The following is a 57,671-nucleotide window of genomic DNA, read 5'->3' as shown; positions in this document are numbered from 1 at the left end:
TGCAGCTCGGTGCCGACCGGCCCCGCGGCGCCTGGTGACAACCGCCTGGCTACGCGTTGCCGCCGGGGTGACTACCGGTGGATACGGCGGTGGATACGATCGGAAACGGCCCGACCCCGGCAGCTGCAATGCCGGGGCCGGGCCGTTGTCACGGGTGGCTACCCGAGCCAGACGATGTTCAGAACCGTCAGGCTGTGCAGGGGCCGGTTGATCCAGTAGGTGACGGAGAGCTGGCCGACGGCCGCGTAGCGGACGTCCTCGCCTTCGTCGTCGTCGGTGTCGAACTGCCCGAAGCCCCACGGGGCTGCGGCGGCCGCGGCGAGGATGTCCCCCACGGTGTCCACCGCGTGCTCGGGCAGGGAGTCGAGGACCTTGGTGGCCGGGGCGGAGACGCGGACCGCGTATGGCGACGGGCTCACCCGCGCCGCCGGCGGAGCTCCGCCAGGTCGATGGAGTCGCTGTCGTCGTAGCCGGAGGCGACGAACGCGTCGACGGCCGGGGCGTGCGCGATGCGCCCCTGCCAGTCCTGGATGACCTCGTAGAGCCCGGCCAGGGAGAACGTGCGCCGGGATTCCTCGAGGGCGGCCGTCCACTCGCGCTCGAACGCCGGCACCCACTTCTCCGCGCGCTTGTCGGCGCGCAGCTGGGCGAGGAGTTCGGCCGGCGCCCCGGGCGCGGGGGCGTACGGCGTGACGGGTGCGTGGTCGGGCTGCGCGCTCATCTGGTCCTCCCGGCGGGTCCTCCCCTCACGGTACGCGCGCCGGGTGGCCGTGGATGCGGGCATGGACAGATCCCCTCCTACTGGGTGCTGGGCCGGATGATGTGGCCAAAGGCGAGGGCGTGCGGCCTGGCGTGGTAACCGAAGGCGTTGAGGATGCTGCCGAGCGCGAGGTGCATCACCGCGCGGGTGGTCTCGTAGCGGACGACCACGTCCTCGCCCTGGCGGCCGACGTCCTGCATGTCGGTCGCCGCCTCACAGAGCCGGTCGTGCATACCCCAGCTGACGGCAACGTGGTCCTCGTAGACGAAGACGAGCAGGCCACCCGCGGGGTCGTCCTCGTGGTCGGGTGCCACCGGGGTGAAGCCTGCGCTCGCCAGGTCGAAGCGCACGCGGGCCGCGAGGGCCTCGAGTTCCGTCAGCGCCACCCCAGCTCCCTCTCCCAGTCGAGGAAGTCGGCGCCTTCCTCCTCCTGGCGCTGGTAGTCGTCGGCGGCCTGGCGGTTCGCCGCGCGTTCGGCCTCGTTCTTCGGGTCCGGGTACGGGTGTGCCGAAGCACGATAGTTGTCACCACCGGCATCCGCTGGCCTGCGGCTTCAGTAGGACAAAGCATGGTGGTTGTCACCGATGCGGCGCGCTACCTGTCGCCAGCGGCAAGCGAAGCAGGGGCGATGTCCCCGCGCTTGGCTTCTGGTGGGCAGGGTGCCGAACGGCGGCCCTTGGCGGTCACGGGCCATATTTGGCGAGCCCTACGCGAACCCCGCCCCTACGATCACCTGGTACGACTGCTGGAGGGGCGGGAATGCTTGAGGACATCGAGGACGGGACAGCGGCAGCGACGCGGCTCGCGGGAGGTACGCCGCTTCACAGCACGCTTGATGTCACCGACCCCGCTGATTGGCTCGCGCTGGACGCAGGAGTGCGTGAGGTGGCCTGGCACCGCCCTGAGTTCCTGCCGTGGTGGGAGCACTCCGCCCCACTGCCCGCCGACCTGACTCAGCTCGGCGAGTCTCGGCTCGCACTCGCCCTCTGTCACCGCGACGGGAGGATCCGTCAGGAGGCGGTGTGTCAGTCGGTCCGATACCCCGGTCTGCTGCCGTTGGTCGTGATCCGCTGCGCCGATTGGGTCGGCCCAGTGCGCGAGCACGCCCGGAAGTTGCTGCGCGAGGCCCTGAACGTGGACTCTGCCCTCGACCTCGCGCCGCTCATCCTCCGCGTCGGCCGCCGCGACAGAGGTGCCTTCGGCGTCGATGTGCTCGGCCAGATCCTGCGCCAGGCATCCCACGGGCAGCTCGCTGTTCTCTTCGCTGACCCCGACCGCATCGTCCGGCGGTTCGCGTACCGGCTTGCCATCGAGGGCCAACTGCTCCATCCCGCTGAACTGGCCCGCGCGGCCGCCGGGGACCAGGACACCGTGGTCCAGGACCTGTGTGCCACAGCGGCGCTCACGGCTCTGGGGGATGAGGATGCCTACGAGGGTGTGCTGCCTCCACTGCTGTCCGCACGCAACCCGCGTACCCGTTCGGCCGGCGTCACCGCGCTGAGACGGGCGGGGCGGTCAGAGCAGGCGGAGCCGTTTCTCAGCGACCGTTCCGCGCTCGTGCGTGCCTGTGCCCGGTATGTCGTACGACAGCAGGGTGTTGACCCGGCGGTCTGGTACCGGGAGCGGTGCACGACACCGGACGACCCCGAGTTGCCGCCCGGTGCGGTCATCGGGCTGGCCGAGTGCGGGAACCGCGCGGACGCCGGGCTGCTGCAGCTGCTGCTCGTGCACCCGGCGGCCGGGGTGCGAGCGCGAGCGGTGGCAGGGCTGCGGGCGCTGGACTGCGCGGATGCGGAGCAGTTGCGGCCGCTCCTCGACGACCCTGCCGCCGGTGTCGTCCGCGAGACCGCCGCCGCCCTGCTGCCCTCGGCCAAGGAACTACCCGCCGACTGGCTTTTGGAGCGCACCAGTACCGATCGGCCGCGGCACGTCCGCGTCGGCGCGTTCCGGCTGCTCGACGCGCGCGGCGGCACCGTGGCGCTACGGGCGGCGGTCGGTCTGTTCCAGGACCCGGATATGAAGCTGCGCACCTGGGCCGCGCAATCAGTGCAGCGCTGGCATCCGTCGCCTGACGGGCGGCGCGGCGACGCAGAGGTGGGTGAACTGCTCGACCAGAGCCGACACCTCTTCAGTGACTACATGCTGCGCCGACGCAAGTGGGAAGCCGGGGTGGACAGCTGAGACTGCACAGCCGTCCAGAACTCGGCTCAGCACTTGCCCCCCGGTGGCCCTGGTGACAGCACGCCTGCCTTGGTGACAACTATCGTGCTTTGGCTCAGTCGTCCAGGTAATGCGCCACAGAATGGCTCCGGATTAGTAGTCGAGGTCCAGGTAGTCGATGTCGTTGATTTCCACGTCGGACAGTCCCATAGCGCGACCGCCGCCGTCCTGGAAATAGATCTCCTTGAAACCTTCGGCGATGATTCCGCGCATCTGCTGGTCGCTTGCCCCCGCCTCACGGGCGTCGAAGAGGCGCTGCGCATACTCCGGGGGAAGGTGCACGGTGAGTCGCCGAAACCGTCCGTCGTCGGTCGTTCCAACCGGCGCGGTGTAGCCGAACCGGGCCCGGGTTTCCACCGTGATCCCGCCCGTGGTGGCGGCCTGGCGCTGCCGGCGCTTGCGCACCAGCGGCTGCCACCGCTTCCGTACGGCGTCGTCGATCTTCGCGGCGACGTCGGCACGGGCATGCTTGCGGGCGCCGCGTCGGTAGCGGTTGACGGAGTCGGCGGTGACGCCGATTTCCTGGGCGACGGCCTTCGCGCTGCCGAGCTGCCGGATCAGGTAGCCGATCTGGCCCTTGAGAGTCTTGGGCGGCTCCTTGGTGAACGCCTCGCGGTCGGCACGCTCGATCGCGTCCTCGATCTCGTTCACGGCTTACCTCCCGTCGTAATCGGCATCACGGTGAAACCGGTCGTGAACGAGCCGGGCGTCTTTGGCCGCGTCGAGGTTCACGGCCAAGCGCTCGGCAACACCGTCGCTCTCGGGCTCGAGGTAGCCCAGCGTGCGCAGTTCTGCGACGGCCTTGCGGAACGCCTCTCGGCCTTCGGCGGCCAGCCGCTCCTCGCGGGTCAGCGAAGACAGTTGGTGCATCAAGGGCCGGTCGTCGTCGGTATATCCGGTGGCGAGTTCGGCCAGGACACCGCGGGCGCGCCAGGTCAGGCGCATGTCGCGCATCGCCCGGGCAAACAGGATCGGGTCGTGGCCCGGCGGGCGGGTAGGCAGTGCCCATCGAGGGCGGATGCTGTTGGTGGAGGTCATCGGTGCGGTCCTTCGCGTGGAGGTCGGGTGAGGCAGGCGAGGTGGGAAGTTACTCGCCGTCCTCGAGGACGGCGTCGCCGCCCTTGATGTGGCGGGCCGGGTTCAGGCCCTTCTCCATCAGCTCCACCGCCCACAGCATCGGCTGGACGCCCTCCAGCTTCGCCAGGCCTGGCGTCGGCCCGAGACGGAAGCCGCCCGGCTGCGGCTTGCCGGACGCCGCGTAGGGGAGGAAGTCCAGCGGGCTCGCGCCCGGCGAGGGGTAGACGACGCAGTCGGAGAGCACGGCGAGCGGGAACAGCCCGGTCATCTTCGCCATGTTGTTGAGCTTGCGGTGCATGTTGACCCGGGCCTTGCTGATGACGGCGGCGCGGATGTCGGGGCGCCAGGTCGGCCGCTGAAGGGCCGGCCACCGCTCGCCCTCCTTGTAGTGCTTGCCCTGCGGGCGCTCGCGGAGCTTGCCGACGCCGCCCTTCACCGTGGCCTTGATGGCCGCGAGGACGGCGGCCAGGGCCGGGTCGACCTGCTTGTGCTGCTCCATCGCCGCCAGGAACCGCCGGTCGTCCAGGTCCTTGGTGACGCCGAGGTCGGCGAGGGTGTCGACGTAGGCGTTCTTGAGCCGGTCGTGCCACGGGTCCAGGTACGCGCCGGTCTCGCGGCGCAGGTACGCCTCGATCGGGTGCACGTCGTAGCCGAGCTCCTGGGCGTAGGCGACGGTGTGCGTCTGGTACCAGGCCGGGCCCGTCGGACGGGAGCCGTCCGGTGTGAACGGCGAGGGCAGGCGCGGGTCCAGCCCGATGTGGGACAGGTCGACCAGCCAGGAGCCGGGGATCTTCGGGTTGAACTTCGGGGCGTGGAAGTGGTCGGGAGCGCTGAGGCCAACGACCAGGCGGGCCGCGGCGGCGAGGAATGCGGTGTTGAGGTCCAGGCCGACCGCGAAGGGCATCATGCACTCCTCATCGCTGAGGGAGTCCACCGACCGCACCCACTGGTACGCCTCCTCATTGAGGAACCCGCCCGTCCAGCCGGACTGAACGACGACCGGGTGCTCCGGGGTGGCCTCCGGCGGCGCCGGGTCCATCGGCTCCGTCCCCAGCGAGCCCGGGTTGTGGCCCGAGATCCAGTTACCGGTCTCCTCATCGCGCTCCGGCTTCGTCGGCGGGCGCAGCGCCGTCATCAGCTCCAGGCCCGAGACGGCCGTGGATCCGCGCGGCGTGATGACCCGCTGGGCGTACACCCCGAGGACGCGGGCGATGTCGGCCGGCTCCATCTCGGCAACGCCGGGCCAGGACCGCTCATCGAGGGCGTCCCACGACAGGACCGCCAGCTGCACGCACTGCCGCTCGCGTCCCTGCGCCTTGCGGTAGATCCGCGCCCACGGGCCGAAACCGCGCTGCGTGAGCTGCCACTTCGCCTTCGCCACCTGCTTGACGACCGGGTGGTCCTCCGGCAGACGCAGGGAGCGGCGCTGCTCGTGGCCCTCCAAGCGCTCGGGCAGCCCGAGCTTCACGGCAGCCGCGGCGGTCAGCACGATCAGCGGGTCGGAGTCCTTGCCGTAGCGGTTGAGCTTCGGCGCACCGAGACCGGACTCGCGCAGCGTCCACTCCACCAGCTCCGGGATCGTGGTCGCCGGGCAGTCCAGCACGATCCCGTCGACGCCGGTGCGGCCGGTGGACCTGCTCACCGATGAGGAGTGCACCCTGCCCTTCGCCGTCGGCCTGGACCTCAACACCGCCTTCCTCGCCGCAGCGGCCCGCCTGGTCGTCGGCCTGTCCGCCCCCGACCACTTCGTGGGCCCGAAGTTCAACCCGAAGATCCCCGGCTCCTGGCTGGTCGACCTCTCCCACGTCGAGCTGGACCCGCGTCTGCCCTCGCCCTTCACTCCGGACGGCACCCGGCCGACGGAACCTGCCTGGTATCAGACACACACCGTCGCCTACGCCCAGGAGCTCGGCTACAACGTGGCTCCCCTGGAGGGGTACCTGCGCCGCGAGACCGGCGCGTACCTGGACCCGTGGCACGACCGCCTCAAGGCCGCCTACGTGGACACCCTCGCCGACCTCGGCGTCACCAAGGACCTGACCGACGCGGAGTTCCTGGCGGCGATGGAGCGGCACAAGGAGGTCGACCCGGCGATGGCGGCCGTCCTGGCTGCCATCAAGGCCACGGTGAAGGGCGGCATCGGCAAGCTGCGCGAGCGCCCGCAGGGCAAGCACTACAAGGAGGGCGAGCGGTGGCCGGCCCTTCAGCGGCCGACCTGGCGCCCCGACATCCGCGCCGCCGTCATCTCCAAAGCGCGGGTCAACATGCACCGCAAACTGCGCAACATGGCCACGATGACGGGCCTGTACCCGCTCGCCGTGCTGTCCGACTGCGTCGTCTACCCCTCACCGGGCGCGAGCCCGTTGGACTTCCTCCCCTACACGGCGTCCGGCAAGCCGCAACCCGGCGGATTCCGCCTCGGACCCACCCCGGGCCTGGCGAAGCTGGAGGGCGTCCAGTCGATGCTGTGGGCCGTCGACCTCATGGAACAGGGCTACAACCCGGCCCGCCACATCAAAGGCGGCGACGCCGTCCTGGACGAAGGCGAGTAGGCGCTGTGGGAGAGATCGACGACGCCATCGAACGCGCCGACCGGGAGGGCTTCACCCGCCAGCCGCCCAAGACACTCCAGGCACGCATCAACTTCCTGATCAAGCAGCTCAGGACGACCAAAGCCGTTGCCCAGGAGATCGGGGTCAGCCAGCGGTCGGTGGAGCGCTACCGCAAGGGCGAACGCAAGCACCCGCCCCAGGCCATCGCCGAACGGATCGACGCGGCCGTACGGGCGCGCTGGCAGCCCCAGGTACGCAGACGCCGCCGGAAACAGGCCGCCACCGCCACGGGCATCACGGTGGAGACCAGGGCCAGGTTCGGCTACACCGCACCCATCGGCACCACCGACGACGGACGCTTCCGCCGCCTCACCGTCCACCTCCCACCGGCCTACGCACAACGCCTGTTCAACGCCCGTGACACTGGAGCCAGCGACCAGCAGATGTGCCAGATCATCGCCGAAGGACTCAAAGACATCTACTTCCAAGACAGCGGAAACCGCGCCCTGGGACTCTCCGACGTCACCCTCAACGACATCGACTACCTCGACCTCGACTACTGACCCCGACAACGACCGGGAGCCCGGCATCTGGTCGTGTGGTCGGGTAGCCGGAGACCATTGTTTCTCCGGCTACCCGACCACACGGGCCTCCTGGGGACTGTCAACGCGGAGATCTGTCGCGTCGATCCAGGAGATCGTCACCACCCGGTCCGGCGCCACGTCCACCGCCTCCGCCGCCAGCAGCGCCCAGTCGCGGCAGGAGGCGACGGTCTCGGGCCAGGGGCGGTCGCGGTCGACATCCCAGTCGATGCCCGGCCCGCCGACGCCGCTGCGCCCGCCGTCTGGCGTGAGCTCCCAGATCTGGAAGTAGAGCACCGCCTGCCCGTGGTCGGCGAGGTCCCGGATCACCTCCGGCAGGTGTTCCACCGGCCACAGACCGTCCAGTGCGCCGCCCGAGCCGCGCAGCGCGGCAGACCGCGGCGGCAGGACGGTCTCGCGGGCGCCCAGTTCGTTGAGCGCCCAGCGCAGCCCCTCGCCCTCGCTGTCGTCGGGTGCCTCCCCGCGCCGCAGGAGCGCGTTGTACGCCTGCCGCAGGCGTGGCACGGCGCGCCGGACGCCCAGTTCGGCCAGGGCTTCGGCGGCCCACTGCCGGACGGTCGCGCTCTCGCTGCTCAGCATGCCGATCAAGATGTCGGCGGGGCGCGGGTCGGCCAGCGCGGTGAACACCTCGATGGCGCACAGCTGCCCGAACGGGTTCAGCGCCGGGGCCGCCGCAATCAGCGGCTCCAGCACCTGCGGCCCCAGGGCGATCAGCGTGTGCTGCGCTTCTTCGGCCACCTCGGTCGACTCCGCGTCCAGTTCAGCCACCCTGCGGGCGATCTCGTCCTCCATGCGCGCCAGTCTGACCCGTGCGGCACACCCGCCACCGCCCGTTTCCGCCCGGACGGCAGAGACGGAAGAATCTGCCGAGTACGTGGCGCACGCTGGAAGGACGTCAATTGACATCGGACATAGGCACGTTCACCACCCCCTCCGCGGAGCGCGCGCCCTCGCCCATTCCCGTCGACTGGGCGGCCGTCGAGGACTGGCTCGGACTGCGGCTGCCGGCCGACTACAAGCGGCTCGCCGACCGGTACGGCCCGCTGGACTTCGGTGAGTACGTGTGGATCCACGTACCGTGCGTCCAGCGGGACCGCTTCGACTACGGCGAGTGGCTGCGTGCGACGCACCGGGAGGCGCGGATCGAGGCGCGGGAGCTGCCCGATGCCGAGCGGCCCGTGCTCCACCCCGAGCCCGGCGGCCTGTTGGCCTGGGGCTGCACGCGGGGCAGCGACGTACTGTTCTGGGACACGTCGGTTTCCGACGACCCCGACGCGTGGACCGTGGTGGTGCGGCACTCGGGGGCGGTGCCGGGCAGTGGCCTGCTCCGCCGGCACCGGTACGGCCTGACGCTCACCGGCTATCTGCGGCACACCGTCCGCGACACCTGGGAGCTCCCTTCTCCTCCCGGCCCGCTACTGGGCCCTCTGCCGGGCACCGTCGCACGGACGGCCTTCCTTCCCGACGCCGAGCCGTGGACCCCGCCCCCGCCGGTCCCGCCCCGGCTCACCGAGGCCGAGCGCCGGGTCGCGCTGGAGACCGGCACCGGGCTGGACGCGCTGCGGCTGCTGTCGCCGCCGCCCGAGCGGCCGTACCTCGGCGAGGGCTCCTGGGAGGGGCTGTTCGCCGAGCTGGGCACAAGGCTGCCCGGGGAATACGTGCGGCTGATGGACGAGTACGGCGCCGGCATCTGGAGCGGGTGGCTGCGTTTCCACACCCCGCTGCGGACTGGTGAGCGGCGTTTCCTCACGCATGTCGAGGACACCGTGGACGCCTACCGACAGCTCAAGAACGGCCACGCGGAGTGGTACCCGCTGGCCATCTGGCCCGAGCCCGGCGGCTTTGTCCCGTTCGCCAACTCCATCGACGGCGACTCCCTCGGCTGGCTCACCGAGGGCGAGGATCCCGACACCTGGCCGCTGATCGTCTGGCCCCGCCACGCGGACCAGGGCCCGCCGCTGAAGGGCGGCCTGATCGACACCCTCCTGGACTGGCAGCGCGGCAAGCTGGTCACGCCTGGGTTCGCCGCCCTTGACGAGGACGATGACCCCGTCGAGTACGCGGACTTCCGGTCCTGGGACGACCGCGCCTACTGGTGAGTCCTCGGTCGGCGACAAAGCTGTGCGTCAACGATCAGGTTGCCCTGAGCCTGGCCGAGATTACTCAACTCGCCGAGTCGGACGCTCAGTCACAGCTCGTTGAGCCGAAGCACGATCGTTGTCACAAGCCACGGGATGGGTGGGGAAGCTGTTGCTGGCTGCGAGTGCGTTTCGGGTGGCTCCCCTGCAGGGTGAGATGACGCTGTCGTTCCTGGGGCGGATCGCGGACAGGTACGGCCTGACGGTGCGGAATCTGCTGTCGTCGGTTACCGAAGTAGCTGGCCAGCAGGGCGTCGCCGGGGCCCTACGGGACGACAGTGAGGTGTTCTTGAACGCCGCGGCCCGGGACCGGGTCGCGGCGCTGTGTCGTGTACCGCAGGTGGGCTTACGCCGTGCGTTGCCGGCCTGGACGCGGGAGGAGCCGCTGGGCCCCTCGAAGGAGAGGCCGGCGGCGCGGCTCGGCAACGGGGTGGAGACGGTTGCTGCCTGGGGTCCGGCGTGCCCGGGCTGTGTGGCTGCGCGGACCGGTCGCGTGGCACCAGCCCGGGTGTACCTGGCGGCGCACGAGCGAGTCTGCCCACGCCACCGGTGCTGGCTGATGGGCGTGCCTGGCAGCGGAGGCCGTGTCGTCGGGCTGGCCGGATGCCCGGAGGTGGTCCAGGCGCAGGAGGATCACCGCAGGCTGCTGCACCGCTCCCCCGTCGCTGCTTCGGCGTTCGAGGTTGCTGAGGCGGTCACAGCCTGGTGGTGGACGCAGAAGTGGCCGGAAGAAACTACGTGGCCGGCGAGGCTGTGTACGACAGTTCCCGAGGGCGAGGAGCCCGGGCGGTGGCGGGTCCTGGCCCGCGGCTTGGTCACCTATCCGGAGACGGTGGCCGTTGCCGGGATGTTGGCAGACCAGACGATAAGGCGCCGTACCCAGGTGCGCGGCCACCTCCCTTTCTGCCTGGGGGACCTCCCCGAGCTCATCAGTGAGCTGGCGCGCTGTCTGCTGCGGCCTTGGCTCACTGATCACCTGACATCGTGCATGGACGGACCGCTGTTCGCCTGGGCGCACCAGTGCAGCAAGGCGGCGGAAGTTCCGGATGGCGACGGGCAGCGGTTGCTGTGGAAGGTCCATCCCGCGCACCGGCCTCGTCCCTTGGCTGACGAACTCGCCCAGTACCTCCAGGAGGCCGGCGGTGAAGCCGCAGAGGCGCTACCCCTCAAACGGCGGCGCGGGCACAGCCGACAGGCCGACGAGGCCTTCGAAGCGGGCCTGACCCGCGCCCGGGCCTACGCGGCCGCGCGGGGGCATCTGGCCACACGGGCGGACACCCTCCAGGACGGTTTTCCTCTGGGAGCATGGATGACCAACCAGCGCATGCTCCGCCTCGGGATGCCTGCCTGGCGCAGCGCCGCGCTGCGGGCACTGGACCCGTACTGGGACACGCCGTGGCCGACCCTGTGGCAGCGCACCTACCACCAGGCCAGGTGCCACGTCGCGGAACAGGGCCCGTTGGATGCGCGGGAAGGATTTCCCAGTACTGGCCTCAGTCTGGGCGAGTGGCTGTTCTTGCAGTGCACCCGGTATCCGGATCTGCATCCTGAGCAGCAACGGCTCCTTGCACGGCTGGGCGTCGATGCCGCGGCGGCTCGGGAGGCCCGGCCCCGGCGTCGCAGTCAGCGCGCTGGGGAGCAGGAGGCGCTCGCCCATGCCCGGACCTGGGCTGCGGAGCACGGAAGCCTGGCGGGAGTCAGTGTCAGCACGGTGCATGAGAATTACCCACTGGGCAGGTGGCTTTCCGACAGGCGCGGCCAGATGGGGCGGGGAGTGCTGTCGCCAGGCCGTGCCGAGGCTTTGACACGGATCGACCCGTGGTGGCGGCCGCCCTGGCACTTGCGCTGGCAGCGTTCCTACGAGCACGCATGCCAGCAGCTCCAGCAGGTGGGGGGCGGGGAGTTGAGTGCGGGCTTTCCGCTCATGGACAAGCCGGCGCAGGAGTGGCTGCGCATCCAGCAGCGCCGCTACCATCTGCTCCTGCCGGGCCAGCACGATCTCCTCGCCAGGCTCGGTCTGAAGCCTGAGACGGCCATCGCCGAGGCACCGGCCGCCACGGCCAGCGCGTCTGCTACGCCCGTGCGGGTTCGGGGTGGCCCACACGGTGACGAGGAAGGTGCGGAAGCGGTGGGAGGCCTTCCTGTAGCCGCACAGCACAGGCCGCTGGGAGTTCCCCGGCTCGGACAGCGCCCCGACCACCGCGCCCGGTTCGACAGCGCGCTGGTACACGCCCGGGCCTGGGCCGACGTCCACGGGCACCTGGCCGTTCCACGCGATACACGGCAGAGCGGATTCGCGCTCGGAATGTGGCTGTTCAGCCAGCGCAACCGCGCCAAGCAGCGCGCCCGGAAAGGCAAGCCCGCCTCGCCGCACCTCGGACAACTGGCCGCGATCGATCCGTGGTGGAACCCGCCGTGGGACCTGCACTGGCAGCGCAACTACTACCGCGCCCGCGACTGCATGCGTGCCGGCCGCGGAACCGACACGGTGGGCGGTCTTCCCGTCGGGAAGGACGCCCTGGGTATCTGGGTCAAGCGCCAGTGCACCCTCTACACCAGCCTTCACCCCGACCAGCAGCACCTCCTCGCCGCTATCGGCATCACCCTCGAAGCCGCCAGGGCGCGGGTCGGCCCGCGTGACTCCCACCGACTGACCACCACACCGCGCTTCGACACCGACGTCGCCTACGCCCGCTCCTACGCAGCCCAGCACAGGCACCTCGCCCCACACGCCAGCGAGGAACACGAGGGGTTCCCCATCGGGCGGTGGCTGGCCGAACACCGCCAACGCGCCCGCAAGAAGAGTGGAATGTCGCCTCAAGCCCGGGTCCTGGCCAGCCTGGACCCGTGGTGGAACCCGCCCTGGCCGATGCGGTGGCAGTACTCCTACCACCACGCCCGCACTCATCCGGACACCGCACGGGCCGAGAAGTGGATCACCGCCCAGCGTCAGGGCTGGTCCCTCCTCCACCCCACTCAGCAGCAACTCCTGGCCGACATCGGTATTCGGGGGCTCTATGCGGCCTGTTTATCCTGGGAGGGCGATGGCGGGGCCTGGGCGGCAGATTCGGTCTGAGCTTGCCGGACCATCTGCTCATGGGCTCGGACCCAGCTGTCCAGGCTCCTTGAGCGTGACGGGACGTCCCGCAGGATGCGGACAGCCGAGGCAAGCCACGGCTGAAGATCCACTGCCCTGACGACGTAGCAGGCCTTCAGGAAAGCGATGGCCTGCTGCGGGTCGACCGGCAGCACGTCTCCCTCGATGATGCGACGCGCCGTGGTCCGGGGCAGGATGCCGGGGCCGGACATGCGCTCCATCTCACCGGGCGTTGGGTAGCCGGCCCACACATGCTGGTGCCGCAAGGCGCGCACGAAGTCTGCCGGACTGGACAGCAGCGTGGGATCGGGTGCCCGGCGGACGTAGAAGGGAGCCCGTGTGGCCCGGCGGGCTTTGATCCAAAGCTGGCGGGCACGGTCCATGAAGAGCTCGGGGTGGAAGTCGCCCTCGCCGGCGGTCGCGAGGATGAACTCCTGGATAGTCTCCCAGGACGGCACAACAGCACCGGAAGCAGCGCGTTCGAATGTCGCGGCGGACACCACTGTGCTGCGCGCGGCCATCTGCTTGTAGGTCATCTGGGCGTGGTGCCGGCGGGCGCGCAGGAAGTCGGCGAGTTTCTCTTTCTCCGGCACGGTGCGGTCGACGGGGTTCTCACGGCGTCCCATGGTCCTCGCCTCAGTTCCCGGCGCTGAAGTAGGCGCGCACGAGACGGCCGAGACGGCCCGCGCCTCGACCCGGTGCGACGGCCAGGACGACGATCGCCGCGCCGATGCCGCCTGCTCCCGCAAGGAGCTGCAGGACGTCCTGGACGTTGTGCGGGCGAGGAGCGAGAAAGGCCGCGGTGACGATGAACGCAATGATCACGCATGCGTGCGGCATCCCGAATCGGCCGCAGATCACGGTGTGGTCGGACGATACCGACTCGGCGGTGGCGGAATTCGGCGCGGCAGAGGGCTTGCTGCCCATCAAATTTCTCCTGACTACCGTCCGGCGACCTGCCGATCGCCGGACGGTGCTATCTGGCTCCAACCTGTGGCCCAGGCGTGCGTTCAAGCGGGAGTTGGCGCTCCCAGCGCACGAACGGGCTGCTACTGCGGCACAGTTTCCCAGCCCCTATGGCACTCCTGAGGGGGCGTCAAGCATTTGCCTCACCGGTGCGCCAATGTGCACTTCTTCCTGAAGGGGGTGCCGTCCACCACCATGTCGGCCCCCTCGGGGCGGCCCCGGAGGGCCTGAGCGGATGAAAACAGTGCAGGTCACAGCGTTGCGCTCGGTCCTACCACGGCTGACTGACAGTCGTGAGTACACCGAAAATCCGGGCAAAGACGCAGGTCAGGGAGGGTGAAGCTACGGTCCGTGACCGTGTACCGGGTACGTTTCAATCAGCCCCTTCACCCGATTGGGGGAAATCGACGGTAGGGCATTGACCTGTGTTGATTCAGTTTCGTGCCTTCTGGCTTCGACAGTCTCCCTGCCTAGGGAGGCAGACTTCTCATCACAGGCACCCGTGAAACGGCCCGCCTGCCCTGATTGCTACTGGCTCCAACCACCGCAGCAGGGAGGGCAGGTGTTGGCGCACCAGCCCCGGGTGAAGCCGATCCCCACGCCACGTCGGCCGGGGCATCGGCTTCACCCGTATCTGAATCAGCCCCCGCCCGGTCTCCGGCACACACCCGGCCGCCGTGCCCGCCCAGACCGGCGCGGTGGCCGCAGACAGCCGGATCCGCCAGGACCAGAGAGGGAGGAATGCAGCCGCAATGGCTGACGCCGACGGGATGGTCCAGGGCGGCAGTCTCTCTCCTGGGATCTTCCGTGTCGCGCCCTTCGCCGGAGAGACGACGGCGTCGCTGATCTGCCGCATCGCAAGCCGCTACGGGATGGAAGCGAAGGTGTTGCGATCGTGCTGGCAGTGGCGCAACTACCCGCCGGGGCACGACGGCGGGGGCGCGCGGGCCGACGCCGAGGTGCTGCTGAACGCGGCCGGACGGCAGCTCCTGGCGGGCCTGTGCGGCGTCGAGGAGGACGTCCTGGCCCGGGGATTGCCGTCCTGGGGACAGGAGGACGCCAAGCTGTCGGCCGGAAGGAACGGGGTGCCGGCGGCGGCGTGGCGGACCGGGGGCGCGGTCGCCGGGCCGGTGGCGTTCGGCTGCCGCCTGTGCGCGGCCCGGCGTACGGGGACGGTCGTGCGGGTGGTGCGGTACGCGCCGCGCTGGCAGCGGGTGTGTGTCCGGCACGGGCGGTGGCTGCTGGACGCGGACGCCGACCAGCCCTTGGAGCATCTGGACGTACGGGATCTGCCGGAGGTGGCCCCGGCGCAGCGACGGTGGGCCAGGGTGGCGCAGCGGGCGGTACGGGCCGGAGTAGAACCGGAGAGGGTGTTCGCTCTGGCTCATGCGGTGGTCGCCCGGTGGTGGGAACAGGCCCTGCACTGGGAGCGGGAGACGGTCTGGCCGCAGCGGCTGCACCAGGTCGCGGGCGGCAACGCCGGAACAGAGCTGGAGCGGTGGCGGATCGTGGGCCGGGACGCCGTCGTCTTCCCCGAAGTGGTGGCCGTCGCCGACGCACTGCTGGACCCGGTCATGGCCGAGCTGGTGTGGAGGGACAGCGGTGCCGGGCGGCCGCGGCCGCTGCCCGCCGACGGGTTGTTCTGCCGCCGGCTGGGCGAGCGGGTCGGGCGGGGGTGGCTGGGGCCGCTGGCCGCCACCGACTACGGCGGCCCGCTGACCTCGTGGATGGGCGCGGTCATCCGGATCCGCCGCGGCGGTGGGGACCCGCCCGGCTACGGCAACGATCCGTGGTGGCTGAGGCAGGAGCACCAGCCCGTCACCATGGCCGGACAGCTGCGCCTCCTGTCCAAGGAACGCAGCGCGCCCGGCTCGGGCACCACGTGGCGCTCTGCGGTGCCGGCCGAGCAGCGGGCGCTGATCACCAGCCTGGTCAACGACGCCGAAGAGCAGCTGACCCAGCTGCGCGGCGCCCAGTACGGCAAGACCGCCGACGCCGCGCAGCAGTTGCTGGGCAACCTCGGCCATGCCGCCACACTGATCGAGCAGGCCGTACGGGAGACCGCAGCAGGAGCCCTCACGGCCGGGATGGCACTGGAGGATCTGGCACGCTGGGCCCGTCTGCCGGCCGATGTCCTCGCCGAAGCACTCGCCGACCATCACAACGAGCAGCAGGCAAAAGGGCGGTGAGCACGCATCAGGAAGCCGGCAGGCGTGCACGGGCCGTCGTCCGCCGGGGCGGTACCTCATCGCCCGGCACTCGTGATCAAAATCCGTGAAGCCGCCCGCCGCACAGGCAGGACGGGCTTGACTGGGGCGCGTGGGCAGCAAGGACGCAGCGGCCGCATCGGGCGGCCGCTCACAGCACATGCAGACGGATACCGGATCCGAGTGGGAGGCGGTCTTCGTCGACCCCATCGGGCAGGTGGTGCAGCAGCGGTGGGCGGACGCGGTCCTCGCGGTGGCCTTCGAGGAGCTGGAGCCGGTGTCGGCGTTCCCGGTGGTGCCGGGGCGGCGGTGGGGGCCCGGCCAGTGGTGGTCGGCCACGACCGGCCGGCATGTGGCCTGCGGGTCGGCCGCGATGCGGGCGCAGCTGATGGTGCTGGACCGCGATCCTGAGGTGGTCGGCCTGGCCGGGCGGCCGGTCCGTCTGCTGTGGCGGGACGCGCGCGGCCAGGTGCGCTCGTGGGTGCCGCAGCTCTTCGCCCGCCACCGCGACGGCACCGCTGTGCTGGCCGACTGCCCCAGCCATCCGGAGGCCGGCGGCGAGCGGGCGCAGCGGGCCGCGAAGGTCCTTGAGGCGGCGTGCGCGCAGGCCGGCTGGAGCTACCGGCGCCTTGAGCCGCTGGAGAAGACCCTGACGGCGAACCTGAAATGGCTGGCCGGCTACCGCCACCCCCGCAACGCCGGCCGTCCCGGTCTCGCGGCCGCCGTCCGTGAGACGTTCGCACAGCCGCGGCCGCTGATCGAGGGCGCGGAAGCAGTGGGCGACCCGATCGAAGTCCTGCCCGTCGTCTTCCACTCCCTATGGCACGGAAAGCTGATGACAGACCTGGAGACGCCGCTGCACGAGCGGGTCCTCGTCAGCACCGGCGCCGGTGGTGTGAACGGCCGCGGCGGCCCGGGCAGCGGGGATGGACGATGAGCGTGCGGCGTGGCGGGCGGCCGGTGCTGCAGGTGGGAGCGCACGTCCGTTTTCGTGACCGCGTCTGGCAGGTCATCGCTGTGGCGGGGCAGCAGGTCCACCTCGCCGGCGAGACAGGCGAAGACGAGACGGTCGTGGCCGGGCATCTGTTCGCCGACCCGTCCTTCACCATCGTGGGCGCCGAGATGCCCCAGGCCGTGACGCAGTGGGGTCTGTTCGAAACCGCGCCCGAGGAGGCGCGGCGCAAGGCGCTGGCCTGGCAGCGGCACATCAGCGAGGTGGAGTCCGGCCTGCCCGGCGGGCCGGACAGCGGCGGGGTGCCCCGGGCCGAGTACGATCCCGACCGGTTCACGCTCGCGCAGCGCGAGGAGGCCAAGGCCGCGGAGCTGACCGCGATCGGCTTCGGACCTGTCTCCCGGACCACGGTGCAGCGCATGCGCCTGGCCTACCGCAAGCAGGGCCTGTGGGGGCTGGTCGACCACCGCACCACCCGCCGGCCCGTGCCTACCGGGCGCACCGACGAACGCGTCATCACCGCCATCGAGGAAGCGCTGCGCCGCCAGCGCGGCCGCTCCAAAGGCACCGTCAAGGGCCTGATGCCCCTGGTCACGCAGATCCTTACCGACCGGCACGGCCGCGGCACAGTGACCGTCCCCTCCCAGGCCACCTTCTACCGGCTCGTCCACCAACTCGCCGGTCCCGCCGAACACCCCCACCGCCCCGCCCGCACTCTGCCCTCCCCGGCCGGCAGGCGGGCGTTCACTCCGACCGTGGCGCTGCGGCCGGGCGAGCAGGTGCAGGTCGACACCACGCGGCTGGACGTCCTGGCCGTCTTCGACGACGGCACCACCGGCCGGCCCGAACTCACGATCGCCGTAGATGTCGCCACCCGCGCCATCCTCGCCGCCGTCCTGCGCCCGGCCGGCACCAAGGCCGTGGATGCGGCCCTGCTGCTGGCGGAGATGACCGTCCCACACCCGGCCCGCCCCACCTGGCCCGACGCCCTGCGCCTCGCCCACACCCAACTCCCCCACCTGAAACGGCTGATGAGCCTGGACGAACGCCTTCAGGGCGCCGCCGCCCGTCCGGTCGTGGTGCCCGAGACGATCGTCGTGGACCGGGGCAAGATCTACCTGTCCACGGCGTTCACCGCCGCCTGCGAAACCCTCGGCATCAGCGTCCAGCCCACCCCGCCCCACGCCCCCGCCGCCAAAGGCATCGTCGAGCGCACCTTCGGCACCATCAACGCCCTGCTGTGCCAGCACCTGCCCGGCTACACCGGCTCCGACGTCACCCGCCGCGGACCGGATGCCGAAACCGAGGCCTGCTTCAGCGTCGCCCATCTGCAGGACCTGCTCGACGAATGGCTCATCCACTACCACCACCGCCCCCACGAAGGCCTGCGCCACCCCACCCTGCCCAAGAAGGCCCTCACCCCGAACCAGATGTGGGCCGCGCTCATCGCCGTGGCCGGCCACGTGCCCCTCCCCCTCAGCGGCAGCGACTACCTCGAACTGCTGCCGGTGCGCTGGCAGGCCATCACCGAACGCGGCATCCGTATCGACCACCGCACCTACGACGCGGACATCCTCGCCCCCTACCGCGGCCAGCCCTCCCCCGTCACCGCGCGCGGCGGCAAATGGGAAGTCCACACCAACCCCCACGACGCCCGCCAGGTCTGGATCCGCCTGCCCGACGGACACCTGTCAGAGATCCCGTGGATCCACCGCGACCACATCCACGAGCCGTTCAACAGCGCCACCTGGCAGCACATCAAAACCATCACCGCCCGCCACGGCGACCGCGACACCCACGAAGCCGACCTCGCCGACGCCCTCGACCAGCTCATGCGCCGCGTCCAGACCAGCACCGCCACCGCAGGCGAGCAACGCCTGATCACCCGCACCGCACCGCTGAAAACGCCCCCGCCGGCGGCCGACCACCGCACGCCCCACACCCCGGGCCCTCAGGCCGACGGATGGGACGACGACAGTCTCGACGACCTCGACGACCTGCCTGACGACCCAGAGCAGGCTGACGGCGAGGAGGAAACCGTCGACAGCGACGCGCCCGTCCCGTACACCGGCCTCGGCCTCTACGACCCCGCCCAGGAAGCCCTCAACTGGTGACCCACCCCGCACACCACCACACCGCCACCGAGGTACCACTGCCCGGCACGCACGCAGCAGAGCCGGAGTGGCCGATCACCACCTGGCAGGGCTGGCAGCACTTCGCCACCACCCCACCCCTCGCCCCGCCACAGCCCGGCGACGCACCCCGCAGCACAGAAGAACGCCTCGCCTACCACTCCGCGTTCGTCACCGTCCGCACCCCAGCCATCAACACCCTCGCCACCCAGGTCCGCACCCTCATGCTGCTCGGCCGCCACCAGCAGAACACCGCCCGGCCCTCACTGATCGTCACCGGCCCCGCCGCGGCCGGAAAGACCACCGCACTCCTCGAAGTCGGACGCACCTGCCACCTCGCCCACACCCGCAAACACCCCGCCCCGCCCGGACGCACCCACCAACAAGTGCCGGTCGCGTACCTGCTGGTGCCGCCCGGCGCCACCGCGAAAACCCTCGCCACCGAATTCGCCCGCTACCTCGGCATCCCCGTCACCACCCGCATGACCCAGGCCCAGATCACCAGCGCCGTCTGCCACACCTACACCCAAGCCGGCGTCCGCCTCGTCCTCATCGACGAAATCCACCGCCTCAACCCCCGCACCACCACCGGCGCCGAAGCCGCCGACCTCCTCAAAGACCTCACCGAACGCATCAAAGCAACCTTCGTCTACACCGGCATCGACGTCGCCACCACACCCCTGTTCGCCGGAGTCCGCGGCGCCCAACTCGCCGGCCGCGCCAGCCTCATCACCTGCGGCCCCCTCCCCGCCCGCCACGGAAACACCCGCCCCTTCACCAACCTCATCACCGACATGGAAAACGCCCTCGACCTCACCCAGCACACACCCGGCACACTCCCCCGCCACGCCTCCTACCTCCACCAGCGCACCGCCGGCCGCATCGGAAGCCTCGCCCGCCTCATCCGCCAAGCAGCCATCACCGCCATCTGCGACGGCACCGAACGCATCACCAAGAAAACGCTGGACGCCATCCAGCTCGACCACCTCGCCGAAGAAGCAAGCCGCCCCCGAACCCGCCAACCCGCCAGAACGGCATGATGCGGACATGAAGACGACCACCGAGACGCCGGGCGGCGACGAGTTCGCTGCCCTCTGCCGACAGGCCTGGGACACCCTGATCCCCGCCCGCGCCAGCTACCTCGCCGGCGTCTCACCTCACTACGACGAGGTCCTCCACGACGTCGCGCAGCGCACCGAGCACACCGGCAGCCTCGGCAAGACGAACATCGCAGCCCTCGTCGTATGGAAACGGCTCTCCGCGCAAACCCGTTGGGTGACAGCACTCATGTCCCTGCCCGACACCCACGTACGAGCCGTCACCGAGCGAGCCGTCACCGCCGTCCGCGACACCACCCTCACCCGCAGCGAAGCCGCCCGCACCGGACGCAGCATCATCGCCGAACTGCCCGGCTTCCACACCGGCGACGCCCTCGCCTCAGCCATCCTGACCGCAGCAGCACCCCAGCGGATGGCCGTCTACGACCGCCGCGTCCAACACACCCTCGACACCCTCCGCCTCCCCCTCACCCCCACACCGGGACGCTACGGCCGCTACCTCCAGCTCCTCGACGGCCTCCTCCACCACGGCGCGGCACACGCCGACGGCTGGAGTGCACGCGACATCGACACCGCCCTGTACTGGACCGGCAGACCCGACCCAACGCCAAGCCGCTGACCAGCACAAACCCGCACCAGCTCTCTAGATGCCGGGCATTATCACCAACAGCACTCCGCTGTTATCAACAAACTCAGAACAACCACAGGCCAGATGCCCCATCAGCATCGCCTCCAGCGTCCCGCAAGCACCGGGACCGCTATCAAGGAATCCACAACACCCCAGCTCAAGCCACCCTCACCACACCAACTACGAACCCCGGAATCACAGCGATGGTTTTCAGGTGGTTGGGGTGTAGCCCGAGTTGCCGGGCTTGCTCGCGTTGGATCAGCAGGAAGTTGGCGAACCCTTCGATCTGGGGCCGCAGTGGGCTGGGGGTGGCTTCGATGCGGCGGACACGGCGCGCTGCTGCCCGGCTGTCGGCGAGGTGCGGTGGCGGGTCGAGGTGGCGGTGGGTACGGAAGAAGTCGGCGAGTGCTCCGATGAGTTCCGGAGCGTTGCGTTGGGCGTGCGCGAGCAGTGTGCGGGGGTCGCCGGTCGTGGTCGTCAGGATCAGGCGCGCGGTGGTGGCGACGACGTCGGCCGCGTAGATGGGGTGGCGGTGGGCGGCGAGGTGCGTGGCGAAGTCGTTCCACCAGGGTGGTGGGGCGGGCATGCGCTCGGCCCATCCGGTCGCGCGGGTCATGACGGTGTGTGGTGAGTGCTCGTAACAGCGCTTGCACAGGCTCTTGGCCCACTGCCCGAGGGTTTTGCAGCGCGCACAGCGTGCCGGTGGTGCGGTGGCGGGATCGGTACAGGCCCGGCAGCGCTGGGTGGCAGCGTCGAGGGTACGTCGGCGCCCGCAGTGCTGACAGGGGCCCAGGGCCGGTTGTCCTGCCGAGCGGCGCCGGCATGCCGCGCACAGATCCTGGGCGGACCGTCGTGGAGCGCCGCAGAGGGTGCAGGTACGGGAGCACCATGCGCAACGGCCCGTGTCCGGGTGCAGCCAGCGCAGTCGGTGGCAGGCCGAGCAGTTGTCTTTGACGGTCCGCGACGCCCTGGCGACGGTGGCGGGCGGACGCGTGGCGGAGTTGGACGCGGTCATAGCGGTGGCAGGGACCGGTGACGGGGTCCGGGCTGTTGCTGCGGGGATGGCGTAGCAGGCGTGGGGGCGATGCGCGGCGTGGAGGGTGAGGACGCGGTGGGTTCGCGCAAGGTCAACAGGTCGCCCGGGGTGCAGTCGAGCGCTGCGCACAGGGCGGCCAGGGTGGACAGCTTCACCTGGGAGGGCTGCTTGGTGAACAGCGCGGAGACCGAGGCGGCGGACAGTGTGAGACCGGCCCGCTCGGCCAGGAGGCAGCGCAGCTGCGTGCCTGTCCAGATGCCGCGCTGTGCCGCGGCGATCCGCAGCTTCCATTCCACCTCGGGCGCAGGAGCAGCGGGTTCGACGGCACGGAGAGGAGGGGGTGTGGTCATCCGGAGCTCCCAGGTCAGCTGGCCAGGCCGGTGACGGCGATGAGCGTGGCGCGGCGCCAGGCGTCCTCGACGAAGGTGAGGCTGGGCCGTACGTAGGCCATGGTGGAAGCGATGTGGTGGTGGCCGAGGAGCTGCTGGACGGTGAGCAGGTCCATGCCCTGCTCGTAGTGGTGCGTGGCGCAGGCACGGCGCAGGTCGTGCGGGGTGAACCGGTCGCTCTCGGGGCGGCCTTCGCTATCCAGGAGACGTGAGAGGCGGTCGCGTACGGTCTCCGGCTTCAGGGCCTCGCCGTAGGCGTCACAGAACAGCGCGGCGGTGTCGGGGAACAAGGGACGGATGTCGCTCTGGTACCAGGCAAGGATCTGGTCCAGTCCGTCGAGCATGGGTGCCCATCTCGGGCGTGGTCCCGAGGCGTTGGCCGCCTTGCCGAACCGCACGTGGAGCTTGCCGCACGGGCCGAGTCCGGGATGGACGTCGCACAGATCCAGGCGGAGCGCTTCGCTGAGCCGCAGAGCGGAGTGGTACAGCGTGCGCAGCAGCGCGTAATCGCGCGCCGCGGCCGGATAGTCGGACGTGACGGCCAGCCGGGCGCGGGCGAAAGCGAAGAAAGCGGTGAGGCGCTCGGCCGTGGGCGGCAGCCGGCGAGAAGGCTCGTCCCACACGTGGCGCAGCCGGTTGAACCGGTCCAGCGGATCGGCCACCGTCGTGCCATACAGGGCGTGGATCTCGGTCGCGTAGCGCAAGCGTACGAACGTGTGGAACGCCCGCAGCATGTCCAGATAGCGGCGCCTGGTTCCCGCGCTCCGGCCCGCGAGCAGCAGACTGTGCAGCATCGCGTCCACGTCGACGGGCTCGATCTGCCACACCGGCGCCTGGAAGTGGGCCAGCACCCGCGGAAGCAGGGAGGTGTAGTCACCGATCGTGCTCGGGGCGAACCCCCGCACCACCCACGTGTTCGCGAACGCGCGGGCGCAGCCGGCCTGGAAGTCCCACACATCCGGTACCCGTCCGGCGTCACGGACCAGGTCGGTGAGCCCGCCCTCCACCAGCCGAAGAAGAGGCCTCTCCCCCACGTTCTCCACCGCCATCACGTCGACGCCCACCTCGGTTAAGGCAGCACCTGAACCATGCAAGCACCACCGAAGGAATCAACGAGACGGCTGAAGAAAGGCAACTCCCGCCTCACCGCCAACCACGCAACCCACACGCCTCCCCGTTGAGCCACTGGGCCTCGTCCACGAGGAAGACGCGGGGGCGTTCGGCCAGGGCGGTTTTCAGTAGGCGGTCGAATTCGCTGGGGTGGCGCGGCGGTTCACCGGCCAGGTCGAGCGCGGTGAACAGTTCGTAGCGCACCGCGCGGGCGGTGGGACGGGCCCGGAAAGTGATTTTGCGGACGTCCTCGTGCGGTTCGAGTCCGCGCAAGCAGGTGTTGACGGCGAGGGTCTTGCCGAAGCCGGCGCCGCCGTGGATGCACATCATGGCCCGCGCGGTGACCGTGTCGGTGATGTTCTCCCGGGCGGTGAGCAGGGCGCGGGTGGTGACCACGGACGCATCGGGCAGGTCGACGTACTGGTAGGTGGCCGCGGTCACGTGGCGTCTCCGTCTTCAGCAGGGTCTGCGGCTTGTCCGGGCGGACCGTCGGGAACGGGTTCGGGCTGGAGCGAAACTGGACGGTCCGGCGTGGTTCGGGTGGCGAGGGAGGGCGGTGTGCGCCAGTCGGCCGGCGGCGCGGCGGGCGGGATGAGGTCCGGCAGCGCCAGCTTCGAGGCGTCGGTGTGCTCGACGGCGGCCAGTTCATCCCCGGCTTGAGCGGAGGTGAGGGCTCCCAGCCGTTGGGCCGGCCCGGCCGTGGTGGCCGGGGCGAAGCGCTGTCGGCGCAGCGTCTCGGCGGCTTTCACCTCGGCGCGCAGACGTCGGGCACGCTCCGCACGGGCTGTGCGCAGGGCATCGAGTTGTTCGGGGGTGGCCGCGTCCGCGAGGTGCGCGGGCCCGAGATAGCCGCCGCGCGCGTCACAGATGTCGATCTCGTGATCGTGGTGCGGCATGTAGCGCACGGTGACGGTACGGCCGGCCTGGCCGGTCATCCACGGTGCGATGTAGCTGCGCCCGCGCCACCGCACACCATGACTGGTCAGCTTCCGCGGGCGGCCGTCGTCCTCCAGGGTGAACGTCCACAGGTCGGCGGCGGGAATGTCCGTGACAGGGGTCGGATCGGCCTGCCATGCCTCAAGCGGCGTACGGCCGGACAGCGCCTTGGGACGGTGCTCGGTGTTCCACCAGTGGGTCCAGGCCAGCACCTCCGCGGTGAAGTCCTGAAACGACATGGCATCGGACGTCTCCGGCTTGCCCACGCCTTTGCGTCGCCGGCCGGAGCGGGGCTTGGTGAGGGTGTAGCCGGGCAGGGCCGCGAACAGCATCCGGTCAACGGCTCGGTTGAGGTTTTCCACCGTGCCCTTGAGATGGGGGCTGTAAGCGGGAAGGTCCTTCACCGTCACGCCCATCGTGCCGAACGCGGCGGTGACGGTGGTCGACAGGAAGTCCTTGCCCCGGTCCACCCGCACCTGCTCCGGTGTCCCTCCCGCGGGGCCGTAGGGCTCCTCACGCAGCACAGCGGCGCGCAGCGCGGCCAGCACGGAGGCACGGGAAGGAACGCCAGGGGTGACCGCGGTGCCGGTGATGACTTTGGTGGCGGTGTCGATGAACCAGGTCACCCACGGGCGCACCAGGTCACCGTCGGCATCGACCAGCAGCGGTGCCTGGACATGATCGGCCTCCCATACGTGATTGCGCCAGGAGGCCGCCCGTTTACCGAAGACGTCATGCGCGCGTGCTGCATCCGGTCCCGTCGCAAGACCGGCCCGCTCCCCCGCGGTGAGATCACGACGCACCGCGCGCAGAAACGTCGACAACGACGGCACCGGGTCCAGCAACGGCACCGCAGCCGGCGGGGCGCCCGCGGGAGAAGCCGCGGAGTCAGACGCCGCCGTCGGCTGCTCTTCACGGCCGCCGGTCTGGGCCCGGGCCACCAACTGGCGGTAGACCGCGGAAGCGTTGCCGTGCCAGTACGCCAACAGCACCCGGATCTCCCTGGTGACCTCGAACCGGTCACCGCTGCGTTCCCCGGGGCGGATCGCGGCCTGAGGCGACCGGGAGGCCTCAGCCAGCCACCGCCACACCGTCCGCTCCGACACCCCCAGGCACTCCCCAGCCAGGCGCACATGCTCCCGCGACAGCCGCCGCTCGGCGCGCAGCGCCAGCAGACGACGCACCGCCGGCGCCCGCAACGCCGTCAGCGACTCCTCCCCCAAAACACCGGCCGGATCCTCTGGCGGCGCCATCGGCTGCCCGTCCACGCCATGCCCCTTCGTTCTCATCCGCTTTCCGTGAAGCCCGTCTTCGTTCACCCCGTCGGAACAGGTGAAGGCCCCCCGTACACGAGCCCTCCGAGCAGCGCGGACCGTCACGGGTAAGGGCCAAGACGCGCGCAGGCCTGCTCGATCAACTCCCGGTCCACACGCCGTGCGGGACCGCGCTCGCGGGCTGCGTAGACATGCGACGTGATCTTCGCCCACGTGCGGAAATTGCCGCGCGCCATCTGCTCATCCACCCGCGCAAGGTCCTCCGGGTTCGCCTGCGCCCACACCGGATGGAACAGGGTCAGCGCCTGCGGCACTTGAGACGGCTCAAGCCGGCCGACCTGATGCCAGGTCAGCACTCGCGAGCGCATTGCCGAAGCACGAGCAAGGGCCCGCTCGCTTCCGGCCCCACACAGCACCAGCGCCGCCGCACAGCCCGGCGCGTCCCACAACTGCCGCAGGTAATCCAGCAATGGCGGCGTCAGCCGCTGGGCGTCATCGAGAAACAGCACACCCGGCTCGGCCAGTGCCCGCGTCAAAGCCTGGCTGGCCGGCCCGGCCCGGTGCGGCAGCGCCCCCGACGGCAGCCCGAGCGATTCACACAGCGAGGCCCGCAGCCGTGGCAGACCGGGTGCCCGGCCGGCCACCGCCCGCCACACCGGCACCCGGCCGGGCAGAAGATGCAAAGCCTGCTCGACGGCGACCGTCTTCCCCAGGCCCGTGTCCCCCTACACACAGCACATCCCGCGGGCCGCGACCGCATGCCCCACAGCCTCCGCCACAGCGGCCACCTGCCGTGTGGACACCAGCCGGGCCCCCGGCACATACAACCGCACACCGCCGCCCCGCACCCCCGCATCCGCGGCGCCCTCCAGCACCGGCACGTCGACGGCCGGCCCATCGACAACAAGCGGACCACCCGCCCCGTCCACGAGCCCCACAACTGCCAACGCCCGGTCATACCGGCTCGGCTCCAGCCCCACCCTGGCCCCTGCCGGACGAGCTACTTCAAGAACCCGGCCCGCCCCCAGATCCCGCTTGATCACCCGGTGCAGCGTCGGCAGCGAGAGCACACACTGCGCACCCCACCCCTCCAACAACCCCCTCTTCCTGGGCCCGGAGCATCCTGCGACGCAACTCCCGCGACGTTCCCACCCGCCTCCCCGAGGACCTCCCACAAGGCGTCACTCAGCGAAAACCCGTCCTACCGCGGCCGCGCCTCGACACGGCCCCCGGCGCCCATCAGCCAGCCACCGCCACACCGTCCGCTCCGACACACCCGCCAACCCCGCCGCGATCCGCACATGCAGCGCCGACAGCGTCCCCTCCCCATCCACCGCAAGAAGCCGACGCACCACCACACCCCCCCGGGCCAACAGCACACCCCCCGTCAGCGCAGCCCCAGCCGACCCCGCCCGGAACTCACCCGCCGAAACCCCCTGAACCGTCATACAGCCCAGCCCACCCCACCCCGACAACCCCTCACACAGGAACAGCGAAACCCATGACAGCCAGCAACCAACCAGCCAGCCCCACCACAACACCCGCTTGATCACCCCATGACAGCGACCACAACCCCGTCCTGGACCTACTACCAGCACACCCACATCACGAACCCGCCGACGCCCACCCGCTGCCACCCCACCACCCACTCACAACCGCGACGCGGCCCTGGAGGGGGTGGGCGGTGTTCTGCGTGGACATGGGTGCACCTTCCGGAGGAGGAGCCAGGTTGGCGTGCCGCCGGGCCGCTTCTGAGATGTCCGGATCCCAACTCCGGTCTCAGGAAAGAACCTTGACCACTTCCCGCGCCAGCGGCCCCGACGAAGCCGGATTCTGTCCCGTGTGGAGGTTGCCGTCCGACACAATGTACGGCTCCCAGGCGGGACCACGTGTGTACTTGGTGGGGAGCTTCTTCAGCTCGTCCTCCAGCAGCCACTTCGCGTCCTTGGCGAAACCGACGCCCTCTTCTTCCTCGTTGCAGAATCCGGTCACGTTGAGGCCCGCGAAGGGCGTTTTGCCGTGCTCGTCGCGGGTCGCGAGGATCGCGGCAGGGGCGTGGCAGACGATGGCGAGGGGCTTGCCCGACGCGAGTGCCTTGCGGAGCAGTACGGCGGAGTCCGCGTCGAAGGCGAGATCTTCCATTGGGCCGTGCCCGCCCGGGTAGTAGACCGCGTCATAGTCCTCGAGTCGCACGTCCTTGATGGCGACGGGATGGCGGAGCTGTTCGGCCGACTCGATGACCGCCGTCTCCTTGAGCATGTTCTCCTCGCCGCCCGCGTACCGGGGCTGCAGGCTCATGGTGTCGACGACGGGGATAACGGCGCCCGGCGTTGCCACGGTGACCTCGTAGCCAGCGTCCGTAAAGACACTGTAGGGTGCTACAAATTCCTCGGCCCAATATCCAGTCGGATGGCGATGTCCATTCTTGAATGTCCAGTAGCTTGCACCGGTAAGTACAATAAGAATTCGACCCACGACTGATCCCCCCTTGATGTTGGGGCGCGCTCATATATCATTTTATGCTACCCGCGCCGGGCGACCGCGGCAACCGGAGGATGTATTCGCGGCGACGCGGAACTTCAATACACGGCGCTCGCATTCACGTTCCCGTCGGCGTCGGTTTCAATACCGCCCGAATTTCCGCGGTTATGTGGCAAGTGAAAATCACCAGCAGGCCACGTTAATTGCTCTCCGGGGCTTCTACAGGGAGCAACTCCCTCTGGTGGATCTCCGACGGATGCGCCTCGGTCTCTGATTCGTTCAGGTGTGCTCGCCCCAGCAAGGTGGAGGCGGCTACTCCAGCATGGTGGAACGGCGGATGTGGTGCTTGAGGTCGGCGGCGCTCGTGATGATCATTCGCTCTGGGGTGCTGCACCATCGAAGCGCCATGCCGAGACTTTGTCCATAGCCTGCCAGTGTCACGTGCCCGCTTCGATTTCATCTCCGGCGAACCATACGCAACCTGTTGGCCAGCTTGACACGAGCAGCAAAACGAGACGCAGATAGGGTACTTCCGTGTCGAATCCGTCGTCGTCCGTACCTGCGGCTCCGCCGTCTGGACTCACCGCGCCCGACCCTGCGCCGCTCGGCCTCATTGCATTCAGCATGGCAAACATCATCCAGAGTTTCTTCAATGCCGGCATCAATCCGGCCCTCTTTCCTGCCGCGCGGCCCCTCGAGTTCTTCGTGGGCGGCGTTGTCCAGATGATCGCGGGTATCTTTGAGTTCAGGCAGGGGAGCAGGCTGGGTGCACAGCGTTCACCGTGCTCGGCGCGTTCTGGCTGTGCTTCGTGGTCTCCGCCAGGTTCATCGTCGTTACATTGCCCCTGGAACAGGCCCACACGGGGATGGGCCAGTTTCTGCTGCCGTGGGCAGTGATCCTCCTCGTCCTCACGCTTGCGGCAGTTCGAACTACGGGCGTGCTCCTGGCCGCATTCGTCTCCACTACCATTAACGTTTCCGTCCTCACGGCAGGCGAGTTCGTCGAATCCACCATGTTGATCAGGGTTGCGAGCGGCTTCGGCTTCTTCACCGCGGCGCTCGGCCTGTACGGTGCGTTCGCGGGCCTCGTCAACGGAACGTGGGGCCGACACGTGATCCCGACCTACCTGGACCCCGGCAAACGTCTCGAACGGCTTGCCCGCGGCAAGGCACGCCCTACGTCGGTTACCTCGTCCGCGGCGGAGCACCCTGAGCTCTCGAACTGAGCCGCGGTGGTACGCGAGCTCGGGTAAGTCTTCGAGGCCAATAGCTCGATGCTGAGTTGCCGAAGCGTGGGCCGGAATTCAATGCGGGCCAGATCGAGTTCGCTGAGTTGCCGGGAGGCCCATGCGGGCCCAGACTGAATACTGGGTACGGCGTGGGGACCGTCGGGGCCCGATCTGAAGATCCAGGTGGCGCTGCGTGTGGCAGACGGCTTCAAGGCTTGACCGCAGTCACCTCGCCCGGCCTCACCTTTTGCTCACAAGACCACCGCGAGGTGCGTGCCGTTGGGCGTTTCCTGCAGTGTGCCGGTCCCTGCAGCGCCGTGGAGTGACGAGGACGTGAAAGGAACGAGTCCACATGGCGAATGCAGCGTTGAAGGACTTGAGGAAGGTCCTCATCACGGGAGCAGGCACCGGCTTCGGGTTCGAGGCCGCCATGCGCCTCGCCGAGAAGGGCTTCGACGTGATCGCCGGGGTGGAGATCTACGCCCAGGTGCAGACGCTGAAGTGGCAGGCGGCGGAGCGAGGAGTCGAGCTTCAGGTCGTGAAGCTCGACGTCACGAACGACGGAGACCGCCGCAAGGCCCTCGACTGGGGTGTGGAGATCCTGGTGAACAACGCCGGTGTCGGTGAGGGCGGCTCCACGGTTGACATTCCCGAGGCGAACATCCGGCACCAGTTCGAGGTCAACGTCACCGGTCCGCTGGTCCTCACCCAGGGAATCGTCAAGCAGATGATCAAGCGCGGGGCCGGCCGCGTCGTTTGGATGTCCTCTCGGGAGGGCCTGAACGTCAATCCCTTCACCGGCATCTATTCCGCCTCCAAGCACGCGGTCGAGGCCATCGCCGAGACCATGGCCTACGAGTTGCAGGAGTACAACATCGAAGTCGCCACGGTCAACCCGGGGCCCTTCCTGACCGGCTTCAACGACCGCATGTTCCAGACCTGGGAGAGCTGGGAGGACGACGCCTCGCAGCGGCTCTTCGACTACTCCAAGCTCGCCTTCCCCCGCCCGCAGTTCGACCCCGAACCGGTCTTTGCCACGCTGACGGCCGTAGCCGCCGGGGAGGTCGACAGCTTCAGAAACCTGGAGCCCAAATCGATGCTTGAGGAGACCAAGCAGCTCCAGGCGGTTCCATGGGAGCGCAAGGTCACGGACGGCCTCGGGACCCGGCATCCGGCTATCCAGCGTTCCTACGAGATGAAGCCCGAGACTCCCGTGACCGTCTAAGGACGCTGAAGGCAGCGGCACGGGCAGGCCGTGGAGGCAAAGCAAGAGCTTGGCGAGAGCTGACCCCCAGGGGGCCCGGGACGTTTTCCCGCCGTGCGAAGCCACGCTCGCTTTTGAGCGCTCAGCACTCGCAACAGCTGGAGGTACACCACAATGCCTGTCAAGCCGACCGTGCTGCAGGATCGCTATCGCAACCGCGGTACCGCGTACACGCTGGAGGAGCGGGCGAGGCTGGGGATCACGGGGCGGCTGCCGGCAGCGGTCGAGACACTCGACGAGCAGGCCCGCCGGGCCTACGCACAGCTGTTGCAGCAGCCTTCCAACCTGCACAAGTACATCTACCTCAACGAGGTCCACGACCGGAACCAGGTGCTGTACTTCAGGCTGCTTGGCGACCACCTCGAGGAGCTGCTCCCGGTCGTCTACGACCCCACGGTCGGCGAGGCGATCGAGAAGTGGTCGGTCGACTACCGCGACTCGCGCGCGGTGTACCTGTCGATCGACCGCCCGGACGACATGAGGGCCTCGTTCCAATCGCTGGGCCTCGGCGCGGACGACGTCGATCTGATCGTCGTCTCCGATGCCCAGGAGATCCTGGGCATCGGAGACTGGGGTGTCAACGGGACCGACATCTCCATCGGGAAACTCGCCGTCTACACGGCCGCCGCGGGCATCGACCCCAACCGCGTCATCGCCGTGAACCTCGACGTGGGGACGGACAACGAGCAGCTGCTCAACAATCCGTCCTATCTGGGCAACCGGCACGCACGTGTCAGCGGCCGGCGCTACGACGACTTCATCGCCCGGTACCTTCAGACCGCGTCCGAGCTGTTCCCGAACGCGTTGCTGCATTTCGAGGACTTCGGGCCGTCGAATGCCCGGCGGATCCTAGTGGAGAACGCCGACAAGTACCGGATCTTCAACGACGACATGCAGGGTACCGGCGCGATCGTCATGGCTTCTGCGTTCTCGGCCCTGAAAGTCACCGGAGGACGCTGGCCCGAGCAACGGCTCGTCGTCTTCGGGGCGGGCACCGCCGGCACCGGCATGGCCGATCAGATCCACGCGGCGATGCTCAGGGACGGTGCGACCCCCGACGAGGCGAAGAAGAACATCTGGCTGATCGATGTCCACGGTCTGGTGACCGATGATATGCCGGACCTCCCCGACTACCAGCAGGTCTACGCGCGCTCGAAGTCCGAGGTCGGCGGGTGGGGTGACGGTGAGATCGATCTCCTCACCACGATCCGACACGTCAAGCCCACCATCCTCATCGGCACCTCCACGGCCCACGGCGCGTTCACCGAGGATGTCGTAAGGGCGCTGGCACAGGGTGTCGAGCGCCCGATCCTGCTGCCCCTGTCGAATCCGACGAGTCGCATCGAGGTCATGCCATCGGACGCGGTGCCCTGGACCGAGGGCAGGGCACTGATGGCGGTCGGGATCCCGGTCGAGCCGGTGCAGTACAACGGCGTCTCCTACGAGATCGGGCAGGCGAACAACGCCCTCCTCTACCCGGGGCTCGGCCTGGGCACCATCGTGTCGGGAGCCGGCCGCGTCACGGACAACATGCTGCTCGCCGCAGCCGAGGCAGTGGCAGGCCAGGTCGATGTGTCGGCGCCCGGAGCATCGCTCCTGCCGCCGGTTGCGAACCTGAGGGCGTCGTCCGCGACGGTCGCGGTCGCCGTCGCCAAAGCCGCGGCAGCGGACGGTGTCGCGACTAAGTCTCATGACAACCTCATTCAGGCGGTCCAGGACGCGATGTGGGACCCGGTCTATCGCCCGGACGACCTGGAGGGCGGGCAATGAGCGACAACCAGTCGACCCGGGAGATGAAGGACCTGCCGATCGGGATCCATGCCAGCGGAAGCCGGCAGGAATTCGACAGTATGGGCACGGTCGACGTGCCGGCGGACCGGTACTGGGGGGCGCAGACGCAGCGCTCGCTCCTCCACTTCTCCATCGGCGGCGACCGGATGCCGAAGGAGGTCTACCACGCCTACGGCTACGTGAAGAAGGCGGCAGCGCTCGTCAACGCTGCGGCCGGACGCCTGCCCGACTGGAAGAAGCAGGCCATCGTACGGGCGGCGGAGGAGACCATCGCCGGCAAGCTCGACGACCACTTTCCGCTCTACGTCTGGCAGACGGGGTCGGGCACCCAGAGCAACATGAACGTCAACGAGGTCATCTCCAACCGCGCGTCGCAGCTGCTCGGCGGCACGCTCGGGACCCAGGAGCCGGTCGCCCCGAACGACGACGTCAACATGGGCCAGTCCAGCAACGACAGCTTTCCGACCGCGATGCACATCGCCTCCGTCCAGGAGATCGACGAGCACCTGCTGCCGCAGGCCCGGGAGCTCGCCGCGTCCATCGAGGCGAAAGCCACGGAATGGGCCATGGTCGTCAAGATCGGCCGCACGCACCTTGAGGACGCCGTACCGCTCACCGTCGGGCAGGAATGGTCCGGCTACGCGGCGCAACTGCGCGCCTGCATCGAGGAGATCGAGCACAGCCGCGCCGGTCTGCTCGAACTCGCGCTGGGCGGCACCGCCGTCGGCACGGGGCTGAACGCACCCGAAGGCTTCAGCCGCGACGTCGCCGGCAAGATCGCCGCGCTGACCGGCAAGTCGTTCGTCACGGCTGAGAACAAGTTCATGGCACAGGGGTCCCTAGACCCGATGGTGCGGGCGCACGGCGCACTGCGCGGGCTGGCCGTCGCCCTGATGAAGATTGCCAACGACATGCGGTGGCTGGCCTCGGGTCCGCGTACCGGCTTCGCAGAACTGGAGCTCCCGCAGAATGAACCCGGTTCCTCGATCATGCCCGGCAAGGTCAACCCGACCCAGTGCGAAGCCATCGTCATGATCGCCATTCAGGTGCTCGGCAACGACACGGCAGTCGCCTTCGCCGGCAGCCAGGGCAACTTCGAGCTGAATGCCATGCGCCCGGTGATCATCAACAACTTCCTCCATTCCACGCGCATCCTCGCCGACGGAATGGAGAAGTTCCGCACCTTCTCCGTCAGCGGTACGCAACTCAACCGGGAGAAGATCGGACAGTACGTGGACGAGAGCTTGATGCTGGTCACGGCACTGAGCCCCGTCATCGGGTACCAGAACGCGGCACACATCGCCGAAGCCGCGCTGGCCAACGACCAGACACTCAAGGAGGCCGCGCTGGCAAGCGGTCACGTCGACGAGAAGACATTCGACTCCGTCGTCGACCCCCTTTCCATGGTGGGCCACGGCGCCTCCGGCGCCTGACACGCTCCGGCAGTGGCGGCAGGACTTGCTGAGGCACGGAGCCTGTGCGTGGCTTTTTCAAGGTCGGACGGGACGCTTCCGGCTGGTGAGCATTTACGCCGTAATCCTGTATTACGAGGACCACGGATCCGATCGGCGGATCGTTCTGAGCGCGGGCTACCGGCTCGGCGGCCCGGTACCCGGTGCTTGCTCCTTCGAATTCCAGTCGTGGGGTTCCCCTGTACACGTGGATTCCGACGATGACATGGAATAATGCGACATTTAAAGAAACCCGAAGCCGGTGCTCTCACGGAGGGGACGGGAAAGCCTGTCGTCGATGCGATCGGCGCTGAACAGCCGCCGGTCGGTACCACTCACTGCTGTGCTTCCTGCCAGTGACGGTGGACGAGAGGTGGTGGACCCCGGCGATGGTGTAGCCGCCGGCTTCTTGGCTCACAATCTGCCTACGGAATTCCACGAACGCCCTGACCTGAACATCTCTTGTTACTCGGCTGGCGTCCCTTTCTTGCTAAGCGGCTAAGAGAGGAATGCTGCGGCAACTCGGTCGCAAGATCCCCTGAAGGGTGGGCCGCTGGACGGCGCGCATAATCAACGACGTGGGCGTCCATATTTGCGTTCTCAGCTTTTGCGGGGTGTTGCGCGCGGTCGTAGCCTCGATATATGGCTATTGCGACGACGGACCCTGCGACGGGTGAGGTTCTCAGGAGCTTCGACGAACTCACCCCAGAGCAACTGGACGAGAAGCTCGCCCGCGCCGCCGCGGCCGCGGTCGAGTACCGGCTGACGAGCGTGGAGCAGCGGGCTGGATGGCTCGGCCGGGCGGCCGATGTGCTGGAGAAGGACGCGGGCGCCGTCAGCCGCGTGATCACGACCGAGATGGGCAAGACCCTCAAAGCGGCGCAGGAAGAGGTGGCGAAGTGCGTGCGGGGACTGCGCTTCTACTCCGCCGAGGGACCGGGTTTCCTACGAGACCAGCACGGTGACGCCGAAAGCGTGGGCGCCAAGCAGACGTTCGTGACCTACCAGCCGATCGGCGTGGTGCTGGCCGTGATGCCGTGGAACCTGCCGTTGTGGCAGGCAATGCGGTTCGCGGCGCCCGCCTTGATGGCGGGGAATGTCGGAATCCTCAAGCACGCCTCGAACGTGCCGCAGTGCGCCCTGTACATGGAGCAGCTCTTCCGCGAGGCGGGGTTCCCAGCCGACGCGTTCCAGACGCTGCTGATCTCCGCGCGCAGGGTGGAGCAGGTGCTGCGGGATGACCGCGTGGCGGCCGCGACGCTGACCGGCAGCGAGCCGGCCGGGCGGTCGGTGGCGACCATCGCCGGTCAGGAGATCAAGAAGGTTGTCCTCGAACTCGGCGGATCCGACCCGTTCATCGTGATGCCTTCGACAGACCTGGAGCGGGCCACGGAGGTGGCGGTGCGGGCGCGAACCCTGAACAACGGGCAGTCGTGCATTAACGGCAAGCGTTTCTTCGTCCACCAGGACATCGCCGAGCAGTTCCTGGAGAAGTTCACCGCGAAGATGGCCGCGCTTGTTGTCGGCGATCCGATGGACGACGCTACGGACATCGGTCCGCTCGCCACCGAGTCGGGCCGGGCGGATGTGGAGGCTTACGTCGACGACGCGGTCGGCAAGGGTGCGACCGTCCTGACCGGTGGGAAGCGGCCGGACCGGCCGGGCTGGTTCTACCCGCCGACCGTGCTGACCGGCATCACGCCGCAGATGAAGATGTTCCACGAGGAGGTCTTCGGCCCCGTCGCGCAGGTCTTCACCGTCTCCTCGTTGGAGGAGGCCCTCAAGATTGCCAATGGGCACCCGTACGGGCTCGGTTCGAACCTGTGGAGCGAGGATCCCGCTGAGCGTGAGCTGTTCGTCCGCGACGTGCAGTCCGGCATGGCGTTCATCAACGGCAACACCACCAGCTACCCGGAGATCCCCTTCGGCGGCGTGAAGCGCAGCGGCTACGGACGGGAGCTGTCCGATCTGGGCATGCGCGAGTTCATGAACGCCAAGACGGTGTGGATCGGCCAGGGCGCCTGAGCGCGCAGGGCATCGGGACGCTGACCTGGAGGATTTCCATGAACACACGCGACACCGGACCGAGGGGACACGGACGCCCCGTCGTGGCGGTGCTGGGGATCGGTACCATGGGCGACGCGATGGCCAGGAACATTGCCGCCGCAGGGCTCGAACTGCGGGTGTGGAACCGCAGCCGCGAGCCCGCCGAGGCGCTCGCCGAGGTCGGCGCCGTCGTCTGCGGGAGCCCCGCCGAGGCGTGCCGGGGAGCGAAGGTCGTGCTGACCATCCTCGCCAACGAGCGGATCGTCGCCGAGACCGTCGACCAGGCCCGCGAAGGCATCGACCGGGACGCCGTGTGGCTGCAGTGCTGCACCGTCTCGCCCGGAGGCAGCCGGCGCCTGGCGGACAAGGCCGCCGCGATGGGCGTGGCCTACGTGGAGGCGCCACTGCTCGGCACGAAGGAACCGGCGGTCGCCGGAACCCTGACCATCCTGGCCGCCGCGTCCGACATGTGCGCGGGCGAGCGGGTCCAACCAGTGCTGGACGCCGTCGGCACGCGCACCGTTTGGCTCGACGCGATCAGCCAGCCCAGCAGCCTCAAGCTTGCCTACAACTCCTGGGTGCTGACCACCGTCGAGGGTGTCGCCGAGGCCCTGGCACTCGCCGAGGGTCTGGGTGTCGACCCGCGCCAATTGATCAACGTCATCAACGGCAGTGCGCTGAACAGCACCTACGTGCAGTCCAAGGGCCCGAAGATGATCAGCGACGACCTCGACACCCCTTCCTTCCCCCTGGAGGCGGCGGCCAAGGACGCCGGCCTGATCGCCGACGCGGCGCGGGATGCGGGGCTGGAGCTTGGAATCGTCGAAGTGGTGCGTGATCGACTGCAGTTGGCAGTGAGCAACGGCCTGGGCCGGGCGGACGTGGCAGCGACGTATCGGATGTCCCGTCGGGCGCCGGCAGCGTGACAGCTCGTGCGGTGGCCTGCAGCGAGGGGGCGCGTGGAAGGAAGAGGCTGATGAGTCGAGAGGGTGTCGCCTCGGCGCGGCGCAGCAGCGAGCAGCTGTCGGAGATCGTGCCTCTGGTGGACGACCGCGGATGGGAGTCTCCGTCAGCCTGTGCGGGCTGGCGCGTCATCGACGTGCTCGCCCACCTGGGCGCCCTCGCTCATGAGGCCGTCGACCCTCCCGCCCCGGATCCGTCGTGGCCCAAGAACCGCGAGCGCTACCACGACATGAGGGTCGACGAACGCCGCGGCCGGAGCCACGCCGAGGTGATCGAGGAGTGGCGTCGCTTCACCCCCCGGCAGTTGGAGATCCTGGAGGCGGGACAGCAGGGACCGCAGGCGGACGAACCGGTACTGGTACCAGGCCTGGGCACCTATCCCCGGCACTTGCTGGCGAACACCATGGCTTTCAACGTCCTGTGCCACCTGCGCTACGACATGCTCGAACCCGGAGGTCCGCTTCCCTTCGCAGTCCCTCCGCCCGACCACGAGCTGGTGGCGCCGGCAGTCGAGTTCATGCTCGCCGGCATCCCGCAGATGCAGGGGACCGAACTCACCGCCACGGTCAGCCGGCCGCTCGTACTCGAGTTCACCGGACCGGGCGCCACGACCGCCACCGTCGTTCCCGCCGACGGACCGGACGGCCCGCTGACGGTGGAGCCAGGTGCCGCGGACGGCGCCGCCGCCCGGATCCATAGCACGGCGACCGACTTCATCGCATGGGGCACGACCCGGACCGCGTGGCGCGACCACTGCCGGATCACCGGGGAGGCGGCCACCGCGGAGCCGTTCCTGGACTGCCTCAACATCGTGTGAAGAAAGGGAATTTTCACCGCACGGAGTTCTTCGCGTCCCACCGCGTAACCCCCGGCTGACCGTCCACGGCAGGCCCCTACTCGTGAAGCGTCTCTGCGTCGCCCGTCCCGTCGCCCACGTCGCCGCAGAGATGGCGTTCCCTGCTCCGGCTCACACAGGGCCATTCACCACAGACTGTGCGTGTTCGGTGGTCGCTCACGGAGCCGCCCAAGGCGGCACGCCAACTGTGTCACGGGGCCATGGGCGGGCTGCCAGGGTGTCGGTTGATCCAGGCCAGGCCGGTTGGGGTCGAGGTGGTACCCACGATGTCCCGCAGGCGCTGGCCACCTTTCAGCAGCGCACTCTGGCCATCGCGGACGGCGAGGCCGCACACCTAGCGGGCCGGCTCGTAACAGGCGCCGAGTGGTTCGCGGCCCTCCGCTTCATCGCCGCGGTCGCCCCGCTGGTCGTGCACGACGACGAACTCAGGACCCTCCCGGATGTCGCGGCGCAGGCCCTGGCCAGGGTGCGCGACGCACGCCACGCAGGCCGGAAGAGGTTCACGAGCGGGGACGTACCGGGGCCAGGCGTCGGGCCGGCCACCGCCGCCGAGGCCGCCGCCGTGCTCGCCCTCTCGTCTCCCATCGTGGACGCACCCGACCACACCTCAGGCCCGCCGTACATTGCCGCCTGGGGGAGCCGACTCACAGAAGACCGCATGGCCGGCTATCACAAGTTGGACCCGCTGCGTCGCCTCCAGCGTCCACTGGTGATGGACGAGATGATGGCCCTCACTGTGACCCCCGCCCCTCGCTCGCTTGCGGACCACGCTCGTGCCGGCACCACGCTGGAGTTCCGGCACATTCCCCAGCGGATCGGCGTCGAGGATTACGACGACTTCACGGCCGTGCACCTGCCCGGCCTCCTGCCCACAACCGGCAGGCACATCGCCTCCCTCGCCCTGGCCCGCCTGGCCGGGGCCCAGACCTGGGCGCGCGCTTCACAAGCGCTCGGCGTCCCCACCAGCTCGCCGAAAACCTACCGCCGCATCGCCCAACGCACTGCCGACCCGGAAGCGTTCTGGGACGCGGTCCGGGCCCTGGCCGCACACATGACCACCCGTGGCCTGATCGACTACGAAGCCCGCCGCACAGCGCTTGCCGGCCTCCTGGAGGTGCCCGGCCGTGTGCTCCTGCCGATCCTCCGGCCGGCCGGCCAGAACCTGACGTGGCAAAGACAACGGCACGCCGCCGCGTGGCTGTGGGAACACCTCACGGGCGGCCAAGCGAAGGACGCCCCCACCTACGCCGAGGGCTGGGACGGCAGCAAAGAGGCATCCATCGCCTTCGCACGAGGCCGATTTCACGCAGAACTGTCCCAAGAAGCAGGGGATGCCCTGCTCTCTTGGGGAAGGCAATGGCTGGCAGTCGGCGGCATCCGGTGACAGCCAACCGACCCGGTTCTCGTACTCGCTACGGGCCTTGCGCTGGCCGGGACGCCCTGGGCGTCGTCGAGCGGCTGGCAGCGAGTAGATTGCCGCATTCTACTGCGCTTACGAACTTCGGCGGTCCGGACCGCCGGTACGGACGGCCTCACTGCGCCGTGTCGCCGATTCGCAGCGCTAGCTTAACTGTGGACCCCTTCGACACCACCGACCCGCCTGGCGGGTCCTGCGCCTTAACGAAGAGTGCCCCACCGAAGAACGGTGGTGGATGGATGTCGTCGGCGGCGAGGTCAGCGACATACGCGAGGTTTCCGAACTCGCCCGCGAGGACGAACGGCTCGCCGGTAAACGGGGCGGCTGGACCGGGGCGTTGGAAGCTCGCCGGGAACGGGGGTACGAGAAGACCGTTGATCGGGAATTGCTCCACCATATTCGGGACCGTGACCCGGGTGGAATCCCCGATCTTCGGGAGCAGGCGCGCGAAGTCCTCCGGAGCGGACTGGACGCGCATGCACGTGGTGGCATCGTTGGAGCACTTCGACATCTGCAACCGGATCGCATCCACCTGCTGCAAGCAGTCCTTACGCGCCTTGGCCAGCACCGCGTCATCGACGTTGCTGCCATCCGCGTTCTTGAACTGGTCGATGTTCTTGCGGACGAAGTCGATGTCGTTGATGACGGTGCTGAACCCGTCCAGCAGGCTCGCATTGAAGGTCAGCACGTCCTGCTGGTTCTGCACGTCGATGAACGTGAGCTCGTCGCCGGGGAGCGCCAGTTCCCTATAGTCGTGCACCAGCACCGAGTACGGCACGCCCTGGTCGACTCCGACCAGGGTCGGGAACACGCGAGCCTTCTGCATGATCGCGTCGAGGGTGGTCTCGGTCCCTGTATTGGAGCCACCAGCCTGGAAGACGTAGACGCTCACGTCGAGCTTGCTCGAGGAGGCCGCGATCTTCGAGGAGATGTCGGCGTCGAGCGAGCCGCCCGCGACACCGGGTGCGCCTGCGCGGGCATGAATCTCCCCCGCGATCGACGAGCGTTCCATCGTGTCCAGGCTCTCCACCTTGTAGATCGCGAAGTACTCGCCCCCGGTTTTGATCCCGAGGATGAACCGGTCCCCGAACCGGTCGCGGAAACGGGCGGTTTTCTGTTCACGCAAGAGGCCTGCAGCCTCCTTCGCCAGCACCGGGTTGTCCAGCGTCCGGGTCGCGTTGAAGACCTGGACGCCCACCACCACGTAGAGCGAGAAGCTGTTCACCGCGATGTCGCTGGCGAACTTGAACTTCGCGCTGGCATCACCAAACATGCTCCCCGCACTCACGTCGACGGAGAAGCCCAGTGCCTGATGCAGGACGCTCGACTCCTGCACGATCTGCAGGGTCTTCGTCACGGTCTGCCCGCCGGCCTGCGCTGGCGCCGTCAGCGACGTGCCCATCACCGCCGGGCTCTTGGCCGCTACGCCGGTCAGCACGTCGTAGCCCAGGCCCACCTTCATTCCGTCCAGGAACGGGATCTCTGTCTGCGCCGCCATCGTCGCCTCGCTCAACTATCCGGTCCGGGATTCTCCTGCAGTGGGGACACTCTGACATGCAGTACGCTGCCGCGCGGAACAAACGTGCCGTCCGCGGGATTCTGTCCGACGATGGTGCCCGCGTCGTCCAACGGGTCTGAGCCCAGCACCCCGAAGTCCAGTACCTCAGGGTTGTCGATGATGAAGTAGAACCCCTGCTCGCCCAGGAGGTCCACGACCACTGGGTTCTTCGTGAACTGGAAGAGCCCGGAGGATATTACGGCCTTCGTCCCGATCAGGTGCGGAACCCGCTGCAGACCGGGCCGGGGTTCGCGCAGGATCGGCAGCCGGCTTGTGAAGTCCTCGGGTGACTGGGTGAAGTGCACACAGGTGGAGGCATCCCGGGTGCAGTCGGAGATGGCCCTAGTCAACTGGTCGACGATGGCCAGGCACTGCTGACGGGCCTGCTGCAGGGCCACGTCGTCCGGCGGTGACCCGTCCGGATTGTGGAATCGATCGAGATGCTTGCGGATAAAGTCGATATCGTTGACCAGCGTCGTGAAGTCGTTCAGCAGCCGGGAATTGAAGAGGAGGCACTCGGTCTGCTGCTCCTGATCGAAGAAATTCAGATTGTCACCCGGGAGTTCCAACCCATTGTACTCGTCGAGGAGGGCCTGGTAGGGAATAGCTTGGCCGCCCGAGACCAGGGTCGGGAACTTGTGCGCCTTCTCTATCATCTCTGACAGCTCCGTCTCCGTCTCACTAATCCCGCCGGCCGAGTACACGAAGACGTTCACGTTCAGCTCGTTGCGCGAGGTGGACTTCATGCTCTCGACGGCAGCGTTTAGATTGGCCCGCAAGGCTGGGTTGTGGAAGCTCGCCGAGATTTGCGCCGCAACGTCGGTGCGCTCCTGCTCGTCGAAACTCTGCACGCGGTATACCGCGTAGTACTCACCACCGGATTTCAGGCCGGAGATGTATCGGTTGCCGAAGCGCTCACGAAAACGATCCGTCTTCCCCGGGGTCAGCAGGGCGGTCGCGTCCGGATCAACGAGAGCCGGCGCGTCCACCGTCACACAGGAGTTGATTACCTCCACCGCCAGCACCGCGTACAGGCAGTACTGCGTTACCGCGCACTGATTCGCGAACTGCATCTTCGCCGTCGCGGAGAAACCCGCGTAGCTGCCGGACACTGCGGCGGACAGCCCCAAGGCCTCCTGGAGCGAGTTGGTCTCCTGCACCAGGCGGAAGGTCGTCGTGACGGTCTGCCCGCCGCCAGTCTGTGGCGGACTGGTCTGCGGGTCCTGGATGACCCGGTCGCTTGATGGGCTGCCGGTCAGCAGATCGAAGCCTAGGCCAACCTTCATCCCGCTCACGAAGGGAATCTTCAGCTGCTGTCCCATGTCTGTCCTCCAGCGAAGGCGCGAACGCTGATCCGGTGGCTGCACCGAGATCCTCGCAGGCCTAGCGCTCAAAAGACGATAGGCCCTCCACGAATCAGCAGCCGTCTGCAACTTGCTGACGACGTCTTGTGCCTTCGACTGTGCTTGCCGGGCCTGTGCACCCAAAGCCTGGGACTGTAAATCAATCGCTCTCTGAAAATCGGCGGCAGATACTTGTGATTGCGGCCAGTTCACGAACATCTGGAGCGGCGTCTGTGATTGTTGTGTCGAGCGCGAACGCTGCGGCGGTGCTATTATTCAGTGATTCCGGGGCGGCTTGTGCTTCAGCATTCGTAGGGCTGATCGGAGTGCCGAACACGCTGAAGACGTCATTACATGCTGAAGACGTCTTTCAAACGGCACGCCCCGTTCCCTCGTTCTCCCTATTCTCATCGTGGCATGTTTGCGGCAAGCCGCAAGCGCAGCCGGACTGTGAGCAGCATCGCGAGGAGGTGGGCGGTGGTGTCCGCAGCGCGGAACCTGGCGGGAGTTCCCTCAGCTGTCATCAATCGGACGGTCTTGACCGCGATTGAGACGCCGTCTCCGCAGCGCAGTGCGATCTCGTGAGCGGCGGTGATCGCTCGACCGTCGAGCCATGGGTCGACCGCAGTAGCCCCCACATCGGGCAGGTGCGCATCGCTGCGCGCGAAGGTGAGGAACGCTTCTGCACTGCGCGGGACGTCGGGACAGCCGACCACTGAGAACGCACCGGTGCAGGCCTCCCAGCCGGCAAGCGACGCAACCCCGCAACCCGGACTCAGGCCGAGTACGGGATGGCTCCGGACTCCTGTGTGAACCTGAAAGACGCTGGGAGGGTGGGAGAGCCCGGCACGGTGCGACGCACTGGCCCGGTGCCGGGGTAGAGGACGGCCCCCGGCACCGCGGCGGCCGGCGCCGTGGGCTACGGGCCAGGCGGGGTGATGGCAACCAGCCACCCTGGTCAGCGCAGAGCGGCGAATGCCTGATCGGGCAGCGCAGGCTCGCCACTTAGGCGTCAGGGCCGGCTGCGCTTCGGCCGGGACGGATCCCGGGTCGGACGTATGCCGGTTTCGACCCATCGGTTGGGTGCGCTACACCGCAGGGACGAGTTCGAGGTCACCAAACGCACTGACGCTCCCCGCGGTCTTTCGCGCGGGGTTAGATGTTGACACGCCGAGTAATTGACGGTGTGTCGTCCTGGCGAGCCGAAGTTACGGTGCGGCCGTGCGGCGGTCCATAGAGGCACCCGGCGCGGCGGCATCATCTCACCGTCCTGCCGGCGGCAAGTTGCGGGATCCGTCAACTCGTCAGATCGTGGAAGAGGGACCGTGGAGGACCGAACGGTGCCGGACCGGCGCGTGGACGCCTGGTATCCGGAGCGGCAGCAGCCGCGACCGCCACGGCAGGCACGCGGTGGTGACCGTGGAGATCACCGGCCGCCGAGTTCGTTGACGTATCCCTCTCGGACAAGGCAACGTCGTCCGCGTGGCCACCCCACGGCGCTCCCTCCGGATCAACGCATCGGGAGGAACACCGCGATGATCAAAGGCTATGACGTATCCGTCTTCCAGGACGCGAACTTCCCCACCGCCGGCATCAGTTTCGTGTTCATCAAGGGCATCGAGGGAAATTCCTACGTCAACCTAAGCAGAAGGAGCAGGCCGCGCACGCCCGCGCCGCGGGACTCGTCGTCGGCTTCTCGAATGCCGTTGGGCATATCCCAGGCTGCAAGCTTGCCCTGTTCGCATTTTCTGAAGACACCACCTCATTTACTGCGCGCTTTTCAGAACCAAAGATCGTGGCTCTGTCGCCGTCAGGGTAGGGATTGCACTCGAGGGGAACATGGCGTGATCGCTAGTATCGATATGTCCAAGCTGGAGGTGTCATGGAGATCCCGTCGGAAGTCGTTGAAGCCAAACGCCTAGTGGAATTCGACATCCTAGCTCTGCCCGGAGTGGTAGGCGTGGGACTCGGAATGCGGGAGGAAGACGGCGAGCTGTTCGATGAGCTTGCCGCTGTGGTTTACGTCGAGGACGCGACCCAGGTGCCGGAGGGCTTGCCCCAAGAGATCGGTGGCGTCGGCGTGTGCGTCGTCGAGAGATCGGTTGAGCCTTTCGGATTTCCTGACACGGCTAGGTATTCCGACGTGCGTGGTGGAATCGCCATCTTGAGGCCCTCTATGCGCGCCCCAGGAACGCTCGGCGCAGTGGTGGTCGATACACAGAGCTCCGAACGTTTCGGATTGACTTGCTACCATGTTGTGGGCGACCCCCCTGAGCTACCCGGCGATTCCTTCCCTGACTCAGTCTGGCAGCCGAATAACCCGCCCCTTACTCACAGCCCACCTCCGCCGAAGACGGATAACCTTGGCGAAGTGGCTCGCGTGACGTTCCCGCAAGATCATCCGCTGCCGGACTCCCCAGTCGTGGTCGGGCTGGTCGACGCGGCGCTTGTTCAACTCGACGTAGCTGCCAATTTTGGTCAGCGGCTTCCGTCCCCGGCGATCGCCGACCAGGGTATAGGTCAGCCGAATCTAGTCGATTCAGTCACCGACATCTCGGATCTGAATTTCTCCCTGCCTCACCCGGTACGCAAACGCGGACAGGTGACAGGGCCTACACACGGGAGGTTGGTTACGCGCTTCCTCACCCTGTCATGGCCGGACGGCGGCAAGAACGCCTATATCATGGAACAGGGAATGGTGGAGGGCGACGATATCTTCGGCCAGCCTGGTGACTCAGGGGCCCTGGTCCTCGATGAGACGAGCCCAACAGCTCTGGGCGTGCTCTGGGGTGGGAACCCGCCCGAAGCGAAATCTCCGAGAGGTAAGTTCTGCTACTTCTCCGAGATCCTCAACGTTCAGGCACAGCTCGGCTTCTCGACGGTGTGGCCATGATTATGCCTACAAAAAAGTCAACCTTAATAAATGAGGTCGAGTTTTCGCGGGCGATCAGACAGCAGGCCAATTTGAGGAAGGCTTGCCCGGCCTCGGACCGGAGGGGCGTCGAACAGTGAGCCCCTTTTAACCTGAATTTCGAAGCGGACGGTTCAGGCCTTCGGCGGACGGAACGGAACGACGTTGTCCGGTGCATGTGCGTGTCCTGCTTGCCTGCCGTCCTCTTGAGTGAGCACAGCGCTGGCGAGGGCGAGCATGGTCACCTGCTACACACAGGAAGTGCATAGGTAATTCACGCAATCCCCTTGGAGCTCATAACACGATCTTGTTGTGGTGCCCTGATTGGGCGTGACCAGTACGACGATTCTGCCGTTCGTGAGGTGTGAGGAACCGGCCGTGGATCGTGGACGACGACTTGTGGGCGCTGATCGGGCCGCTGCTGCCGCCGTGGCCGCAGAAGGCGCCTGGTCCGAAGCCGGTGGACGACCGGCTCTGCTTGCAGGGCATCTTATACGTCCTCTATAACGACGTGAGCTGGCAACTGCTGCCGCTGGAGCTGGGGTTCGGCTCAGGTCAGACCTGCTGGCGCCGACTCGGCCGGTGGCATGAGGCCGGTGCCTTCGACCAGTTGCACCGCCTTCTGCTCGCCGAGCTGCACGCGGCCGGCGAGCTGGACTGGTCCCGGGCCTGCGTGGATGCCTCCCACATCCGCGCCAAAAAGGGGGCGAAGGCACCGGTCCGTCACCGGTCGACCGCGGGAAGACAGGCAGTAAGCACCATCTGATCTGCGACGGGAAGGGCACCCCGTTCAAGGTCATCACTACCGCCGCCAACGTCAACGACGTCACCCAGACCCTGGCCCTGGTCGACGGCATCCCGCCCGTGGCCGGCAGGCCCGGTCGTCCACGGCGCCGCCCCGACGCGCTACTCGGTGACAAGGGATACGACAGCAACCCCAACCGCCGCGAGCTGCGGAGGCGCCGTATCCTGCCGGTGATCTCCCGCAAGGGCGCCCCGAACATCAAGGGCCTGGGCAAGCTCCGCTACGTTGTCGAGCAGACTTTCTCGCTCCTGCACCACTTCAAGCGCCTGGCCGTCCGCTGGGAGCGGCGGCTCGACCTGCACGACGCCCTCGTCTCCCTTGCCTGCAGCCTCATCTGCTGGAGACGCCTCAAGAGAGCCGTTCCAGATCACCGACACACTGCTATGCCTGGAAGGCCGCGATCTGGTCCGGTACCGAGAACCCTGAAGCACAGTCCGGACACGTCGTGAGGCCGAACAGATGGATCAGATGGTCTGCGGCGGCAGACTGCCCGGCCTTGACGGCCAGATTGTGCAGCCGAGACGCCAGCGGCGGCAGGTCCGCGGGGGCCGCTGGGCGGACTGCGGTGAGTATGGGTCCCTCGCGGCCGACAACCCGAAAACGCGCGTTCGGGTCCCGACGGCGAGTGCCTCGAAGTTTGTAGGAGAGGTCGATCTCCAAGCTCCCTGTGCAGAAGGGGCACACCACACGGTAAGCATCGCGGCGCAAGTTGCGCCTCCATATGGGCACCCCCTCGAAAGCCAGAAGGTGCTCCAGCCAGTACAGAAAGTCGTCTTCATCGCCCTCGAAGGGCCTTACCGTCACCTGCTTCTGCGTCAGCTGGTGCAGCTCGTTGATCGTAGACGGGTAGCAACCCTGGACGTAACCGGGCTCGTGGAGTTGCTGCTCCTCGACGACGATGCGGCCGGCCAGCCCAAGGGCCTGCCAACAACCGCCCGGCTTGCGACCGGTAGCGATGTCCGCCAGAACGGGCAGGGCGGCAAAGCTGGCCGTGTACACCGAGCCCTGGTGATAGAGAGAAGCCCACAGCTCCTCCCACGCCACGTCAGCCAGCTCGGGATCACCGACCTCGTCAAAGAGCTGTGGTAGGTCGGATGCGGATCCATAGGCGTGCTTCAGATGGGACCAGTCCAGGGTCATGGCAGCAATCATCCCAGCCGCATCCGTCTCACCAATCTCGCCACCAAGATCGTGTTACGAGCTCTTGGGCTGGTCGATCTGATGTGGTCGCACCAGACCCTGCGCAGCCGGCGAGAATGGCGAGACCGAAGACGGCAGCGCCCCGCCTATGCCACAGACCTCTTCGACGCCGCTTCCGCCGAGCTCGGCCGAGCGCACCGCATGGCGACGGCCCCGCCCGGGATCCGGTGAGGGGCTGCTGCGTGCCCACCTACTGCGTGTTCTCCTGCATCACACTCAGCACGATCTTTGGCACGGCGTCATACGTTAGCCCGCCGCACTCATTTGGGGCGCCGGACGTCCGGTCCGCAGCTACGGGGGAAAGCTGCGGGCCGGACACTCCCACGATGACATACAGCTCCCTTGCCAGGAGCCGTTTGGGCGCACTCGCTGCCTTCGGCTGGGCAGCCCGGGCGGCCTGCGGGCTCCTGTTTCGCGCGGGATCAGCCGATTCCAAGCCTACTGAGCGCGGTGGCCCAGTCGGTGACGATGGCCTGCTGCGCAGCCTGGAGGGTCACCTTTCCGGAGCAGACCGCGGTGTGCAGCTTCGTCTCGACCGGGTCCTTCTTGTTGTTGATGCCGCCGCCCGGCTTGTGGCCCGGATCGGCCGGCTCCACCCATAGGTTGCGAGCGCCGTTCGGGTCACTCCCGATCTGTAGGGAAATCAGGTGGTCGTACTCTGCGTCTCCCAGGCTGCCCTTGTAGCCGTAGGAGGAAGCGTTCAGCTCTTTCTCCTTTCGGGTTACCGACTCCGGCCGGATGTTCTTGGTGTAGCCGCCCTTGCGGCAGATCGTCGACGCCAGGTTCGCTTGCGTCACCGCTGGCAAGGTCGCACCCGGCGTGCAGGCCGGGTCTTCGAGGGGCTCGCCCTTCTCAGTGCGGTAGTGGCAACTGCCCGCAGGCGGCTGCTTCTGCACGATGTACGTCGCCTGCGGTCCCACACTCACCGGGATCTGCGCCGCTCCTGCAGGTAGGGCAGCCCCGGCGGCGCCGCAGCCGACACTTCTCCCTTCCCCGCGGTGCCTACCTGGAGTGCCCCCGTGTGAACAGCCCACCGAGCAGGCGGGAGGGCGACTTTGACGGCACGGCACGAATGGATGAGCCTCGTGACGACCTCCCAACAAGGGCGCCGCCAGGCCGGGCCCGTTGTTGGAAGCAGACAAACGATGAGGAATGCCTCTCGTTCCATCTGCCTCGCCGATACACGGTAAGAATTCACTAAGTTTATGCAACATGAAACAATGATGACGGCAGCTCGTGGGTTCTCAGATTGTTCTCGGTATACGTAATGCAACGCTTTGCGGCTTATGCAACTGCCCTACCGTGAACTTGCTGAACGGGTTCCGTGAAGTTCCTATGACGATGGTCACGTTGTTTCCATAACGGACGCTGCTTTAGGGTCGCGATCGACCACTTATTTTTGCTTTACGTCTGTGTGCACGGGGGCTGCAGATGTTGTTTCGTCATGCCGTCACCCGTGCCTGGAAAGGAATTCGGGTGACTCCTCGTATGCGCAGGATGCTCCCCATCGCGGGGGTTGCTGTCTTTCTGGCGCTCGCGGGCACGCCGATGCTCGCGTCCGCCGACCCGCAGCCGACAGGGGGAACCGCCGGGGCCACGCCGCCGTCCGCGGTGGAGGACTTCGCCTACCCGAACGCGGATCAGATCCAGCGGGACCAGGGCATCAAGCTGATCAAGGGCGATGGGCACATCACCCTTGCCAAGTGCGACGACTCCGCCCAGCAGATCAAGGTCCTCACTGTGCAGGGGCAGAGCGGCAACCCGCAGGGCGCGTACTGCTTCAAGGCGAGCGCGAAGAGCGGTTACCTCTCCCTCGAACTGCCGCGGGTGTTCGCGCTGGAGACCGCCGACCATCCCATCAGCGCGGACCTGAGGCCGCAGGCCGACCCCACGGCGCCCGCCAAGACCGTGAGCGTGGACAAGAACGGCTACCAGAGCGTGGGCGAGGGCGCGGCCGGTGGTGCGCCGACCGTGCTGCTGGAACTGCGGGTCACCGGCTGACCCGGTCCACCCGCCTGCTCTGTCTCACCCGTTCTCGCACGACAGCAAGGAACTTTCATGTCTGGTTTTCGTCCGCGCGCCGCATGGACCGGCGGTGTGATCGCCGCCAGCTCGCTGGCCGCCGCCGCACTGAGCGCCGCACCCGCCATCGCCGTGTCCGGCCCGACCGCTTCTGCCACGGTCTCGGCCGCCACCGCACGCTTGGATGTGGGCGGACAACGCGGCTGTTCAGCCACCCTGGTCGCCCCGCAGTGGCTGCTGACCGCCGCGAGCTGCTTCACCGACACCCCGGGCGGGACGCTCGCGTCCGGCGCGCCGAAGCTAAAGACGACCGCAACCATCGGCGGTGGCGCCCAGCAGGTGGTGAACCTGGTGCCGCGCACGGACCGTGACGTGGTGATGGCCCAACTCGCCAAGTCCGTCACCGGCATCACCCCCGTCCCGGTAGCGGCGGCCGCGCCTGGTGCCGGGGACGAGGTCCAGGCCGCCGGGTTCGGACGTAGCCACGAGGAGTGGGTGCCCGACCAGGTCCACGCCGCCGCGTTCACCGTCCAGAACACCGCCGCCACCACCCTCGACCTGACCGGCAAGTCCGACGGCGCCGCGATCTGCAAGGGCGACACCGGCGGTCCGGTGCTGAGCAGCGCCGGAGCGGTCGTGGGTGTCAGCAGCCTGTCCTGGCAGGGCGGTTGCCTGGGCGCCGACCCGGCCGAGACCCGTACCGGGGCGGTGGCCGGGCGGGTCGACGACCTGTCCTCCTGGGTGCAGCAGGTCGCCTACGCGCCCGTCTTCGCGGCCGCGCCGTGGAAGCACGCCGTGCAGCTCACGGCCGGCTACTACGCGGGCGACTCCGCGGGCGGTACCCGGCACATGGACCTGATCGTCGTCTGGGACGACGGCGAGGTCACCCTCTACCAGGGCGGCTACGGCAACGACCCAGCCCGCCCCTTCGCCGCGGAACACCAGCTCATGCCCGGGAAGAGCATCTGGACCCACGCGGTCAACGTGACCGGTGTCAACACCGGCGGCTCCACTGACGGATTGGTGGTGCGCTGGAGTGACGGTGAGATGACCCTCTACACCACCGTCGACGGCAAGGGCTTCCACGGCGAGAAGCAACTCGCCCCGCCGAACACCACCGCGTGGAAGGACGACGCCCTGCAGCTGACCGGCGGCCGCTTCACCGCGAACGGCCGACGCGACGACCTGCTGGTGACCTTCAAGGACGGCCACGTCTCCGTCTTCGGCGACCTGGCGGCCAACGGGCTGAAGAAGCAGACCCAGACCGTCGCCAAGAACAACACCTGGCCCGACGCCGAGAAACTCGCCACCGGCTCCTTCACCGGCAAGGACACGGATGACCTGCTGGTGCGCTGGATCGACGGCGAGACCACCATCTACCCCGGCATGACCGGCAAAGCCCTGCCCGGCGAGATCAGGATCCGGCCCGAGAAGTCGTACTGGACCAATGCCGCCGCGATCACCGTCGGCGCCTTCAGCACCAACACCACCGCCAACGACATCCTCGTCCGCTGGAACGACGGCCACGTCAGCTACTTCACCGGCGTCGACGCCAAGGGCCTCCACGACGAGATCCAGCTCGCACCCGCCGGCTGACACACCCGGACACGGCCTGTTGGGGGCGGCACCCGGACGACCGGCGAGCCACCCCCTGGTCCTCGCCTGCCCGGACGTATCCGGCGTGACTCCCCGCTGACCACGGATGATATGAGAGACAGTTGAAGAAAAGGCAACCCGCGAGCATCGCGGTGAGACGAGTCGCGCATGCGACACGGATGCTCTGTCTGTGTCTGATGCCGCTTGCACTCATAGTCGGTCTACTCGGGAGCTCGGCCTCCCGCGCGGTGGCCGAGGGCGCTCCGACCGGTGGCGGCAGTGCCGCCACCGACGAGGCGGCCGACCGTTCCAAGGTGCTCGACCTGTGGTCGTCGGGCGGTCCCGAGGTGCGTGCCGCCGCGGAAGTCGCTCTGACCGGCAGCAAAGACGACGTACGGCACTTCCTCGACACGGCGAACGATGCCACGTTCCAGGACGAGCGCGTTACCGTGGCCCAGCTCGCCAGCGTGGGCGGGCTGAACCTGCAGGACGCGGCCCGCAAGGCTCTGGACGGAACCCAGAACGACCTCGAGGACTTCCTGGACGGTGGCTGGCAGGACCCGTACTTCCAGGATCAGCGGGTTCAGGTCGCGCAGATCATCGATGCGGGTGGCCCGGAGGTGAAGAAGGCCGGGCAGGCCGCGCTGAACGGGACGCCGGACGACATCAAGGCGTTCCTGTCGACCGGTCAGTTCGACCGGCGGGCGCAGGACGAGCGGGTCGAGGTCGCTCAGATCATCAGCGTGGGCGGCTCCAATGTGGCGGCGGCCGGCCGGATCGCGCTGAACGGTTCGGCGGACGACATCCATGAGTTCCTGGAGGTCGGCCAGTACGTGGCGCGTGCCCGTGACCAGGAGCACGCCACGGTCGCGCAGCTGGCGGACCAGGCCACGAAGGCCGGCAGCCGGGCGGCGGCACAGACCAAGGCGGCCAAGGACGCCTCCGCGCGTGCCGTGACGGCGGCGAAGCTGGCCAAGGAAGCGGCGCAGAAGGCGGCGGCCGAGACCCAGGCCGCGAAGAACGACTCCGTACACGCCGCTTCGGCGGCCGCCCGGGCGGCTTCCGCCGCGAAGCAGGCCGCGGAGGCCGCGCAGGAGGCGATCGACGCGGCGGCCGCCGCCAACAACTCCGCTCGGCTCGCGTCCAGCGCCGCCGAGCAGGCCGCTTCGGCTGCGGTGGGTGCCGCGCAGGCCGCGTCCCGTGCCCAGAGCGCCGCCGCGGACGCAGCCACCGACGCGAGCAAGGCCTCCGCGGCGCGCAAGGCGGCCGATGACGCCCGTACGGCGGCCAAGGGTGCGCGGCTGGCGGCGGATGCGGCCAAGCAGGCCGGCAACGCGGCGGCCGATGCGGGCAACGCCGCGAAGGACGCCGCCGACGCCGGCAGCAACGCCGACGCCGCCGCGGACGCCGCCGATCAGGCCAACGACTACGCCAACCAGGCCGGCGTCCACTCCTCCGAGGCCGGCGCCGAAGCCGCGGCCGCCCACCGCCACGCGCAGGAGGCGAACCGCGCCGCCAACGCGGCCGCGTCCCTGGCCGCGGAGTCGGCCGGCGCGGCGAGCGACGCGGAGGACGCGGCCAACGCGGCGGCCACGCATGCGGACAACGCCGCGAAAGACGCCGATGACGCGGCCAAGCACGCCGGCGAGGCTGCCACCGCCGCGGCCCAGTCCGCGGCGCACGCCAAGGCCGCCCAGGACGCGGCCGACGCGGCCACCGCGGCCGTCGCCAAGGCCCAGAAGACCCACGCCACCGCCGTCAAGATCGAGACGGAGGAGCTGACCGAGCGCACCAACGCCGGTATCGCGCAGGCCAAGGACCTCAAGGCCCAGCAAGACCAGCAGACCGCCGCGGACGCCGCGGCTGCCCAACAGGTCAAGGACACCGACGACCAGGCCAAGAACCTGGCCGTGCAGGCCGCACAGCCCGGAGCCGACCCCAAAAACCTCGCCCCGGCCGGCCGCAAGGTCGCGCTGGCGACAATGCAGACCGGCGGCCCCTGGAGCAGGGGCGCCGCCGAGGACGTCCTGACCGGCACCGACCAGGACGTCGTCGACTACCTCACCACCCGCCGCACCCAGGCCGCCCACCGGGACGACCGCTACCGCGTGCAGACCCTCGCCCAGGAAAGCTCCCTGGCCGCGGTGCGCACCGCGGCCGAGGAAGCGCTCAAGGGCAGCGACGAACAGGTCTCGACGTTCCTTGTCACCGGGCAGTACGAGGCCGGGGCGCAGGACTTCCGGGTGAACATCGCCCAGATCATCAACGCCGGCGGACCGGTGGTGCAGCAGACCGGCCGGGCCGCACTGGACTCGAACGACCCGCAGCAATACCGCCAGTTCCTCACCACCGGCCAGTACCAGGCCCGCTCCCAGGACGAACGCGTCCGCGCCGCCCAACTCGCCGACCCCAAGAACAACAGCAGCGGCCCGCAGGTGAAGTCCGCGGCCCGAATCGCCCTGGAGGGCCCCGACGATCTGCTGGACCAGTTCATCCAGGTCGGCCAGTACAAGGCGCAGCGCCAGGACTTCCTCGGCGCCACCCACACCGCGCAGATCGCCCAGCTGATCGCGGACGCCGCCGGGATCGCGGCCACCGCCCAGCAGAACGCCGCCGACGCCCACAAGGCCGCCGCCCTTGCGGTCAGGGCCAAGGACCAGGCGGCCGACTGGGCCAAGAAGGCCGACGCCTCCGCCAAGCAGGCCAAGGGCTACGCCGACCAGGCGGCCCAGTCCGCCAAGGACGCGCAGGCCTCCGCTGACCAGGCGGCCGCCTCCGCCCACACCGCCGCCAAGGCCGCCGCCTCCGCGAATCAGGCCGCGAGCGACGCGGCCACCTCCGCCGTCGACGCCGCCGGCTCCGCCCAGTGGGCCCAGGCATCCGCCACCGCCGCCTACACCGCCGGTGCACAGGCCCGCGCCTCCGAACTCGCCGCCGGCAAGGACTCCAAGGCCGCCGACCAGGCCTTCGCGGACGCCTTCAAGACGGCCGTGGAGAAGAAGGAAGCCGAACGCAAGGCCGCCGAGAAGGACACCGGAGCCCAGGACGAAGCACGCTACCGCTGCGGCATGCTCGGCTGCGACGCCGTGGAACGCCCGGCCCGCTACTGCCAGCACAGCGAGGTGCTGTGCGACCTCGCCTCCATGGGCCCCGGCGCCGAGGCCGCGGCCGACGAGCTGTGGACCGTGGAGAAGGACTTCGGCCTCGGAAACTGGTACCCCTGCAGCAAGGGCGACCTCGAGGCCTGCACACAACTCGCTGAAGACCAGGCCTTCCGCAGCAAGTGGAAGCTCCTCGAAGAAGGCGTGGAAGCGCTTCAGGACTTGCGCCGCCTCCGTTACACGAAGGGGTGCACCCAGTGCTTCCCGGCCGGCACCAAAGTCCTCATGGCCAACGCCGGCCCGCGGAGCATCGAGGCCATCCACCCGGGTGACACCGTCCTGGCCACCGACCCACTCACCGGCCGCACCGCACCCCGCAAGGTCAGCCGTCTCATCATCACCGACGGCGACAAACACTTCGACGAACTCACCATCACCACCCCCAACGGCCCCCGGAAACTCACCGCCACCTACGAACACCCCTTCTGGAGCCCCTCAGCACACCAGTGGGTCAAAGCCCACGATCTGACACCGGGCGCCACCCTCCTCAGCACCAACGGCACCACCGTCCGCGTCCAGGCGAACCACGCCTTCGACCAGACCACCCGCACCTACAACCTCACCGTCGAAGACCTCCACACCTACTACGTGCTGGCCGGCCACACGCCGGTACTCGTCCACAACAGCAACTGCTTTTCCCAAGGGGCGACCCTGGGAGACACAGCTCGTCTTGAAGGGTGGATCCCCTCCTCCGTTCCATCGGTGAGCATGGAAGTCATCGATGATCTGAAGAAATATGGTCACGATGCCACTGGATGGGGCTCTCAATTCCAGGGGCCGAAGCTCCTGGAATCTTTTGAGAACCGTGGAACAAACGGTGGATACCAACTCCCCACGCACACGCCGGACGGTTCCCCTATCACCTATCGTGAGTACGGAACCGCGCAGTCACCCAGCAACCCAAGACCAGGAGGAGAGCGCATTGTGATGGGCAGCGACGGATCCATCTACTACTCTCCGACGCACTATCAGACCTACATCGTAGTGGAGCCGCCGAGGTGGTAACGGAAGAGGGTCGATGGGCCGCCATCAAACCGTGGTGTCATATCGCGACACACCGAGCACACGCACCAGTCAATGAACTGATTCCCGCAGAAGGCCTCAACTTTGTGGCATCCGTGGAGGGTGCAGGTGCTCTCAGCGTCGACGACGTGTTTCAGAAATTCTGGGACGCGTTTCGCCTCCCAGACTATTTTGGCTGGAACTGGCCTGCACTCCATGACTGCCTGAGGGACCTGAGCTGGCTACCCAGTGATCAGTACCTGCTGGTGATCTCTGACGTCGACAAAATTCTTCCGGATGACCAGGAAGATCGTCTACAGCTGTTCAGAATCATCGCCGAAGTCGGAAGAAAGTGGTCCTATGTGAAGCATCCCGAAGGGATGGAAGCCGGGAAATTCGGCATCGTACTAGTTTGCGATGAATCGAATTTCGAAGAAATAAGACACACCTTCGAAAAGCTTCTCAACTCTTGACACCACAAGAGATCACGGGATAAGCGGCGTGCCCTGTCAGGCTGGGCCTGACAGGGCACGCCTGCGTCTTGCCGAACCTCCAAAAGAGCGCCGGTGACAGAGCAGTTATAGCGACGACGACAGCCCGGTTGATGGCGGACCGGATCCGGGCAAGGTCGTAGTTGTAGCTCCACTTGTTGCCCGCGTTGTCGCTCATCGTGGTGACCTGGCCGGCGGGCGTGTAGGTGTAGCTGGTGACCACCGCGAGGAACGGTAGGCGTCGCCACTGACAACTCACCCGGCCAGGTGAATCCGGGGTCTGAACAGAACCCCGGCCGTCCACGAACACGTACTGACAGACGTGGACCCGATCCGAGAAGCACCTGTCCGAGCCCGGCCTGCTCGTCATCGACGTGGCGGGCCGTGACGATGCCACCGTCTTCGCCTTCCAGGCCGCGATCGCCCGCCTGTGGGGCACCTCGACCGCCGAGCACACCACCCGGGACGTCGGCCAGCCCGGTGTTCGGCTGCGGATGTACACCGATCTGCGGCAGGTCCTCGAGCGGTGGGGTGTGCTGAGCCGTGATGGCATGGCGCTCTCCTGCTGTGATGACGATGCATAGGCGGGTGGACCGCGAGCAGCACGGTATGGCGCCGGGCGCGTACGGCGGGGATTGCCGTCGCGTTCGGGCATGAGGGGGCCAGGCTGGAGGCAGGGGGCTCTCTGCCGTGAGCCGATGCGGCTACTGGTAGTCACGCATGCGGGAGAGGATGAGCTTTCCGCGGTCGATCAGATAGGGGCGTTCCTTGGTGAGGCCGGTGTTCAGGTAGGACACGCCGAGCCTGGTGGTCAGCAGGCGCAGGAGCCTCTCCTCGGTCTTCGACAGCGCGCGGCCGTAACCGGTGAGGTAGGCCGCCTTGAGATCGGGGCGTACCGCCCAGACCGCGCCGCACAGCCACACGAACTCCTCGACCGCGGGACCGTGCTTGGCCATCGCGAAGTCGATCAAGCCATGCCCGTGTCCGTGCCGGTGGTCCGGCTCGGGGGCCCACAGCCAGTTTCGGGGGGAGTAGTCACCGTGCTGGTACACGACGGGGAGGTCTGCTGCGAGCGCGGTCAGTTCCTCGGAGACAGAGCGCACCAGTGCACGTTGCGCGCCATCGAGGTGCGCGGAGGTGCTCTCCAGGCAGGCGGCTGCCTCTTCCGCCTGTCCCGTCATGGAGACACGGACGGCCTCGATGTCGTGGGGCGAGGTCGGTTCGGAGTGGTCGTGCCAGCGCCTGAGCACGCGGCCGGCGAGCTCGTGCACGTGCTGCTCGATGTCCGGCTCGAGGGGCAGGCCCCGCATGGCGCGGCCCGGCAGCGGCGAGCTCATGATCGCCTGCAGGTGAGGATCCGAGGCCAGGAGGCGGGGTGCCTCATAAGGGGTGAGGACGCGGGTCGCGTACGCGTATCCGGCGATCTCGCGCTCGTAGTCCTTCGCGCTCGGACTGAGCTTCACGAAGGCACCGCCCTCGGGTGCGGGAACCCGCCGGACCCTGGAGTCGCCCCGGTCCCAGGACACGTCCTCGGCGTTGTCCACGTCCGCGCCCGGCAGGCGTGTGCTGACTCATCGCCGCAGGTCAGAGGGGACGGGAGTGTTCAGGGTCATGAGCGGGCCTTCTCCGAATCGCGTGGGAGCAGCGGTGGCCCACAAGTGCGGGGCTGGCTGCCTGGCGGCCGCGGCGATGCCTTGAGGGTACTTACCGCGGAGAGGCAGGCGCGGCCAAACGGGCGCACGAGCCGCCGTCATCTGCGTCGTTGCTGCCATCGCCGTTTTCCTCTCCATGTGTTCACTCAACGTCGCGGCGGAGCTCCGGCCCTGCCGCGCTCCCCCGGGAAGGTCGAAGGGGTCAGAATCTCGACGACGGCCGAACCCTGACCCTCTGACGGCGCATCAAAAGTGACCCACTTGGTGATCGTCGTCTGACTCTGGCCTTGGCGATCAAGGTCAGGAGGAAGAGTGATCCTCGTGGAGGACTGGGCAGAAATCCGTCGACTGCACCGGGCAGAGCAGATGCCGATCCGGGCGATTGCTCGACAGCTGGGCATCTCGAAGAACACCGTCAAGCGGGCCTTGGCCAACGACCGGCCGCCGAAGTACGAGCGACCGGCGAAGGGTTCGGTGGTGGACGCGGTCGAGGTGCAGCTCCGGGAACTGCTGCGGGAGACGCCGACGATGCCCGCGACGGTGATCGCCGAGCGGATCGGCGGGGAGAGGGGCATGACGATCCTCAAGGAACGGATCCGTGATCTCTCGACCAGCATCTCCCGCTTCACGGCCTCGTCTCGCTCCGAGAGCACCATGCCCCGGGCGTTGGCCACGTGACACAGTCAGCTTCGACGCAGCACGACTGACGCGCTCCACCACCAGCCGTGCTGCACCGGCAGGCCGCCGGAGGTGAGCTGCAGGTGGTAGCGGCCGGGCTGGTCATGCTAGCCGGATTTATGGCGCCGGCGGGATTGGGAGCGGGCTGAGTGATGAGGTGCATAGCCGAGAACGACGGTCACCTCACCAGGTCGTGGCCTTCAGCATGTACGGGCCGTTCCAGTTGAAGGCCGGACCGGAGTCGCGCCAGAAGAATTGCAGCTGCCCGCCGACGTTGCACACCACTTCCAGATTTCCTGGGCTGCCGTAGTTGCTCTCGATCATGGCGACACTGGCGACCTGACCGAGACCTTGCCCGAAGTAGGTGGGTCCGCTCCATGGCATATTGGGGTCATCGTTGTTGCGCCAGAAGTGAACCAAGCCGCCATTCGCGCTCGGCACCACCAGTTCGAAGTTCCCCATGGAGCCGAAGCGACTCTGGATCAGCACCGGGTTACCGGTCACTTGGATCCCCGGCTCGATCACGTACGGGCCGTTCCAGTTGAAGGCCGGACCGGAGTCGCGCCAGAAGAATTGCAGCTGCCCGCCGACGTTGCACACCACTTCCAGATTTCCTGGGC

General features: G+C 68.2%; 47 protein-coding genes and 4 pseudogenes (1 of these 51 running past the window's edge). 27 read left to right on the top strand and 24 right to left on the bottom strand.

Going from position 1 to position 57,671, the window contains the following annotated elements; translation table 11 throughout:
• Nucleotides 1-38, top strand: partial view of a hypothetical protein gene (locus AB0L59_RS35900; RefSeq protein ID WP_365590883.1) — the 3' end only. It extends 469 nt beyond the left edge of the window; 38 of the gene's 507 nt are visible here — the last part of the coding sequence; its start codon lies off the left edge, out of view; its stop codon occupies nt 36-38.
• Nucleotides 39-158: 120 nt separating this feature from the next.
• Here AB0L59_RS35900 and AB0L59_RS35895 read toward each other — a convergent pair whose 3' ends face one another.
• The 3 genes from AB0L59_RS35895 to AB0L59_RS35885 form a co-directional block, all read right to left on the bottom strand.
• A complete protein-coding gene (locus AB0L59_RS35895; RefSeq protein ID WP_365590881.1) occupies nt 159-419 on the bottom strand; it encodes a hypothetical protein in 261 nt (86 codons plus the stop codon).
• A complete protein-coding gene (locus AB0L59_RS35890; RefSeq protein WP_365590910.1) occupies nt 416-721 on the bottom strand; it encodes a DUF6247 family protein in 306 nt (101 codons plus the stop codon). The genes AB0L59_RS35895 and AB0L59_RS35890 overlap by 4 nt, the downstream gene beginning before the upstream one ends.
• A gap of 77 nt (nt 722-798) precedes the next feature.
• On the bottom strand, nt 799-1,146 hold the full coding sequence (locus AB0L59_RS35885) for a hypothetical protein (RefSeq protein WP_365590879.1): 348 nt from the start codon (nt 1,144-1,146) through the stop codon (nt 799-801).
• Between the two features lie 373 nt (nt 1,147-1,519).
• On the opposite strand from AB0L59_RS35885, the gene AB0L59_RS35880 reads away from it, so the two are divergent.
• A complete protein-coding gene (locus AB0L59_RS35880) occupies nt 1,520-2,941 on the top strand; it encodes a hypothetical protein (RefSeq protein WP_365590877.1) in 1,422 nt (473 codons plus the stop codon).
• A 132-nt stretch (nt 2,942-3,073) separates the two neighbouring features.
• Here the strand turns inward: AB0L59_RS35880 and AB0L59_RS35875 are convergent, their stop codons facing one another.
• Genes AB0L59_RS35875 through AB0L59_RS35865 form a run of 3 tightly spaced genes read right to left on the bottom strand, consistent with a single transcriptional unit; the run spans nt 3,074 to nt 5,699 of the window.
• The gene (locus AB0L59_RS35875; RefSeq protein ID WP_365590875.1) at nt 3,074-3,631 is read right to left on the bottom strand and encodes an XRE family transcriptional regulator; all 558 of its coding nucleotides are present in this window, start codon (nt 3,629-3,631) and stop codon (nt 3,074-3,076) included.
• A 3-nt stretch (nt 3,632-3,634) separates the two neighbouring features.
• A complete protein-coding gene (locus tag AB0L59_RS35870) occupies nt 3,635-4,018 on the bottom strand; it encodes a hypothetical protein (protein ID WP_365590873.1) in 384 nt (127 codons plus the stop codon).
• 49 nt (nt 4,019-4,067) lie between these two features.
• Nucleotides 4,068-5,699, bottom strand: a complete 1,632-nt coding sequence (locus tag AB0L59_RS35865; RefSeq protein ID WP_365590871.1) for a transcriptional regulator — start codon at nt 5,697-5,699, stop codon at nt 4,068-4,070.
• Between AB0L59_RS35865 and AB0L59_RS35860 the strand changes: the two genes are divergently transcribed.
• Together AB0L59_RS35860 and AB0L59_RS35855 are read left to right on the top strand one after the other, a co-directional pair.
• Entirely contained in the window at nt 5,686-6,609 is a 924-nt protein-coding gene (locus tag AB0L59_RS35860; protein ID WP_365590870.1) for a hypothetical protein, read from the top strand. The two genes, AB0L59_RS35865 and AB0L59_RS35860, sit on opposite strands and share 14 nt — an antisense overlap.
• 5 nt (nt 6,610-6,614) lie before the next feature.
• On the top strand, nt 6,615-7,172 hold the full coding sequence (locus AB0L59_RS35855) for an XRE family transcriptional regulator (protein ID WP_365590868.1): 558 nt from the start codon (nt 6,615-6,617) through the stop codon (nt 7,170-7,172).
• A 69-nt stretch (nt 7,173-7,241) separates the two neighbouring features.
• Here AB0L59_RS35855 and AB0L59_RS35850 read toward each other — a convergent pair whose 3' ends face one another.
• On the bottom strand, nt 7,242-8,003 hold the full coding sequence (locus AB0L59_RS35850) for a HEAT repeat domain-containing protein (RefSeq protein WP_365590866.1): 762 nt from the start codon (nt 8,001-8,003) through the stop codon (nt 7,242-7,244).
• 107 nt (nt 8,004-8,110) lie between these two features.
• On the opposite strand from AB0L59_RS35850, the gene AB0L59_RS35845 reads away from it, so the two are divergent.
• Both AB0L59_RS35845 and AB0L59_RS35840 read left to right on the top strand, forming a co-directional pair.
• Nucleotides 8,111-9,310 carry an SMI1/KNR4 family protein gene (locus tag AB0L59_RS35845; protein ID WP_365590864.1) on the top strand — a complete coding sequence of 400 codons (1,200 nt, stop codon included), beginning with the start codon at nt 8,111-8,113 and terminating at the stop codon, nt 9,308-9,310.
• A gap of 139 nt (nt 9,311-9,449) precedes the next feature.
• Nucleotides 9,450-12,425, top strand: a complete 2,976-nt coding sequence (locus AB0L59_RS35840; protein ID WP_365590862.1) for a Helicase associated domain protein — start codon at nt 9,450-9,452, stop codon at nt 12,423-12,425.
• On the opposite strand, the gene AB0L59_RS35835 is transcribed toward AB0L59_RS35840, so the two are convergent.
• Nucleotides 12,365-13,072 carry a hypothetical protein gene (locus AB0L59_RS35835; RefSeq protein WP_365590860.1) on the bottom strand — a complete coding sequence of 236 codons (708 nt, stop codon included), beginning with the start codon at nt 13,070-13,072 and terminating at the stop codon, nt 12,365-12,367. The two genes, AB0L59_RS35840 and AB0L59_RS35835, sit on opposite strands and share 61 nt — an antisense overlap.
• Before the next feature lie 10 nt (nt 13,073-13,082).
• Nucleotides 13,083-13,373, bottom strand: a complete 291-nt coding sequence (locus tag AB0L59_RS35830) for a hypothetical protein (RefSeq protein WP_365590859.1) — start codon at nt 13,371-13,373, stop codon at nt 13,083-13,085.
• 791 nt (nt 13,374-14,164) lie between these two features.
• Here AB0L59_RS35830 and AB0L59_RS35825 point away from each other — a divergent pair.
• From AB0L59_RS35825 to AB0L59_RS35805, 5 genes are all read left to right on the top strand, one after another.
• Nucleotides 14,165-15,601: a DNA-binding protein gene (locus tag AB0L59_RS35825; protein ID WP_365590857.1), complete on the top strand. Its 1,437-nt coding sequence runs from the start codon at nt 14,165-14,167 to the stop codon at nt 15,599-15,601.
• 178 nt (nt 15,602-15,779) lie between these two features.
• Nucleotides 15,780-16,556, top strand: a complete 777-nt coding sequence (locus AB0L59_RS35820; protein ID WP_365590908.1) for a TnsA-like heteromeric transposase endonuclease subunit — start codon at nt 15,780-15,782, stop codon at nt 16,554-16,556.
• Nucleotides 16,553-18,685 carry a Mu transposase C-terminal domain-containing protein gene (locus AB0L59_RS35815; protein ID WP_365590856.1) on the top strand — a complete coding sequence of 711 codons (2,133 nt, stop codon included), beginning with the start codon at nt 16,553-16,555 and terminating at the stop codon, nt 18,683-18,685. The genes AB0L59_RS35820 and AB0L59_RS35815 overlap by 4 nt, the downstream gene beginning before the upstream one ends.
• A 74-nt stretch (nt 18,686-18,759) precedes the next feature.
• The gene (locus AB0L59_RS35810; RefSeq protein ID WP_365590906.1) at nt 18,760-19,743 is read left to right on the top strand and encodes a TniB family NTP-binding protein; all 984 of its coding nucleotides are present in this window, start codon (nt 18,760-18,762) and stop codon (nt 19,741-19,743) included.
• Nucleotides 19,744-19,750: 7 nt separating this feature from the next.
• On the top strand, nt 19,751-20,380 hold the full coding sequence (locus AB0L59_RS35805; protein ID WP_365590854.1) for a hypothetical protein: 630 nt from the start codon (nt 19,751-19,753) through the stop codon (nt 20,378-20,380).
• A 166-nt stretch (nt 20,381-20,546) separates the two neighbouring features.
• On the opposite strand, the gene AB0L59_RS35800 is transcribed toward AB0L59_RS35805, so the two are convergent.
• The 8 genes from AB0L59_RS35800 to AB0L59_RS35765 all read right to left on the bottom strand — a co-directional run bounded on the left by AB0L59_RS35800 (nt 20,547) and on the right by AB0L59_RS35765 (nt 28,277).
• Nucleotides 20,547-21,005: a hypothetical protein gene (locus AB0L59_RS35800; protein WP_365590852.1), complete on the bottom strand. Its 459-nt coding sequence runs from the start codon at nt 21,003-21,005 to the stop codon at nt 20,547-20,549.
• Between the two features lie 395 nt (nt 21,006-21,400).
• Nucleotides 21,401-21,775: a helix-turn-helix transcriptional regulator gene (locus tag AB0L59_RS35795; protein ID WP_365590851.1), complete on the bottom strand. Its 375-nt coding sequence runs from the start codon at nt 21,773-21,775 to the stop codon at nt 21,401-21,403.
• Between the two features lie 14 nt (nt 21,776-21,789).
• The gene (locus AB0L59_RS35790) at nt 21,790-22,878 is read right to left on the bottom strand and encodes a tyrosine-type recombinase/integrase (protein ID WP_365590849.1); all 1,089 of its coding nucleotides are present in this window, start codon (nt 22,876-22,878) and stop codon (nt 21,790-21,792) included.
• A gap of 79 nt (nt 22,879-22,957) precedes the next feature.
• Nucleotides 22,958-23,365, bottom strand: a complete 408-nt coding sequence (locus AB0L59_RS35785; RefSeq protein ID WP_365590847.1) for an ATP-binding protein — start codon at nt 23,363-23,365, stop codon at nt 22,958-22,960.
• The gene (locus tag AB0L59_RS35780; RefSeq protein WP_365590845.1) at nt 23,362-25,128 is read right to left on the bottom strand and encodes a Mu transposase C-terminal domain-containing protein; all 1,767 of its coding nucleotides are present in this window, start codon (nt 25,126-25,128) and stop codon (nt 23,362-23,364) included. The genes AB0L59_RS35785 and AB0L59_RS35780 overlap by 4 nt, the downstream gene beginning before the upstream one ends.
• A gap of 107 nt (nt 25,129-25,235) precedes the next feature.
• A complete protein-coding gene (locus tag AB0L59_RS35775; protein WP_365590905.1) occupies nt 25,236-25,847 on the bottom strand; it encodes an ATP-binding protein in 612 nt (203 codons plus the stop codon).
• A gap of 1,066 nt (nt 25,848-26,913) precedes the next feature.
• Entirely contained in the window at nt 26,914-27,609 is a 696-nt protein-coding gene (locus AB0L59_RS35770; protein ID WP_365590843.1) for a type 1 glutamine amidotransferase domain-containing protein, read from the bottom strand.
• A 443-nt stretch (nt 27,610-28,052) separates the two neighbouring features.
• A complete protein-coding gene (locus tag AB0L59_RS35765) occupies nt 28,053-28,277 on the bottom strand; it encodes a hypothetical protein (RefSeq protein ID WP_365590918.1) in 225 nt (74 codons plus the stop codon).
• On the opposite strand from AB0L59_RS35765, the pseudogene AB0L59_RS35760 reads away from it, so the two are divergent.
• The 8 genes and pseudogenes from AB0L59_RS35760 to AB0L59_RS35725 all read left to right on the top strand — a co-directional run bounded on the left by AB0L59_RS35760 (nt 28,240) and on the right by AB0L59_RS35725 (nt 38,599).
• Nucleotides 28,240-28,841, top strand: a pseudogene (locus tag AB0L59_RS35760) (acetate uptake transporter). The gene AB0L59_RS35765 and the pseudogene AB0L59_RS35760 overlap by 38 nt on opposite strands.
• 355 nt (nt 28,842-29,196) lie before the next feature.
• Entirely contained in the window at nt 29,197-30,069 is an 873-nt protein-coding gene (locus AB0L59_RS35755; protein ID WP_365590841.1) for an SDR family oxidoreductase, read from the top strand.
• Nucleotides 30,070-30,222: 153 nt separating this feature from the next.
• On the top strand, nt 30,223-31,878 hold the full coding sequence (locus AB0L59_RS35750; RefSeq protein ID WP_365590839.1) for an NAD-dependent malic enzyme: 1,656 nt from the start codon (nt 30,223-30,225) through the stop codon (nt 31,876-31,878).
• Nucleotides 31,875-33,332, top strand: a complete 1,458-nt coding sequence (gene fumC / locus AB0L59_RS35745) for a class II fumarate hydratase (protein ID WP_365590837.1) — start codon at nt 31,875-31,877, stop codon at nt 33,330-33,332. Before AB0L59_RS35750 ends, fumC begins: the two co-directional genes overlap by 4 nt.
• A 660-nt stretch (nt 33,333-33,992) precedes the next feature.
• Entirely contained in the window at nt 33,993-35,375 is a 1,383-nt protein-coding gene (locus tag AB0L59_RS35740; RefSeq protein WP_365590835.1) for an NADP-dependent succinic semialdehyde dehydrogenase, read from the top strand.
• A gap of 38 nt (nt 35,376-35,413) precedes the next feature.
• Nucleotides 35,414-36,322 (top strand): NAD(P)-dependent oxidoreductase, encoded by a 909-nt coding sequence (locus AB0L59_RS35735; RefSeq protein ID WP_365590834.1) that lies wholly within the window; start codon nt 35,414-35,416, stop codon nt 36,320-36,322.
• Nucleotides 36,323-36,372: 50 nt separating this feature from the next.
• Nucleotides 36,373-37,176, top strand: a complete 804-nt coding sequence (locus AB0L59_RS35730; RefSeq protein WP_365590832.1) for a maleylpyruvate isomerase family mycothiol-dependent enzyme — start codon at nt 36,373-36,375, stop codon at nt 37,174-37,176.
• A 697-nt stretch (nt 37,177-37,873) separates the two neighbouring features.
• Complete coding sequence (locus tag AB0L59_RS35725) at nt 37,874-38,599, top strand: hypothetical protein (RefSeq protein WP_365590916.1); 726 nt, start codon at nt 37,874-37,876, stop codon at nt 38,597-38,599.
• Between the two features lie 148 nt (nt 38,600-38,747).
• Here AB0L59_RS35725 and AB0L59_RS35720 read toward each other — a convergent pair whose 3' ends face one another.
• Complete coding sequence (locus tag AB0L59_RS35720) at nt 38,748-40,145, bottom strand: hypothetical protein (RefSeq protein WP_365590830.1); 1,398 nt, start codon at nt 40,143-40,145, stop codon at nt 38,748-38,750.
• A complete protein-coding gene (locus tag AB0L59_RS35715) occupies nt 40,142-41,512 on the bottom strand; it encodes a PASTA domain-containing protein (RefSeq protein ID WP_365590828.1) in 1,371 nt (456 codons plus the stop codon). Before AB0L59_RS35715 ends, AB0L59_RS35720 begins: the two co-directional genes overlap by 4 nt.
• A 1,903-nt stretch (nt 41,513-43,415) precedes the next feature.
• On the opposite strand from AB0L59_RS35715, the gene AB0L59_RS35710 reads away from it, so the two are divergent.
• Together AB0L59_RS35710 and AB0L59_RS35705 are read left to right on the top strand one after the other, a co-directional pair.
• Complete coding sequence (locus AB0L59_RS35710; protein ID WP_365590827.1) at nt 43,416-44,426, top strand: hypothetical protein; 1,011 nt, start codon at nt 43,416-43,418, stop codon at nt 44,424-44,426.
• Between the two features lie 382 nt (nt 44,427-44,808).
• Nucleotides 44,809-45,608, top strand: a pseudogene (locus tag AB0L59_RS35705) (IS5 family transposase); the annotation flags it as partial.
• 22 nt (nt 45,609-45,630) lie between these two features.
• Here the strand turns inward: AB0L59_RS35705 and AB0L59_RS35700 are convergent.
• Nucleotides 45,631-46,389 carry a hypothetical protein gene (locus tag AB0L59_RS35700; protein ID WP_365590825.1) on the bottom strand — a complete coding sequence of 253 codons (759 nt, stop codon included), beginning with the start codon at nt 46,387-46,389 and terminating at the stop codon, nt 45,631-45,633.
• Between the two features lie 482 nt (nt 46,390-46,871).
• Nucleotides 46,872-47,375, bottom strand: coding sequence for a hypothetical protein (locus AB0L59_RS35695; RefSeq protein WP_365590824.1), 504 nt, complete (start codon nt 47,373-47,375; stop codon nt 46,872-46,874).
• 550 nt (nt 47,376-47,925) lie between these two features.
• Between AB0L59_RS35695 and AB0L59_RS35690 the strand changes: the two genes are divergently transcribed.
• The 4 genes from AB0L59_RS35690 (at nt 47,926) to AB0L59_RS35675 (ending at nt 54,703) form a co-directional block, all read left to right on the top strand.
• Nucleotides 47,926-48,450 (top strand): hypothetical protein, encoded by a 525-nt coding sequence (locus tag AB0L59_RS35690; RefSeq protein ID WP_365590822.1) that lies wholly within the window; start codon nt 47,926-47,928, stop codon nt 48,448-48,450.
• A gap of 57 nt (nt 48,451-48,507) precedes the next feature.
• Nucleotides 48,508-50,067 (top strand): S1 family peptidase, encoded by a 1,560-nt coding sequence (locus AB0L59_RS35685; protein ID WP_365590820.1) that lies wholly within the window; start codon nt 48,508-48,510, stop codon nt 50,065-50,067.
• Between the two features lie 197 nt (nt 50,068-50,264).
• Complete coding sequence (locus AB0L59_RS35680; protein WP_365590818.1) at nt 50,265-54,233, top strand: polymorphic toxin-type HINT domain-containing protein; 3,969 nt, start codon at nt 50,265-50,267, stop codon at nt 54,231-54,233.
• Complete coding sequence (locus AB0L59_RS35675; RefSeq protein WP_365590816.1) at nt 54,227-54,703, top strand: barstar family protein; 477 nt, start codon at nt 54,227-54,229, stop codon at nt 54,701-54,703. Before AB0L59_RS35680 ends, AB0L59_RS35675 begins: the two co-directional genes overlap by 7 nt.
• Here AB0L59_RS35675 and AB0L59_RS35670 read toward each other — a convergent pair.
• Entirely contained in the window at nt 54,693-54,944 is a 252-nt protein-coding gene (locus tag AB0L59_RS35670; RefSeq protein WP_365590814.1) for a hypothetical protein, read from the bottom strand. The two genes, AB0L59_RS35675 and AB0L59_RS35670, sit on opposite strands and share 11 nt — an antisense overlap.
• Nucleotides 54,945-55,095: 151 nt before the next feature.
• Here AB0L59_RS35670 and AB0L59_RS35665 point away from each other — a divergent pair, with 151 nt between their 5' ends.
• Nucleotides 55,096-55,305, top strand: coding sequence for a DUF6207 family protein (locus AB0L59_RS35665; RefSeq protein WP_365590813.1), 210 nt, complete (start codon nt 55,096-55,098; stop codon nt 55,303-55,305).
• 120 nt (nt 55,306-55,425) lie between these two features.
• Here the strand turns inward: AB0L59_RS35665 and AB0L59_RS35660 are convergent, their stop codons facing one another.
• Complete coding sequence (locus AB0L59_RS35660) at nt 55,426-56,265, bottom strand: aminoglycoside phosphotransferase family protein (RefSeq protein WP_365590811.1); 840 nt, start codon at nt 56,263-56,265, stop codon at nt 55,426-55,428.
• 420 nt (nt 56,266-56,685) lie between these two features.
• Here AB0L59_RS35660 and AB0L59_RS35655 point away from each other — a divergent pair.
• Nucleotides 56,686-56,979: pseudogene (locus AB0L59_RS35655) on the top strand (helix-turn-helix domain-containing protein); the annotation flags it as partial.
• A 255-nt stretch (nt 56,980-57,234) separates the two neighbouring features.
• Here the strand turns inward: AB0L59_RS35655 and AB0L59_RS35650 are convergent.
• Nucleotides 57,235-57,671, bottom strand: a pseudogene (locus AB0L59_RS35650) (hypothetical protein); the annotation flags it as partial.

The organism is Streptomyces sp. NPDC052109, assembly GCF_040680195.1.
In the GTDB taxonomy this organism is placed as follows: domain Bacteria; phylum Actinomycetota; class Actinomycetes; order Streptomycetales; family Streptomycetaceae; genus Streptomyces.
The sequence above is the reverse complement of the archived record's forward strand: the minus strand, read 5'-3'. Positions and strand labels throughout refer to the sequence as shown.

Coding starts and splice junctions, on each gene's coding strand:
- AB0L59_RS35685 (WP_365590820.1), top strand. CDS start 48,508: ATGTCTGGTTTTCGTCCGCGCGCCGCATGGACCGGCGGTGTGATCGCC.
- AB0L59_RS35850 (WP_365590866.1), bottom strand. CDS start 8,003: ATGGAGGACGAGATCGCCCGCAGGGTGGCTGAACTGGACGCGGAGTCG.
- AB0L59_RS35735 (WP_365590834.1), top strand. CDS start 35,414: ATGAACACACGCGACACCGGACCGAGGGGACACGGACGCCCCGTCGTG.
- AB0L59_RS35805 (WP_365590854.1), top strand. CDS start 19,751: ATGAAGACGACCACCGAGACGCCGGGCGGCGACGAGTTCGCTGCCCTC.
- AB0L59_RS35755 (WP_365590841.1), top strand. CDS start 29,197: ATGGCGAATGCAGCGTTGAAGGACTTGAGGAAGGTCCTCATCACGGGA.
- AB0L59_RS35890 (WP_365590910.1), bottom strand. CDS start 721: ATGAGCGCGCAGCCCGACCACGCACCCGTCACGCCGTACGCCCCCGCG.
- AB0L59_RS35820 (WP_365590908.1), top strand. CDS start 15,780: ATGCAGACGGATACCGGATCCGAGTGGGAGGCGGTCTTCGTCGACCCC.
- AB0L59_RS35870 (WP_365590873.1), bottom strand. CDS start 4,018: ATGACCTCCACCAACAGCATCCGCCCTCGATGGGCACTGCCTACCCGC.
- AB0L59_RS35825 (WP_365590857.1), top strand. CDS start 14,165: ATGGCTGACGCCGACGGGATGGTCCAGGGCGGCAGTCTCTCTCCTGGG.
- AB0L59_RS35765 (WP_365590918.1), bottom strand. CDS start 28,277: ATGCCGGCATTGAAGAAACTCTGGATGATGTTTGCCATGCTGAATGCA.
- AB0L59_RS35740 (WP_365590835.1), top strand. CDS start 33,993: ATGGCTATTGCGACGACGGACCCTGCGACGGGTGAGGTTCTCAGGAGC.
- AB0L59_RS35800 (WP_365590852.1), bottom strand. CDS start 21,005: ATGACCCGCGCGACCGGATGGGCCGAGCGCATGCCCGCCCCACCACCC.
- fumC (WP_365590837.1), top strand. CDS start 31,875: ATGAGCGACAACCAGTCGACCCGGGAGATGAAGGACCTGCCGATCGGG.
- AB0L59_RS35700 (WP_365590825.1), bottom strand. CDS start 46,389: ATGACCCTGGACTGGTCCCATCTGAAGCACGCCTATGGATCCGCATCC.
- AB0L59_RS35710 (WP_365590827.1), top strand. CDS start 43,416: ATGGAGATCCCGTCGGAAGTCGTTGAAGCCAAACGCCTAGTGGAATTC.
- AB0L59_RS35730 (WP_365590832.1), top strand. CDS start 36,373: ATGAGTCGAGAGGGTGTCGCCTCGGCGCGGCGCAGCAGCGAGCAGCTG.
- AB0L59_RS35680 (WP_365590818.1), top strand. CDS start 50,265: ATGCCGCTTGCACTCATAGTCGGTCTACTCGGGAGCTCGGCCTCCCGC.
- AB0L59_RS35830 (WP_365590859.1), bottom strand. CDS start 13,373: ATGGGCAGCAAGCCCTCTGCCGCGCCGAATTCCGCCACCGCCGAGTCG.
- AB0L59_RS35880 (WP_365590877.1), top strand. CDS start 1,520: ATGCTTGAGGACATCGAGGACGGGACAGCGGCAGCGACGCGGCTCGCG.
- AB0L59_RS35835 (WP_365590860.1), bottom strand. CDS start 13,072: ATGGGACGCCGTGAGAACCCCGTCGACCGCACCGTGCCGGAGAAAGAG.
- AB0L59_RS35725 (WP_365590916.1), top strand. CDS start 37,874: ATGGCCGGCTATCACAAGTTGGACCCGCTGCGTCGCCTCCAGCGTCCA.
- AB0L59_RS35715 (WP_365590828.1), bottom strand. CDS start 41,512: ATGGGACAGCAGCTGAAGATTCCCTTCGTGAGCGGGATGAAGGTTGGC.
- AB0L59_RS35815 (WP_365590856.1), top strand. CDS start 16,553: ATGAGCGTGCGGCGTGGCGGGCGGCCGGTGCTGCAGGTGGGAGCGCAC.
- AB0L59_RS35750 (WP_365590839.1), top strand. CDS start 30,223: ATGCCTGTCAAGCCGACCGTGCTGCAGGATCGCTATCGCAACCGCGGT.
- AB0L59_RS35795 (WP_365590851.1), bottom strand. CDS start 21,775: ATGACCACACCCCCTCCTCTCCGTGCCGTCGAACCCGCTGCTCCTGCG.